At 69.8% G+C, this 54,344-nt stretch carries 54 protein-coding genes, 2 tRNA genes and 1 pseudogene; 20 read left to right on the forward strand and 37 right to left on the reverse strand.

The genetic code is table 11. The features are described from left to right. The first annotated feature begins 23 nt into the window (after nucleotides 1-23). Nucleotides 24-242: a hypothetical protein gene (locus tag HBH26_RS01120; RefSeq protein ID WP_168132710.1), complete on the forward strand. Its 219-nt coding sequence runs from the start codon at nucleotides 24-26 to the stop codon at nucleotides 240-242. Between the two features lie 45 nt (nucleotides 243-287). On the opposite strand, the gene HBH26_RS01125 is transcribed toward HBH26_RS01120, so the two are convergent. The 5 genes from HBH26_RS01125 to lon form a co-directional block, all read right to left on the reverse strand. Continuing rightward, nucleotides 288-2,999 (reverse strand): TonB-dependent receptor domain-containing protein, encoded by a 2,712-nt coding sequence (locus tag HBH26_RS01125; RefSeq protein ID WP_168132711.1) that lies wholly within the window; start codon nucleotides 2,997-2,999, stop codon nucleotides 288-290. Nucleotides 3,000-3,082: 83 nt separating this feature from the next. Continuing rightward, nucleotides 3,083-4,675: a hypothetical protein gene (locus HBH26_RS01130; protein ID WP_168132712.1), complete on the reverse strand. Its 1,593-nt coding sequence runs from the start codon at nucleotides 4,673-4,675 to the stop codon at nucleotides 3,083-3,085. Between the two features lie 348 nt (nucleotides 4,676-5,023). Further along, nucleotides 5,024-5,098 (reverse strand) — tRNA-Val (locus HBH26_RS01135). 63 nt (nucleotides 5,099-5,161) lie between these two features. Continuing rightward, nucleotides 5,162-5,434, reverse strand: coding sequence for an HU family DNA-binding protein (locus tag HBH26_RS01140; RefSeq protein ID WP_168132713.1), 273 nt, complete (start codon nucleotides 5,432-5,434; stop codon nucleotides 5,162-5,164). 155 nt (nucleotides 5,435-5,589) lie between these two features. Then, complete coding sequence (gene lon / locus HBH26_RS01145) at nucleotides 5,590-7,983, reverse strand: endopeptidase La (RefSeq protein WP_168132714.1); 2,394 nt, start codon at nucleotides 7,981-7,983, stop codon at nucleotides 5,590-5,592. Between the two features lie 21 nt (nucleotides 7,984-8,004). Here lon and HBH26_RS01150 point away from each other — a divergent pair, with 21 nt between their 5' ends. Genes HBH26_RS01150 through HBH26_RS01160 form a run of 3 tightly spaced genes read left to right on the forward strand, consistent with a single transcriptional unit; the run spans nucleotide 8,005 to nucleotide 10,636 of the window. Next, a complete protein-coding gene (locus HBH26_RS01150) occupies nucleotides 8,005-8,703 on the forward strand; it encodes a hypothetical protein (RefSeq protein ID WP_168132715.1) in 699 nt (232 codons plus the stop codon). Beyond that, entirely contained in the window at nucleotides 8,700-10,397 is a 1,698-nt protein-coding gene (locus HBH26_RS01155) for a M1 family metallopeptidase (RefSeq protein WP_168132716.1), read from the forward strand. The genes HBH26_RS01150 and HBH26_RS01155 overlap by 4 nt, the downstream gene beginning before the upstream one ends. After that, a complete protein-coding gene (locus tag HBH26_RS01160; protein WP_168132717.1) occupies nucleotides 10,376-10,636 on the forward strand; it encodes a hypothetical protein in 261 nt (86 codons plus the stop codon). The genes HBH26_RS01155 and HBH26_RS01160 overlap by 22 nt, the downstream gene beginning before the upstream one ends. Nucleotides 10,637-10,687: 51 nt before the next feature. On the opposite strand, the gene HBH26_RS01165 is transcribed toward HBH26_RS01160, so the two are convergent. The 7 genes from HBH26_RS01165 to HBH26_RS01195 all read right to left on the reverse strand — a co-directional run bounded on the left by HBH26_RS01165 (nucleotide 10,688) and on the right by HBH26_RS01195 (nucleotide 17,823). Beyond that, nucleotides 10,688-11,272 (reverse strand): N-acetyltransferase, encoded by a 585-nt coding sequence (locus HBH26_RS01165; protein WP_168132718.1) that lies wholly within the window; start codon nucleotides 11,270-11,272, stop codon nucleotides 10,688-10,690. Next, nucleotides 11,269-12,396 carry a calcium:cation antiporter gene (locus HBH26_RS01170; protein WP_168132719.1) on the reverse strand — a complete coding sequence of 376 codons (1,128 nt, stop codon included), beginning with the start codon at nucleotides 12,394-12,396 and terminating at the stop codon, nucleotides 11,269-11,271. Before HBH26_RS01170 ends, HBH26_RS01165 begins: the two co-directional genes overlap by 4 nt. Nucleotides 12,397-12,607: 211 nt before the next feature. Beyond that, nucleotides 12,608-13,876: an ATP-dependent Clp protease ATP-binding subunit ClpX gene (clpX, locus tag HBH26_RS01175; RefSeq protein ID WP_168132720.1), complete on the reverse strand. Its 1,269-nt coding sequence runs from the start codon at nucleotides 13,874-13,876 to the stop codon at nucleotides 12,608-12,610. 88 nt (nucleotides 13,877-13,964) lie between these two features. Beyond that, nucleotides 13,965-14,654 carry an ATP-dependent Clp protease proteolytic subunit gene (locus tag HBH26_RS01180; protein ID WP_168132721.1) on the reverse strand — a complete coding sequence of 230 codons (690 nt, stop codon included), beginning with the start codon at nucleotides 14,652-14,654 and terminating at the stop codon, nucleotides 13,965-13,967. Between the two features lie 98 nt (nucleotides 14,655-14,752). Further along, the gene (locus HBH26_RS01185; RefSeq protein ID WP_338057203.1) at nucleotides 14,753-15,763 is read right to left on the reverse strand and encodes a glycosyltransferase family 2 protein; all 1,011 of its coding nucleotides are present in this window, start codon (nucleotides 15,761-15,763) and stop codon (nucleotides 14,753-14,755) included. Between the two features lie 227 nt (nucleotides 15,764-15,990). Continuing rightward, nucleotides 15,991-17,679, reverse strand: coding sequence for a trigger factor (gene tig, locus HBH26_RS01190; protein WP_168132722.1), 1,689 nt, complete (start codon nucleotides 17,677-17,679; stop codon nucleotides 15,991-15,993). 59 nt (nucleotides 17,680-17,738) lie between these two features. Next, nucleotides 17,739-17,823: transfer RNA gene (locus HBH26_RS01195), tRNA-Leu, on the reverse strand. A 97-nt stretch (nucleotides 17,824-17,920) separates the two neighbouring features. Between HBH26_RS01195 and HBH26_RS01200 the strand changes: the two genes are divergently transcribed. Beyond that, nucleotides 17,921-18,076 (forward strand): hypothetical protein, encoded by a 156-nt coding sequence (locus HBH26_RS01200; protein ID WP_168132723.1) that lies wholly within the window; start codon nucleotides 17,921-17,923, stop codon nucleotides 18,074-18,076. Between the two features lies 1 nt (nucleotide 18,077). Beyond that, entirely contained in the window at nucleotides 18,078-18,272 is a 195-nt protein-coding gene (locus HBH26_RS01205) for a hypothetical protein (protein ID WP_168132724.1), read from the forward strand. A gap of 13 nt (nucleotides 18,273-18,285) precedes the next feature. Here HBH26_RS01205 and HBH26_RS01210 read toward each other — a convergent pair whose 3' ends face one another. Beyond that, nucleotides 18,286-18,723 carry a DMT family transporter gene (locus HBH26_RS01210; protein WP_168132725.1) on the reverse strand — a complete coding sequence of 146 codons (438 nt, stop codon included), beginning with the start codon at nucleotides 18,721-18,723 and terminating at the stop codon, nucleotides 18,286-18,288. Nucleotides 18,724-18,855: 132 nt separating this feature from the next. Then, nucleotides 18,856-20,910 carry an ATP-dependent DNA helicase RecG gene (recG, locus tag HBH26_RS01215; protein WP_168132726.1) on the reverse strand — a complete coding sequence of 685 codons (2,055 nt, stop codon included), beginning with the start codon at nucleotides 20,908-20,910 and terminating at the stop codon, nucleotides 18,856-18,858. Between the two features lie 71 nt (nucleotides 20,911-20,981). Here recG and HBH26_RS01220 point away from each other — a divergent pair, with 71 nt between their 5' ends. Both HBH26_RS01220 and mfd read left to right on the forward strand, forming a co-directional pair. After that, complete coding sequence (locus tag HBH26_RS01220) at nucleotides 20,982-21,245, forward strand: FAD assembly factor SdhE (RefSeq protein WP_168132727.1); 264 nt, start codon at nucleotides 20,982-20,984, stop codon at nucleotides 21,243-21,245. 116 nt (nucleotides 21,246-21,361) lie between these two features. Then, nucleotides 21,362-24,817, forward strand: coding sequence for a transcription-repair coupling factor (mfd, locus tag HBH26_RS01225; RefSeq protein ID WP_168132728.1), 3,456 nt, complete (start codon nucleotides 21,362-21,364; stop codon nucleotides 24,815-24,817). Nucleotides 24,818-24,920: 103 nt separating this feature from the next. Here the strand turns inward: mfd and HBH26_RS01230 are convergent, their stop codons facing one another. Further along, nucleotides 24,921-25,343 (reverse strand): YybH family protein, encoded by a 423-nt coding sequence (locus tag HBH26_RS01230; RefSeq protein ID WP_168132729.1) that lies wholly within the window; start codon nucleotides 25,341-25,343, stop codon nucleotides 24,921-24,923. Nucleotides 25,344-25,491: 148 nt separating this feature from the next. After that, nucleotides 25,492-26,577, reverse strand: coding sequence for an alanine dehydrogenase (ald, locus tag HBH26_RS01235; protein ID WP_168132730.1), 1,086 nt, complete (start codon nucleotides 26,575-26,577; stop codon nucleotides 25,492-25,494). 112 nt (nucleotides 26,578-26,689) lie between these two features. Here ald and HBH26_RS01240 point away from each other — a divergent pair, with 112 nt between their 5' ends. Continuing rightward, nucleotides 26,690-27,178 (forward strand): Lrp/AsnC family transcriptional regulator, encoded by a 489-nt coding sequence (locus HBH26_RS01240; protein WP_168132731.1) that lies wholly within the window; start codon nucleotides 26,690-26,692, stop codon nucleotides 27,176-27,178. On the opposite strand, the gene HBH26_RS01245 is transcribed toward HBH26_RS01240, so the two are convergent. From HBH26_RS01245 to HBH26_RS01260, 4 genes are all read right to left on the reverse strand, one after another. Then, complete coding sequence (locus HBH26_RS01245; RefSeq protein WP_168132732.1) at nucleotides 27,172-29,055, reverse strand: gamma-glutamyltransferase family protein; 1,884 nt, start codon at nucleotides 29,053-29,055, stop codon at nucleotides 27,172-27,174. The genes HBH26_RS01240 and HBH26_RS01245 overlap by 7 nt on opposite strands. Nucleotides 29,056-29,139: 84 nt before the next feature. Continuing rightward, nucleotides 29,140-31,185, reverse strand: coding sequence for a malate synthase G (locus tag HBH26_RS01250; protein WP_168132733.1), 2,046 nt, complete (start codon nucleotides 31,183-31,185; stop codon nucleotides 29,140-29,142). A 121-nt stretch (nucleotides 31,186-31,306) separates the two neighbouring features. Beyond that, nucleotides 31,307-31,735, reverse strand: coding sequence for a CoA-binding protein (locus HBH26_RS01255; protein ID WP_168132734.1), 429 nt, complete (start codon nucleotides 31,733-31,735; stop codon nucleotides 31,307-31,309). A gap of 67 nt (nucleotides 31,736-31,802) precedes the next feature. Continuing rightward, nucleotides 31,803-32,747 carry an Mrp/NBP35 family ATP-binding protein gene (locus HBH26_RS01260; protein WP_168132735.1) on the reverse strand — a complete coding sequence of 315 codons (945 nt, stop codon included), beginning with the start codon at nucleotides 32,745-32,747 and terminating at the stop codon, nucleotides 31,803-31,805. A gap of 71 nt (nucleotides 32,748-32,818) precedes the next feature. On the opposite strand from HBH26_RS01260, the gene hflK reads away from it, so the two are divergent. The 5 genes from hflK to HBH26_RS01285 all read left to right on the forward strand — a co-directional run bounded on the left by hflK (nucleotide 32,819) and on the right by HBH26_RS01285 (nucleotide 38,847). Further along, the gene (hflK, locus tag HBH26_RS01265; RefSeq protein ID WP_168132736.1) at nucleotides 32,819-33,991 is read left to right on the forward strand and encodes a protease modulator HflK; all 1,173 of its coding nucleotides are present in this window, start codon (nucleotides 32,819-32,821) and stop codon (nucleotides 33,989-33,991) included. Continuing rightward, on the forward strand, nucleotides 33,991-34,869 hold the full coding sequence (gene hflC / locus HBH26_RS01270) for a protease modulator HflC (protein WP_168132737.1): 879 nt from the start codon (nucleotides 33,991-33,993) through the stop codon (nucleotides 34,867-34,869). The genes hflK and hflC overlap by 1 nt, the downstream gene beginning before the upstream one ends. A gap of 130 nt (nucleotides 34,870-34,999) precedes the next feature. Next, the gene (locus tag HBH26_RS01275; protein WP_168133045.1) at nucleotides 35,000-36,538 is read left to right on the forward strand and encodes a Do family serine endopeptidase; all 1,539 of its coding nucleotides are present in this window, start codon (nucleotides 35,000-35,002) and stop codon (nucleotides 36,536-36,538) included. A 94-nt stretch (nucleotides 36,539-36,632) separates the two neighbouring features. Beyond that, on the forward strand, nucleotides 36,633-38,294 hold the full coding sequence (locus HBH26_RS01280) for a helicase HerA-like domain-containing protein (RefSeq protein ID WP_168132738.1): 1,662 nt from the start codon (nucleotides 36,633-36,635) through the stop codon (nucleotides 38,292-38,294). Between the two features lie 52 nt (nucleotides 38,295-38,346). Then, on the forward strand, nucleotides 38,347-38,847 hold the full coding sequence (locus tag HBH26_RS01285) for a phosphoribosyltransferase (RefSeq protein ID WP_168132739.1): 501 nt from the start codon (nucleotides 38,347-38,349) through the stop codon (nucleotides 38,845-38,847). Between the two features lie 4 nt (nucleotides 38,848-38,851). On the opposite strand, the gene HBH26_RS01290 is transcribed toward HBH26_RS01285, so the two are convergent. Together HBH26_RS01290 and HBH26_RS01295 are read right to left on the reverse strand one after the other, a co-directional pair. Beyond that, a complete protein-coding gene (locus HBH26_RS01290; protein ID WP_338057204.1) occupies nucleotides 38,852-39,094 on the reverse strand; it encodes a hypothetical protein in 243 nt (80 codons plus the stop codon). Continuing rightward, nucleotides 39,091-40,059 carry an isopenicillin N synthase family dioxygenase gene (locus HBH26_RS01295; RefSeq protein WP_168132740.1) on the reverse strand — a complete coding sequence of 323 codons (969 nt, stop codon included), beginning with the start codon at nucleotides 40,057-40,059 and terminating at the stop codon, nucleotides 39,091-39,093. The genes HBH26_RS01290 and HBH26_RS01295 overlap by 4 nt, the downstream gene beginning before the upstream one ends. A gap of 121 nt (nucleotides 40,060-40,180) precedes the next feature. Here HBH26_RS01295 and HBH26_RS01300 point away from each other — a divergent pair, with 121 nt between their 5' ends. Together HBH26_RS01300 and HBH26_RS01305 are read left to right on the forward strand one after the other, a co-directional pair. Next, the gene (locus HBH26_RS01300; protein WP_168132741.1) at nucleotides 40,181-40,516 is read left to right on the forward strand and encodes a DNA primase; all 336 of its coding nucleotides are present in this window, start codon (nucleotides 40,181-40,183) and stop codon (nucleotides 40,514-40,516) included. Next, nucleotides 40,513-41,082, forward strand: a complete 570-nt coding sequence (locus tag HBH26_RS01305; protein WP_168132742.1) for an MliC family protein — start codon at nucleotides 40,513-40,515, stop codon at nucleotides 41,080-41,082. The genes HBH26_RS01300 and HBH26_RS01305 overlap by 4 nt, the downstream gene beginning before the upstream one ends. 304 nt (nucleotides 41,083-41,386) lie before the next feature. Here HBH26_RS01305 and grxD read toward each other — a convergent pair whose 3' ends face one another. The 14 genes and pseudogenes from grxD to HBH26_RS01375 all read right to left on the reverse strand — a co-directional run bounded on the left by grxD (nucleotide 41,387) and on the right by HBH26_RS01375 (nucleotide 50,954). Next, nucleotides 41,387-41,719, reverse strand: coding sequence for a Grx4 family monothiol glutaredoxin (gene grxD / locus HBH26_RS01310; RefSeq protein WP_168132743.1), 333 nt, complete (start codon nucleotides 41,717-41,719; stop codon nucleotides 41,387-41,389). A gap of 28 nt (nucleotides 41,720-41,747) precedes the next feature. After that, nucleotides 41,748-41,981, reverse strand: a complete 234-nt coding sequence (locus tag HBH26_RS01315; RefSeq protein ID WP_168132744.1) for a BolA/IbaG family iron-sulfur metabolism protein — start codon at nucleotides 41,979-41,981, stop codon at nucleotides 41,748-41,750. A gap of 5 nt (nucleotides 41,982-41,986) precedes the next feature. Continuing rightward, entirely contained in the window at nucleotides 41,987-42,310 is a 324-nt protein-coding gene (locus HBH26_RS01320; protein ID WP_168132745.1) for a DUF1476 domain-containing protein, read from the reverse strand. Nucleotides 42,311-42,383: 73 nt separating this feature from the next. Beyond that, the gene (locus HBH26_RS01325; protein ID WP_168132746.1) at nucleotides 42,384-43,385 is read right to left on the reverse strand and encodes an NADPH:quinone oxidoreductase family protein; all 1,002 of its coding nucleotides are present in this window, start codon (nucleotides 43,383-43,385) and stop codon (nucleotides 42,384-42,386) included. Then, a complete protein-coding gene (leuD, locus tag HBH26_RS01330) occupies nucleotides 43,348-43,977 on the reverse strand; it encodes a 3-isopropylmalate dehydratase small subunit (RefSeq protein WP_168132747.1) in 630 nt (209 codons plus the stop codon). The genes HBH26_RS01325 and leuD overlap by 38 nt, the downstream gene beginning before the upstream one ends. Then, nucleotides 43,974-44,384, reverse strand: coding sequence for a PIN domain-containing protein (locus HBH26_RS01335; protein ID WP_168132748.1), 411 nt, complete (start codon nucleotides 44,382-44,384; stop codon nucleotides 43,974-43,976). The genes leuD and HBH26_RS01335 overlap by 4 nt, the downstream gene beginning before the upstream one ends. A gap of 11 nt (nucleotides 44,385-44,395) precedes the next feature. After that, nucleotides 44,396-44,659 carry a type II toxin-antitoxin system Phd/YefM family antitoxin gene (locus tag HBH26_RS01340; RefSeq protein ID WP_239024495.1) on the reverse strand — a complete coding sequence of 88 codons (264 nt, stop codon included), beginning with the start codon at nucleotides 44,657-44,659 and terminating at the stop codon, nucleotides 44,396-44,398. A gap of 172 nt (nucleotides 44,660-44,831) precedes the next feature. Next, nucleotides 44,832-46,262, reverse strand: a complete 1,431-nt coding sequence (leuC, locus tag HBH26_RS01345; RefSeq protein WP_168132749.1) for a 3-isopropylmalate dehydratase large subunit — start codon at nucleotides 46,260-46,262, stop codon at nucleotides 44,832-44,834. Between the two features lie 178 nt (nucleotides 46,263-46,440). Continuing rightward, nucleotides 46,441-46,849: pseudogene (locus HBH26_RS01350) on the reverse strand (glutathione S-transferase N-terminal domain-containing protein). Nucleotides 46,850-46,857: 8 nt separating this feature from the next. Further along, on the reverse strand, nucleotides 46,858-47,508 hold the full coding sequence (locus tag HBH26_RS01355) for a 3-oxoacid CoA-transferase subunit B (protein ID WP_168132750.1): 651 nt from the start codon (nucleotides 47,506-47,508) through the stop codon (nucleotides 46,858-46,860). Further along, entirely contained in the window at nucleotides 47,508-48,236 is a 729-nt protein-coding gene (locus tag HBH26_RS01360) for a CoA transferase subunit A (RefSeq protein WP_168132751.1), read from the reverse strand. The genes HBH26_RS01355 and HBH26_RS01360 overlap by 1 nt, the downstream gene beginning before the upstream one ends. Nucleotides 48,237-48,321: 85 nt before the next feature. Further along, nucleotides 48,322-48,972 carry an HAD-IA family hydrolase gene (locus HBH26_RS01365; RefSeq protein ID WP_168132752.1) on the reverse strand — a complete coding sequence of 217 codons (651 nt, stop codon included), beginning with the start codon at nucleotides 48,970-48,972 and terminating at the stop codon, nucleotides 48,322-48,324. A gap of 42 nt (nucleotides 48,973-49,014) precedes the next feature. Further along, nucleotides 49,015-50,151: an alpha/beta hydrolase gene (locus HBH26_RS20955; RefSeq protein WP_168132753.1), complete on the reverse strand. Its 1,137-nt coding sequence runs from the start codon at nucleotides 50,149-50,151 to the stop codon at nucleotides 49,015-49,017. Nucleotides 50,152-50,201: 50 nt separating this feature from the next. Continuing rightward, complete coding sequence (locus tag HBH26_RS01375) at nucleotides 50,202-50,954, reverse strand: SDR family NAD(P)-dependent oxidoreductase (RefSeq protein WP_168132754.1); 753 nt, start codon at nucleotides 50,952-50,954, stop codon at nucleotides 50,202-50,204. A 68-nt stretch (nucleotides 50,955-51,022) separates the two neighbouring features. Between HBH26_RS01375 and HBH26_RS01380 the strand changes: the two genes are divergently transcribed. The 4 genes from HBH26_RS01380 to HBH26_RS01395 all read left to right on the forward strand — a co-directional run bounded on the left by HBH26_RS01380 (nucleotide 51,023) and on the right by HBH26_RS01395 (nucleotide 53,737). After that, entirely contained in the window at nucleotides 51,023-51,193 is a 171-nt protein-coding gene (locus tag HBH26_RS01380) for a hypothetical protein (protein ID WP_168132523.1), read from the forward strand. A 101-nt stretch (nucleotides 51,194-51,294) separates the two neighbouring features. After that, nucleotides 51,295-51,669, forward strand: a complete 375-nt coding sequence (locus tag HBH26_RS01385; RefSeq protein WP_168132755.1) for a phosphoribosyl-ATP diphosphatase — start codon at nucleotides 51,295-51,297, stop codon at nucleotides 51,667-51,669. Further along, nucleotides 51,666-52,058, forward strand: a complete 393-nt coding sequence (locus HBH26_RS01390) for an HIT domain-containing protein (RefSeq protein ID WP_168132756.1) — start codon at nucleotides 51,666-51,668, stop codon at nucleotides 52,056-52,058. The genes HBH26_RS01385 and HBH26_RS01390 overlap by 4 nt, the downstream gene beginning before the upstream one ends. A 113-nt stretch (nucleotides 52,059-52,171) precedes the next feature. Beyond that, complete coding sequence (locus HBH26_RS01395) at nucleotides 52,172-53,737, forward strand: amino acid permease (protein ID WP_168132757.1); 1,566 nt, start codon at nucleotides 52,172-52,174, stop codon at nucleotides 53,735-53,737. 124 nt (nucleotides 53,738-53,861) lie between these two features. Here HBH26_RS01395 and mscL read toward each other — a convergent pair whose 3' ends face one another. Continuing rightward, the gene (mscL, locus tag HBH26_RS01400; protein WP_168132758.1) at nucleotides 53,862-54,338 is read right to left on the reverse strand and encodes a large conductance mechanosensitive channel protein MscL; all 477 of its coding nucleotides are present in this window, start codon (nucleotides 54,336-54,338) and stop codon (nucleotides 53,862-53,864) included. Nucleotides 54,339-54,344: the final 6 nt, after the last annotated feature.

A 54,344-nucleotide genomic window follows, 5' to 3' on the forward strand; every position in this document is an offset into this window, starting at 1 on the left:
CGGCTCTTGCGTTAACGTCGGTCATGTGGAGCCGTGTCACTCGCCTGTTCGTCATCAAGACGAAGTTCGAGGCCTTCCTCGTCATCTACGGCCTGGGCACCGGCGCGGTGGAGCGCGGCTTCCATTATGTGGAGCAATATCCCGGCACGCAGGGCATCATCCTGGCACTGGCGTGCCCGGTCGCGGTGTTCATGGCAGGCGGGCGCATTCTCGACGCGATCGACCACGAAACGGCGGCATGACCCGAGCCGGCCCGGCCGGGGCCGGGTCCCGGCTCGTGCCGTCTGTCAGAACTTCACGCCCAGCCCCAGCGACACCGACGTGCCGACGTCGTAGCGGTTGTAGTAGATCTTCCGGTCGCCCGCTTCCTGATACTCGCGATACTTCTGCTGCGTCAGGTTGCGCACCTCGAACTTCACCTCGCTGTCCACGCCCGCGATGCGGATCCCCTCGCGCGCGACGAAATCGAGCCGGAAGCCCGGATGCTCGTAGATGTCGGGCTGGCCGGGCACGCCCGCACGCGTGGTCACGCGCTTGCTGGCGTAGCTCAGCAGCAGTGTCTGCTGCGACAGCGTCTCCTTGTCCTCCAGCCCGAGCTGGACGTTCACCAGATGGTCCGACTGCCCCGTCAGTGGCGCGCCGTTGCGGAAGAAGTCGGTGGCGGCCTGCGCGACGCCGTTGACCAGCGTCTGGTCGCTCGCATCCACGCGCAGCTTCGACTGCGTGAAGGTGTAATTGCCGAGCAGCAGCAGCCGGCGGGAGGCGAGCGCGTCGGACACGAAGTCGAGCGAGACGTATTTCTGCGCCTCCGCCTCGACGCCCCACAGCCGCGCTTCCGGCGCGGTCGCGAAGCTGGTGGTCAGCTCCGAGGACTGAATCGAGGAGAAGGTCTCGATCGGCTTGTCGATCTTCTTGAAGAAGGCCGAGGCGGAGAAGCGGTCGTCGCGCGAGGGATAGTATTCGAACCGCGCCTCCGCGTTCCACAGCTGGCTGTCGACCAGCGAGGGGTTGCCCTGGAACAGGCGGTTCGTGTCGGTATCGATGTAGACCTGACGGATCAACTCGCGGAACTGCGGGCGCGCGATCGTCTTCGATCCGCTGACGCGCAGCTGCATCTGCGGCTGGATCTCGTACGTCGCCGTCACCGAGGGGAGCCAGTAGTCGTTGTTCAATCGCGTGTTGAACTGCCCCACGTTGCCGGTGCCGAACAGGTCGACCGCAGCGACGCTCTGCTTCGCCGTCTCGTAACGGACGCCGATGGTGACGTTCAGCGGATCGATCGGCTGCCACACCGCCTGGCCGTAGCCGGCGTGGACCGTCAGCCCCGCGTCGAACGCGGCCGTGCCATCCTGCGCGGAGGTTTCCAGCAGCACGATCGAATAGGCTTGGAGCGTCTGGTCGGCGAGCAGGAAGTCGGGACGCAGCTGCTGCACGGCGAGCGGCAGGTTGTTGGCGCGGAACAGGAGCTCGCGGCGAACCGAGGTGCGCTGATTGTCCTGATAGGCATAGCCGACGCCGAGGCGCAGCTTGGGATCCAGCTTGTAGGTGATGTCCGCGCCGCCAGACCACAGGTCCTCGTTCAGGTCGCTGAACGCGATCGACGCCTCGCCCTGCTTCGATCCGCCCAGGTCGTTGACGAAGCGGTCGCCGGTGGGATCGCCCGCCACGTTGGTGCGCACGTAGCGGAAGGTGCGCTCGTACGGCGCCTCACGCTGCGAATTGGCGTAGCTGCCGCGCGCGTCGACATCGAGGTCGCCGAAGTCGAACTCGCCCACCAGCTGCGTGTTGATGAGCTGCCGCTCGTACCAGCCGGTGTCCTGCTGCAGGATGTCGGCGCCGACGCGGTTCTCGTCGGTGCCCAGGCCCAGCCGCGCCTGCTTCACCGTGTCGCGGATGTAGAGGTTGGTCCAGCGGACCACGTGCTCGCCGAACTCCGCGTTCAGGCCGAGCAGGCCGTTCACGACCACGCGATTGTCGGTGATGACGCGCGTGGTGTCGGTCTGCGGAATGCCCGACAGGTCCGCGTTCAGCGACAGCTGCTGCAGTGTCGAACGCGTGCGCCACGTGTTGCCGATGCCGGCGGTCGCGATCACGCCCAGCCGCACGTCGCCCACGTCGACGCTGGTGCCGCCGGTGATGTTGCCGGAGAAGTTCATCGGCATCTGGTTGACCCGCTGGAGCACCGAGGTGCGCGCGTTGACCAAGCTGCCGCCGATCGCGACCAGATCCGCGCGGGAGAAGTCCGCGCCTTCGAGGATGGGATTGCCGCTGTTGAAGGCGTCGTTCAGCGGACCCGGCGTGCGGCGCGTGCCGTCGTCGAAGCCGGTCCAGTCGCTGCGGCCACCGTAGTAGACGTAGCCGAGATTGCCGGTGGTGTAGCTGTCGCCGCTGATGCCGCCCGACACGGAGAGGAAGCTCTCGCTCGGCGCGGTCTTCGTCGTCAGGTTGATGACGCCGCCGCCGAACTCGCCGGGGAAGTTGGCCGAGTAGCTCTTCTGCACCAGGCTGGACGCGATGACGTCGGTGGGGAACAGGTCGAGCGGGACGACGCGCTTCAGCGGCTCCGGACTGGGGAGCGGCGATCCGTTCAGCAGCGCCAGGCTGTAGCGGTCGCCGAGGCCGCGGACATAGACGAAGCCGCTGCCGACCACCGACAGGCCGGTGACGCGCTGGAGCGCGCCGGCGATGTCGCCCTCGCCGGTGCGCGCGATGTCCTCGCTCGAAAGGACGGAGACGACCTGCGGCGCGGTCTGCGTCACGTTCGCGCGGGCGCGACCGACGACGACGATGTCGTCACCCCCGCCGGGAACGGAGACCTGAGGGGACTGGTCGGTCTCCGCCTCGTCCTGCGTCGGATTGCCGCTGGCGGTCGACGGCACGGCGCCGGGTGCCGCGGTAGTCGGCGTATTCGACGTGCCGCCCACCTGCGCCCACGCGTGCGGCGCGGCGAGGCTGGTGGACAGGAGCAGGACGGTTGCGAGCGGGAGCCGCTTCGACATGGTAATTCCCCCGGAAAGTCACTTGATGCGCGTGGGGGGACGGCGCGGCGCGCGCCGTCCCCCGCTTGGGTCGTCGTTCGGGCTCAGGTGGTCGGCAGCGAGGTGCAGTTGCCGCCCGCGCTGCCCAGCGGCGCGTAGGAGGAATTGCAGGTCCAGTCGCGATACCAGGTGTCCGAGGCGTCGCGTACCGCGCCGATGTACGTCGTGGTCTGCATGCGGTTCGGCGCGGTCGTGGGCTGTTCCGCGGTGTTGTTCAGCGTCGCCGCGTCGAAGGCCGGCACCGCCGCCTCGCTCGCGCCGTTGATGAACGTGTTCGTCAGCGTGCTGGTAAAGTTGCTGTTGTTGCCGTTGCTGCCCGACCCGAAGATCGCCGCGACCTGATCGTTGGTCACGCCGTCGCTGCCCAGGAACGGCGTGGTGCACCCGGAGAACACGACCGAGCGGAACACCGGCACGCCGGCCTCGTCCGCACCCGACGTCTGTACCGTGGAGGGGCTGCGGACCTGGAGGCAGGGCACGGTGGACGGCGCGACGACGATGCCGTTCACCAGCGTGAAGTCCGTGCCGCCGCGCAGCAGGATCGCCGCGCCCGTATCCGGCGTGGTGCCGCGCATGATGAAGGTGAAGTTCGAGATGCGCGTGTTCTGGCGCGGCGTCGTCTGGTCGTTGCCGTTCGAATCCGCCTCGATCATGCCGTTGCCGATGCCGGGGCGGTGGATCGTCAGCACGAACTGGATGAAGCCCTTGTAGCCGACGTCGGTGTCGAGGCTGTCGTCCTCCGCCCCGGTCAGCACCAGATACTTCATGTTCGGACGGCCGCCGAACACCTCGATGCCGTCGTCCGAGCTGTTGTGGATCTGCACGTGATCGATCGTCGTGTTGTAGCCGACGCCCGAGGGGGTGAGGCCCTGGAGCTCGCGATCCGACGACAGCACGAAACCGGAATAGCGGATCTGCACGTAGCGCAGCGAACCCGAGCTGTCGCCCGGCGTGGCGCCGCCGTAGAGCGCGTTGGACGTACCCTCGGTATCGCGCTCGCAGGCTACGGTGCCGGGCGCCGCGCCCGACGCGGCGCAATCCGTGATCGGCGCGCGGCCGAGCAGCACGATGCCGCCCCACAACTGCGAGCTGTTGTCGTCCACCGTGCCCACGACGTTGCCGCGGCCGGTGAAGATGATCGGCTGCGTCGGCGTGCCGACGGCGTTGATCTGGTTGCCGCGGTTGACGGCGAGGTAGGACACGCCCGTGGAGCCGAAGACGACCACGCCCGGATCGATCCCCAGCGTGACCGTGTTGCCCGTGCTCGCGGCGCCGGCATCGGTGCCCACGTCGACGCGGCCGTCGAGCGAGTAGATGACGCCCGCCGTCCGCGGGATCGTGGTGGAGGCGGTGAAGCGCGCCGGGAACGCGCAGTTGCGGTAGGTACCGGTCGGCCCCTGGATGGTGCCGCGATCGACCAGCGGGTTCGGACCGGTGATGGTCGGGCACGCCGCCGCGGGGGTGACGCCGCCCGCACCCGGCGTCGGCGTCGGCGAGGGAGCGGGCGCGGGGGTCGGCGACGGCAGCACGATCGTGCCCTCGCCTGGCGAGGCGATGTCGTCCGCGCCGCAGGCGGAAAGCGCCGCGGTGGCGCAGCCGATCATGAGCGTGAGCGAAGCGCGCTTGAAACTGGTCATGCTTGATTCCCCGAACCTTGGCCTGGGCGAGAAGATGCCCGGCCGACTCAGTCCCCCGTGTCGGCCTCGGCACGCGAGCTAGGCGCGGTTCGTGACAGCGGCGTTGGGGTTCGGCGACGATCGCATGACGGTTCGGTTGCGGAACGATGACAGGCGCGACCTGCCCGCTTGTCCTGAGGAGCCGTTGAGCGAAGCCGAAACGGTGTCTCGATGGCCTGTCCTAGTGGCCTCATCCTTCGAGACGGCGCTTCGACAAGCTCAGCCCCGCCCCAGGACGAACGGAGAGTGCGTGAGACGGCAAAAGGCCCGCGAGCATCGCTGCCGCGGGCCTGTGATCCGGTCCGGATATGGTGGGCGCGACAGGGATTGAACCTGTGACCCCACCCGTGTGAAGGGTGTGCTCTACCGCTGAGCTACGCGCCCGAACCGTGTCGGAGCGGGGCCACTAGCCGGGCGCCGCCCGCCTGTCCAGCCCCACCGCACCGCTTAGTTGAGCGAATCCTTCAGCACCTTGCCCGCCTTGAACTTGGGCTGGGTGGACGCCTTGATGCTCATCGGCTCGCCGGTGCGCGGGTTGCGGCCGGTGGACGCCTTGCGCTTGCTGACCGCGAACGTGCCGAACCCCACCAGGCGAACCTCGTCGCCCTTCTTCAGGCTGGTGGAAATCGTATCGAACACCGCCTCGACCGCGCGGCTGGCCTCGCTCTTGCCCAGCCCCGCCACCGTCGCGACCTGCGCGATAAGCTCCTGCTTGTTCATCCCCAAACCCCGTTGATTGCGTGACGATCGGAAAAAACCGTGGATTCGCGGGCGAGCGCCCGGAAGTACCCAATAAGGCTCGGCGGATGCGGGGAGTCAAACGAAACCCGGCGGCGTAACGATCCGCCGCCGGGTTCGGGCAGCCACCGGTCGCGTCAGTGGTGCAGTTCGCCGCCTGCGGGCGCGATCGCCGCGGGGGGCAGCGCGGCCAGTTCGTCCGCGTCGCTCCAGTCGATCGCCTCCAGCTTGTCCGCCAGCGCCAGCCGCAGCACCTCGTCGACATGCGCGACGGGCACGATCTTCAGCCCGTCCTTAATCGACGCGGGCACGTCGGCCAGGTCCTTCTCGTTTTCCTGCGGGATCAGCACCGTCTCGATCCCGCCGCGCAGCGCGGCGAGCAATTTCTCCTTCAGTCCGCCGATCGGCAGCACGCGGCCGCGCAGCGTCACCTCGCCCGTCATCGCCACCTCGCGCCGCACCGGCACGCCGGTCAGCGTGGAGACGATCGACGTGACGAGGCCGATGCCCGCCGACGGCCCGTCCTTGGGCACCGCGCCCTCGGGCAGGTGGACGTGGACGTCCTTGCGGTGGAACAGCGACGGCTTGATGCCGTAGCTGGGCGCGCGCGCCTTGATGAAGCTCATCGCCGTTTCCGCCGACTCCTTCATCACGTCGCCCAGCTTGCCCGTCAGCTTGATCGCGCCCTTGCCCGGCACGGTCACGCTCTCGATCGTCAGCAACTCGCCGCCGACCTCGGTCCAGGCAAGACCGGTCACCGCGCCGATCTGGTTCTCCGTCTCGGACAGGCCGTGCCGGTACTTCTGCACGCCCGCATAGTCGGAAAGGTTGTCGGGCGTGATCGTCACGCTCTCGGCCTTGCCCTCGAGGATGCGGCGCAGCGCCTTGCGGCACAGCTTCGCGATCTCGCGCTCCAGCGTGCGCACGCCAGCCTCACGCGTGTACCGCTGGATCAGCGCGCGCAGCCCGTCGTTGGTCAGCGCGAACTCGCCGGGCTTCAGCCCATGCGCCTCGATCTGCTTGGCGATCAGGTGCCGCTCGGCGATCTCCACCTTCTCCTGCTCGGTATAGCCCTCCAGCCGGATGATCTCCATCCGGTCGAGCAGCGGCTGCGGCAGGTTCAGCGTGTTGGCGGTGCACACGAACATCACGTCCGACAGGTCGATGTCGATCTCGAGGTAATGGTCGTTGAAGCGCGCGTTCTGCTCGGGATCCAGCACCTCCAGCAGCGCGCTTGCCGGGTCGCCGCGGAAATCCTGGCCCAGCTTGTCGATCTCGTCCAGCAGGAACAGCGGGTTGGACGCACCCGCCTTCTTCAGGTTGGTGACGATCTTGCCCGGCAGCGAGCCGATATAGGTGCGGCGATGCCCGCGGATCTCCGCCTCGTCGCGCACGCCGCCCAGCGACTGGCGGATGAACTCGCGCCCCGTCGCCTTCGCGATCGACTTGCCAAGGCTGGTCTTGCCCACGCCCGGCGGGCCGACGAGGCACAGGATCGGCCCCTTCAGCTTGTTCGTCCGCGCCTGCACGGCGAGATATTCGACGATGCGATCCTTCACCTTCTCCAGCGCGTAGTGATCCTCGTCCAGGATCGCCTCCGCCGCCGGAATGTCCTTCTTGATCTTCGACTTCTTGCCCCACGGCAGGCCGAGCAGCACGTCGAGATAGTTGCGCACCACGGTCGCCTCGGCGCTCATCGGCGCCATGGTCTTCAGCTTCTTGAGCTCCGCGGTCGCCTTCGTCCGCGCCTCCTTGGACAGCTTCAGCGTGGCGATCTTCTGCGTCAGCTCGGCGACCTCGTCACCCTCGCCTTCCTCGCCCTCGTTGCCCAGCTCGCGCTGGATCGCCTTCAGCTGCTCGTTGAGGTAATATTCGCGCTGCGTCTTCTCCATCTGGCGCTTGACGCGGCTCTTGATCTTCTTCTCGACCTGAAGGACGCCGAGCTCGCCCTCCATCAGCGCGAAGGCCATCTCCAACCGCTTCGCCGGATCGGCCTCGGTCAGCAGCGTCTGCTTGTCCGCCACCTTGATCTGCAGGTTGCCCGCCACCGCGTCGGACAGCCGCCCCGCGTCGTCGATCTCGCCCAGCTGCGTCGCCGTTTCCGCGGGCAGCTTGCGGTTCAACTTCGCGTAATTCTCGAACTGGTTCACGACGGAGCGCATCAGCGCACCCGTCTCCTCGCCGACGGCGACGAGATCCGGCACCAGCTCCACATCGGCGGCGAGATAGGCGTCGCGCGGCGTCAGGCCGGTCAGGCGGGCGCGCTGCTTGCCCTCCACCAGCACGCGCACCGTGCCGTCGGGCAGCTTCAGCAATTGCAGCACGCTGGCGGTGACGCCGATGTCGTACAAGTCGTCACGCTCGGGATCGTCCTCGGCGGGGTCGAGCTGGGCGACGAGGAAGATCTCCTTGTCGCTGCCCATCGCCGCCTCCAGCGCCGCCACCGACTTGTCGCGCCCCACGAACAGCGGCACGATCATGCTGGGGAAGACGACGATGTCGCGCAGGGGAAGAACGGGAAGATTGGTCATGGATACTCCGGCGGGCCTCCGGTGAGCGCCCTTCCTACCGTATATGGTGCGCGCGGCCCCGCCATCAATCGCCGAACCGCGATCGCCGGGCTGGCGGCCGTCCCGATCCGGCCGCGCGGCGGCGAGGGCACGGTCGCGCGTGCGGAGCGGGCGATCGGCGGGCGGGCGCTGATCGACCGCGTCCGCGCGATCCGCTGGACCGGAGAAGCGGAGCTCGCGATGCCGGGGCGCACGCTGGTGCTGCGTGTGGAGACGCGGGTGGAGCCCTTCTCGCGCGCACGGTCCGTCAGCTGGGTCAAGGCGCAGGGCCGCGCGAGCGCGCGGACGATGGAGATCGAGCCCGACGCCGCCTTCGTGCTGAGGGAGGGAGCGCGCCAGCCGATGCCGCCGGCGCAGGCGGCGCACGAGCGGCAGCAGTTCGGCCTCTACGGCCACCTGCTGCTGAAGGGGGCGCTGCAACCCGCCGCCGCGATGCTCCTCTCCACCCGCCCCGGCTTCCCGCCCGCGCGGCTGCGGCTGAGCGCGGACGGGCGGGTGGTCGCTGCGGAGATGACGGTGAGCGATCCCGGCGAGGCGGCACGCACGATCCGCGAGCAGGTGGGGCTGGACGCCTGGTCGGTGACGCGTGGCCTCGTCTGGCCGCGGCGGCTGGCAATGCGGCAGGACGGGCGCCGCTACTTCACCCTCGTCATCGACACCTTCGACGTGGAGCTCGCATGATCCCCCTCCTTCTCGCCCTCGCATCGGCGCAGACGGTGACGCTGCCGGTCAAGCTGCCGGAGAAGGGTCAGCCTCCGATCAGCGCGCAGACGCAGATCTCCGGCGGCGAGCGGCCTGCGGAACAGGCGGCGCTCGGCTTCCGCCGGGCGGAGCTGTCGTTCGAGCCCGATCCGGCGCGGCGACGGCTCGCCGGCAAGGCGGTGCTCACCTTCGAGGCGAGAGCGGCGGTGCCGCGGATCATGCTCGATCTCGACGCGAACTTCATCGTGCGCGCGGTGACGGTGGACGGACGCCCGGCGCGATTCGAGCGGCCGGACGGGCGGCTCGTCGTCGCGCACCCGCTGGCGAAGGGCGCGCGCGCGGCGGTGGCGATCACCTACGACGGCACGCCGCACGTCGCGCTGAACGCGCCGTGGGACGACGGCATGGTCTGGTCGCGGACCGCGGACGGTCGCTCGTGGTACGCCAGCACCACCGAGGGCTATGGCTGCGACATCCTGTGGCCCTGCCTCGACTTCCCCTCCGGCGAGCCGGACGAGGCGCTGCTGCACATTACAGTCGCCAAGGGGCTGAAAGCGCCGTCGAACGGCAAGCTGCTGGGTGTCGACACGCTGCCCGACGGGCGCACGGTCTGGCACTGGCGCGCGCGCCAGCCCAACACCTACGCCATCGCGATCAACGTCGGGCCGTACGAGGAGGTCAGCGGCACCTATCGCAGCCGCTACGGCAACACGATCCCGCTGCACTATTGGTACGTCCCCGGAACCGGCGCGAAGGCGAAGGCCGAGGGACTGTTCGCCGAGTTCGCGCCGACGCTCGACTTCTTCGAGCGCACCATCGGCCCCTATCCCTTCGGCGACGAGAAGGTGGGCGTGGTCGAGACCCCGCACAAGGGCATGGAGCACCAGACGATCAACGCCTACGGCAACGGCTACGAGAAGAAGGCCGAGGGCTTCGACTGGCTGTTCCACCACGAGTTCGCGCACGAATGGTTCGCCAATCAGCTGACCGCCGCGAACTGGGACGATTACTGGCTGCACGAAGGCTTCGCGAGCTACATGCAGCCGCTCTACGGCCGCTGGCGCGAGGGCGAGGCCCGCTACGCGGTGATGCTGGAGGCGCAACGCAACGCCATCGCCAACCTCGCGCCGATCGTGCGCGACCGCGTGCTGACCGAGGAGGAGGTGTACGAGCCGGCCAGGGGCGGCGCGGGCACCGACATCTACTACAAGGGATCGTGGACGCTCCACACGCTGCGCTGGCTGATCGGCGACGACGCGTTCTTCCGCGCGGTGCGGCGGCTGGTGTACGGCCGCCCCGATCCGAAGCCGGGCAACGTCACCCCGCGCTACGGCAGCACGCGCGAGTTCGAGCGGATCGTGGCGGAGGAGAGCGGCCGCGACCTCGCGTGGTTCTTCGACGCCTACCTCCGCCGCGCCGCCCTGCCCGAACTGGCGACCGAGCTGACCGCCGACCGGCTGACGCTGATGTGGCAGACCGGCAAGGGCGAGGCGTTCGCCATGCCGATCGAGGTGGAGGTGAACGGCGCGGTGCAGCGCGTCGCGATGGACGACGGCCGTGGCACCCTTTCGCTGCCACGCGACGCGCACGTCGTGATCGATCCCGCCGCCCGGGTGTTGAAGCGCTCGATCGCGGTGGAGGAAATGCAGGCATGGCGCAGGCAGGCGAAGTAGACGGTGGCGTGGCGCTCGGCTGGAAACGCGCGGGCGAGATGGCGGCGGTGTTCATGATCGGCGACGGCGTGCTGGGGCTGCTCCAGCCGGTGCGGCACGTCGCCCTGTGGCGCACGCCCGTCGCGGCGGTGGACGCGCTGGTGCGGCCGTTCGCGGACCGGCCGGGCTGGCGGCGCGGCTATGGCGCCGCGCAGCTCGCCGCCGGCCTGGCGCTGGCGGCGGCGCTGCGGCGGCGATAGCCGATCACTCTTCCCTGCCCGTTCGTCCTGAGTGAAGTCGAACGGTCCCCCTCACGCCGCCGCGCGCACCATGGACCAGAAGTGCGGGCCGCCGCCGGGCACGTCCCACTCGCTCGCCACTGCGAACCCCAGCGCGCGATAGAGGCCCAGGTTCGCCTCCGTCGCGGTCTCGAGATAGACGGGCGAGCCGCTGGTCGCGGCGAGCCCCGCGCGGATCGCGCGACCGCCATGGCCGTGCCCCTGCGCCGCCGGATCGCATCCGGCGACGTGGAGGTACCAGTGATCGCCGGCCGGCATGTGGGAGGCGATCGCCTCCGCGACGGCGAGCGCACGCGGAGCCGCGGTACCCAGCGCGCGCCACATCGGCCATGCCTTCATCAGCATCCGCCCGATACCCGGCCGGTGCGATGCGCCGGGCGCCTGCCACAGCGTGGCGGCTTCTCCGCCCGCCGTCACCCACCGCATCCCGTCCGCATCCTCGTCGAACAGCAGCGCGAACAGCGGCGGCAGGCGCGCGGCGCGGACGCGCGGGTCGGGATAGATGAAGGACATCGCCGGATCGTCGCGGAACGCGCGGGCCAGCATCGCCGCCACCGCCGCACGGTCGCGCAGGCCCGCCGCACGTACCGGCGTCACGGCACGACGGTGATGAACAGATAGGCGGCGAAGATCACCAGGTGCACCGCCCCGCCCAGGATCGTCGTTCGCCCGGTGCCCAGCGACAGCGTGATCGTGAACAGCGACAGGATCAGCAGCGTGATCGATTTCGGCCCGATGCCCAATGCCAGCGGCAGGTCCAGCAGCAGGCTGACGATCGCGACGGAGGGGATGGTGAGGCCGATCGTCGCCAGAGCGGAGCCGAGCGCCAGGTTGAGGCTGGTCTGCAACCGGTTGCGCTTCGCCGCGCGATAGGCCGCCAGGCTCTCCGGCGCGAGCACCAGCGCGGCGATGACCACGCCCACGATCGCGAGCGGCAGGCCGGCGTTCAGGATCGCCGTCTCCACCGTCGCCGACAGCCCCTTGGCCAGCATCACGACGCCGACGAGCGCGATCAGCAGCAGTGCCAGCGAGGCGTAGGTGGTGGGATTACTGGGCCGCTCCGCATGGGCGTCCTCGGGCAGGTCCTCGTCGGGCAGGAAATATTCGCGATGGCGCACCGTCTGCACCAGCACGAACATCAGGTAGAGGAACAGCGACACGACGGCGACGAAGACCAGTTGCGTCGGCGCGTAGGTGGGTCCGGGGGCGCTGGAGACGTAATTGGGCAACACCAGGCTCAGCACCGCCATTGCGGTCAGCACCGCCAGCGCCGCGCTGACGCCGCGCAGCGTGAAGCGCTGCTCTCCATGGCGCAGCCCGCCCGCCATCAGGCACAGGCCGACGATGCCGTTGAGGATAATCATGATCGCGGCGAACACGGTATCGCGCGCCAGGGCGGAGGCGTCGCCCGCGTCCGACAGCATCAGGCTGACGATCAGCGACACCTCGATCACCGTCACCGCGACGGCGAGCACCAGGGTGCCGAACGGCTCGCCGACGCGATGCGCCACCACCTCCGCGTGGTGCACCGCCGCCAGCACCGCGCCGATCAGCACCGCCGTCGCCAGCACCGTCCCCGCCGTACCGAAGCTGTAGAGCGAGATCGCGATCGCGACGAGGCCGAGGGCGGGAAACAGGATCGTCCACCACGGCAGCGCCAGCTTGTGCAGCAGCGCGCGCTTGGCGGCGGGGGTCGGCAGCTTGTCGGTCACATCGGCCATCACCCGACCAATGCGTGAGACGCCGCATGGGTCCGTGACGCTCGCGTTACGAAATGTGTGATCGCTGCAGGTGACAGTGGGTCGGTCAGGATACGGACCATGGGTGCTCCCGCGAAGGCGGGAGCCCAGGGCCACGGGCGCTATCCTCCGTTACCCTGGACTCCCGCCTTCCCGGGAGAACAGCACCTTCGAGCGATCGCACGCCTGCGTTTCAGGCGGCGTCCTCGGTCGCCTTCTTCTTGTCGGCATAGACGCGGATCGGCTCCTTGCGGCCGTCCACCACGTCCTTGTCGATCATCACCTCGTCGACCGAATCCATGCCGGGCAGGTCGAACATGGTGTCGAGCAGAATGCCCTCCAGGATGGAGCGCAGACCGCGCGCGCCCGTCTTTCGCTCGATCGCCTTCTTCGCCACCGTCGTCAGCGCGTCGTCGGTGAAGCCCAGCTTCACCTCCTCCATCTCGAACAGCTTCTGGTACTGCTTCACCAAGGCGTTCTTCGGCTCGCTGAGGATCTTCACCAGCGCCGGGATGTCGAGGTCCTCCAGCGTGGCGATGACCGGCAGGCGGCCGACGAACTCCGGAATCAGGCCGAATTTCAGCAGATCCTCCGGCTCGGTCTGGCGCAGCATCTCGCCCGTCCGACGCTCCTCCGGCGAGGCGACATAGGCGCCGAAACCGATCGACTTGCCCTGCAACCGGTCGCCGATGATCTTCTCCAGCCCGCTGAAAGCGCCGCCGCAAATGAACAGGATGTTGGTCGTGTCGACCTGCAGGAACTCCTGCTGCGGATGCTTGCGCCCGCCCTGCGGCGGGACGGAGGCGGTGGTGCCCTCCATCAGCTTCAGCAGCGCCTGCTGCACGCCCTCGCCCGACACGTCGCGGGTGATCGACGGATTCTCCGCCTTGCGGCTGATCTTGTCGATCTCGTCGATGTAGACGATGCCGCGCTGCGCCCGCTCGACATTGTAGTCGGAGGCCTGGAGCAGCTTGAGGATGATGTTTTCCACGTCCTCGCCGACGTAACCCGCCTCGGTCAGCGTCGTCGCGTCGGCCATGGTGAAGGGCACGTCGAGGATGCGCGCCAGCGTCTGCGCCAGCAGCGTCTTGCCGCAGCCGGTGGGGCCGACCAGCAGGATGTTCGACTTGGCCAGTTCCACGTCCGCGCCCTTGGCGCCGTGGTTCAGCCGCTTGTAGTGGTTGTGCACCGCGACGGACAGCACGCGCTTGGCCTGCTTCTGCCCGATGACGTAATCGTCGAGGACGTCGCAGATCTCCTGCGGGGTGGGCACGCCACCGTCCTTCTTCGACACCAGCGCGGACTTCGTCTCCTCGCGGATGATGTCGTTGCACAGCTCCACGCACTCGTCGCAGATGAAGACGGTGGGGCCCGCGATCAGCTTGCGCACCTCGTGCTGCGACTTGCCGCAGAACGAGCAATAGAGGGTGCTCTTCGAGTCGCCACCGCTCAGCTTCGTCATTCAATCAGTCCTTCCACGCGGATCATCCGCGCCTGGTTGGCCGGGCATGGTAGCCCGGCCCGCCACATAACGGCAATCCTGTTAACGTTCAGGCCGCCGCGGCCACCTCGTCGGCGGGCGCCGGCCGCTTGTCGAAGACCTCGTCGATCAGGCCGAAGGCGCGCGCCTCTTCGGAGGAGAGGAACGTGTCGCGGTCCATGCGCCGCTCGATCTCCTCGATCGGCTGGCCGGTGTACTTGGCATAGAGCTCGTTCATCCGCTGCCGGATGCGCAGGATCTCCTTCGCCTGGATCTCGATGTCGCTGGCCATGCCCTGCGCGCCACCCGACGGCTGGTGGATCATGATCCGCGCGTTGGTCAGCGCCACGCGCATCCCCGGCTCTCCGCTGGCGAGGAGGAAGCTGCCCATCGACGCCGCCTGGCCGATGCACACCGTACCGACGCGCGGACGGATATATTGCATCGTGTCGTGGATCGCCATGCCCGCCGTCACAACGCCGCCCGGCGAGTTGATATACATGAAGATGTCCTTCTTCGGGTTCTCCGATTCAAGGAACAGCAGCTGCGCGGTGATGAGGCTGGCCATGCCGTCCTCCACCCCACCGGTCACGAAGACGATGCGCTCGCGCAGCAGGCGGGAGAAGATGTCGAAGCTGCGCTCGCCGCGGTTCGACTGCTCGATCACGATCGGCACGAGGCCCGCCTGCGTCTGCTGAAGGCCGAGCCCGGCGCTCGCCAGCTTGCCCGCGAAATCGCCGGTGTCGAACGGATTGTGCATGGGAAACTCTCTTATACCCTGATGAGGCGACCTATGTCGCGCGGGAACGCGGCGACTTCAAGGGCGGCCGAAGTTGACGAACATGACCGCATCGCGCGTCATTCGTCCACTTCCATCCGCACCCTGCCCGCCATCGGCACCTCTACGCCTCCCGCGCCGTGTAGGACAGCGGCGCCGGGCGCCCGATGCGCCAGATAGGCCAACCGCCGCACTTCGCGTCGGCCGCGCACGACCGTGTCGAGGATGAGGCCGGCGAAGGCGCACAGCGCGGCGAGGATCATGAGCCCGGTGACGAGGATGGCGGTGGGGAAGCGCGGAACCAGCCCGGTCTGCGCGTAGGTGAGCGCCAGCGGGATGGCGAGCACCAGCGCCAGCAGCGCCAGCGCGGCGCCGACGGCGCCGAAGAACCACAAGGGACGCTCGATCCGGTAGAGCATCGCGATCGTGCGCAGGATGCGCCAGCCGTCGCGCCAGGTGCTGAGCTTCGACGCGGAGCCGTCGGGCCGCTCGAAATAGGGTGTCTCCACCTCGGCCACCGGCATCTTCAGTTCGAGCGCGTGGACGCTGATCTCCGTTTCGATCTCGAACCCGACGGACAGGACGGGAAAGCTTTTCACGAAGCGGCGCGAGAACACGCGATAGCCGGACAGGATGTCGGTGAAGGTGCGGCCGAACAGCCGGGCGAGCATGCCCGTCAGCAACGCGTTGCCCAGCCGATGGCCGCGGCGATAGGCGGCGGCCGCCTCGCCGATACGGCTGCCGACGACCATGTCGAGTTGCTCGTCCAGCAGCGCGGCCACGAGGCGCGGGGCGGAGGCGGCATCGTAGGTCGCGTCGCCATCGGCCATCACGTAGACGTCGGCGTCCACGTCGGCGAACATCCGCCGCACCACCGCGCCCTTGCCCTGGATCCGCTCGGTCCGGACGACCGCGCCCGCGGCGCGCGCCACTTCCACGGTTCGGTCGCGGCTGTTGTTGTCGTAGACGTAGACCGTCGCACCCGGCAGCGCAGCGCGGAAATCCGCCACAGTCCGCGCGATCGCCGCTTCCTCGTTATAGCAGGGGAGCAGGACCGCGATGGTGGGCTGGGTGGAGGCGATCGGCGTCACGTGATCCCGTTCGGGCTGGGCCTGTCCAAGCCCGGCCCTTCCCTTACGAAGAAGAACGACGCTTAGACAAGCTCAGCGCGAACGGCGATGGTAAGGCGGGCGGGTTAAATTTCTCCCGTCATGCCGGGTCTGTCCCGGCATCAGGGGCGCCGCGCACCAACTGCCTGCCGGTTCGCGCAACCCTGCACCCCGGCACGAGGCCGGGGTGACGGACTGCCGGGATCGTCTTAGGCCTCGGCGGCCTTCTTCTTCGCGCGCGGCTTCTTCGCGGGGGCGTCTGCGGCTCCCGCGCCCTCGGCGGCTTCCGCCGCGGCAGGGTCGCTGGTCACGTTGGTCGTCTCCGCCTCGACCGGGGCGGCCTTCTTCGCCCGTGGCTTCTTGGCCGGGGCGACCTGGTCGGCCGGAGCATCGGCGGCAGGCGCGTCGGCCGCCGGCTCGTCGGCCGCCGCCTTCTTCTTCGCGGCAGGCTTCTTCGCCGGCTTGGCCTCCGCATCACCCTCGCCCGCGTCGGCCTTCTTCGCGGCCGCCTTCTTCTGCTTGGGCTTGTGGTTGTCGTGGTCGTGGTGGTGCGTGCCGGTGGCGAAACCGTCCTCGCTCTCGATCGCGGCCTCCAGCTCCTCGCGCGTGGTCTCGCGGTCGGTGATCTCGGCCTTCTCGAACAGGAAGTCGACGACCTTGTCCTCATACAGCGGCGCGCGCAGTTGCGCGGCAGCCATCGGCTCGGACTGGACGTACTGCATGAACTGCTGGCGCTGCTCCTGCGGATATTGCTGCGCGGCCTGCATGATGAGGCGGCTCATCTCCTGCTGGCTCACCTCCACGCCGTTGGCCTGGCCGATCTCGCTGAGCAGCAGGCCGAGCCGCACGCGGCGCTCGGCGATCTTGCGGTAATCGTCGCGCTCGCTCTCCATCTCGGCGATCGCCGCCTCCGGATCGGGCTCGTGCGTCGCCTCGTGCTGGAGCTGGTGCCAGATCTGGTCGAACTCCGCCTCGACCATCGACGGTGGCACCTCGAAATCGTGCCCGGCGGCCAGCTGGTCGAGCAGCTTGCGCTTCATGTAGGTGCGCGTCAGGCCGTTGTTCTGCTGCTCCAGCTGGCCCTTCAGCAGCTCCTTCAGCTGATCGAGGGACTCGAGGCCCAGGTTCTTCGCCAGCTCGTCGTCGATCACGCTCTCGCCGGCGACCTTCACCGACTTGATGGTCAGGTCGAAGGTGGCGTCCTGACCGGCGAGCTCCTTGGCCGGGTAATCGGCCGGGAACGTCACCTTGATCTGGCGCTCCTCGCCCGCCTTCGCGCCGACCACCTGGTCCTCGAAGCCGGGGATCAGGCGACCCGCGCCGATCTCGATCGCCATGTCCTCGCCGGTGCCGCCCTCGAAGGCGACGCCGTCCATCGTCTTGCCGACGAAGTCGACGGTCACCTGGTCGCCCTGCTCGGCGGCCTTGTCGCCCGCGTCCTCAAAGCGCTTCTGCGCATCGGCGAACTTCTGGAGCTGCTCGGCAACCGCCTCGTCGGCGACGGGCACCGTCAGGCGCTCCAGCTTCAGCCCCTCGATTGCGGGGGTCGGCACCTGGGGCAGCACCTCCAGCGAGACCGTCAGCTCGGCGTCCTTGCCGGGCTCGTAGCCCTCGGCCAGCTCGACCGACGGCTGGATCGCCGGGCGCAGCTGCTGCTCGGCCAAGAGCGACTGCACGCCCTGCTGGATCGAGTTGTTGAGCGCGTCCTGGTGCAGCGCCGGGCCATGCATCTTGCGGACGAGGTTCGCCGGGACCTTGCCGGGGCGGAAGCCGGGCATCTTCATCTGCGGCGCCACGCGCTTCAGCTCGGCATCGACCCGCGCCTCGATCTCCCCCGCGGGGATGGTCAGCGTGTAGGCGCGCTTCAGGCCCTCGTTCAACGTCTCGACAGTCTGCATCTGGCCGCTTTCGTCTGAAGAATCTGTGTGTTGGTGGCCCCCGCTCGAAGCACGGGGACTGGTGCGGGCGAAGGGACTCGAACCCCCACATCTTGCGATGGCAGGACCTAAACCTGCTGCGTCTACCAGTTCCGCCACGCCCGCATGGGACACCGCCGGTCGCGGCGCTCTATACGTCCGTCGCGCATCCGGCAACCCGGTGCGAAGGCGGGCGTTGACGCGGGTGAAGGAGATGCCGACCATGGCCAGCGTACCCCCCCCGGAGAACCCCCAGCCGACCCAGCCGGGGCAGCCCGACACCCCTCCGCCGGAGATTACGCCGCCCGGTCCGGACATCGACGTGCCCGCCCCCGGCAGCCCGGCGGGCGACCCCGCGCCCGCGAACCCGAGCATCTGAGATGGCACAGGACCGGCAAGTCCCCGGAAAGGACGACGACCGCAGCGACATCGAGCAGGCGGTGGAGGCGCGCAGCGATGCGCTGAAGCGCGGCGAAGGCGGCGAGGAACCGGCGCGCTTCACCGATCCCGGCGAGTTCGACGGGAACAGCGGCACCGGCGGCGAGGTGAAGAACCAGGACCTGACGCAGCAATAGCGCGCGGTCCGGATCACCCCCGCCGCACCAGCAGCACGCCGATCAGCACCAGCGCCACGCCGCCGAGGCGCCCCCAGCTGATCGGCTGCTGCTGCAACCCGAGCCAGCCGAAGCGATCGAGCAAAAGCGCGGTCACGACCTGGGCGCCGATCGCCATCGTCAGCGTCGCAGCCAGCCCCAGCCGCGGCGTCGCGAACGCCAGTGCCGCGACGAAGGCGGCACCATAGAGGCCGCCGAACCACGCCCACCACGGCGCGCCCTTCAGCTCGGACAAAGGGGTGCGGTCCACCGCCCAGACGACCAGCAGCACCAGCGTGCCGACCGCGAACGACACCAGCGCGGCCAGCCACACCGACCCGGAGGCTTTCGCCAGCGCGGCGTTGGTCGGCGGCTGGACCGCGACGCCGAGGCCGGCGATCAAAACGGCGAGGATGGGGAGGAGCTGGGGCATGGGAGCGCCTTGTCGTTGCGAAAAGCGGCGTTCGGACGATCGTCATCCCGGGCTCGTCCCGGGATCCAGAGCCGCTGGCGGGGACCTGCATGACCCTGGATGCCGGGACAAGCCCGGCATGACGATGATGCCTCAGCCGGACCGCAGCAGCGCCACCCCGGCGTCGCGCTCGAACAGGTAGAGCGCGTTCCTCGCCGCCTGTCCCCTCGCGCCTTCCAGCCCGCCGTCGCGGTCGATCAGCAGGCGGGTGTCGTCGCTGGCGACCGGCAGCAGCGTCGCCAGCTGCTCCGCGGAGGCGAGACGGAACGCCGCCTCGCCCGACTGGCGCGTGCCGAGCAATTCGCCCGCGCCGCGCAACCGCAGGTCCTCTTCCGCGATGCGAAAGCCGTCGTTGGTCTCGCGCATCAGCGCGAGGCGCGCGCGGCTGGTCTCGCTGAGCGCCCGCCCACGCAGCAGCAGGCAGACCGAATGCCCCCCGCCCCGCCCCACCCGGCCGCGCAGCTGGTGGAGCTGCGCCAGGCCGAAGCGATCGGCATGCTCGATCACGATCAGCGTGGCGTTGGGCACATCGACGCCGACCTCGATCACCGTGGTCGCCACCAGTACGCCCAGTTCGCCGGCGGAGAAGCGCGCCATCACCGCGTCCTTCTCCTGCGGGCGCATCCGGCCGTGGACCACGCCGACGCGGCCGGCGAAGCGCGCCTCCAGCGCCGCGGCGCGCGCCTCCGCGGCTTGCAGGTCGCTCGTCTCGCTCTCCTCGACCAGCGGGCAGACCCAATAGGCCTGCTTGCCTTCGGACAGGTGGCGCCCGAGCGCGTCGACCACCTCGTCCACCCGCTCCTCGCTGACCACGCGGGTCTCGATCGGCTCGCGCCCGGGCGGCATCTCGTCCAGCCGGCTCTGGTCCATCTCGCCGTGGATCGCCAGCGTCAGCGTACGCGGGATCGGCGTCGCCGTCATCGCCAGCACGTGGGGCGGGGTGCGCCCCTTGGCCTGAAGCAGCATCCGCTCGGCGACGCCGAACCGGTGCTGTTCGTCGACGACGACGAGACCGAGGTCCCGGTAGCCGACCGCCTCCTGGAAGATCGCGTGCGTGCCGACCAGCAGGTGGATGCTGCCGTCGGCGAGGCCCATCAGCGTGGCCTCGCGCGCGCGGCCCTTGTCGCGCCCGGTCAGCACCGCGATCTCGACCGGCAGGCGGGCGAGCGTCCGGCGCAGCGTCTCGTAGTGCTGGCGTGCCAGGATCTCGGTCGGCGCCAGCAACGCCGCCTGCGCGCCCGCCTCGATCGCGATCAGCAAGGCCATCGCCGCGACCAGCGTCTTGCCCGATCCGACGTCGCCCTGCAGCAGGCGCAGCATCGGCGCCTCCTGCGCCAGATCGCCTTCGATCTCCGCCACGCTACGCGCCTGCGCGCCGGTGAGCGTGTAGGGCAGCGTCAGCAGGTCGCGAAGCCGCCCGTCGCCCTTCAGCGCACGCCCGCGCCGCTTGCGCGTGTCGGCGCGAACCAGGCTGAGCGCGAGCTGGTTGGCGAACACCTCGTCATAGGCGAGCCGGTCGCGCGCCACGGAGTCGGCGGGATCGGCGTGGAGGCGGTGGAGCGCCTCGCGCCACGCTGGCCATTGGTGCCGCTCCTTCAGCGACGGCTCGATCCACTCCGGCAGCTCGGGCGCGCGGGCGAGCGCCTGGGCGACCAGCGCGGCGAGGCGGCGCGACGTAATGCCCTCGGACAGCGGGTAGATCGCCTCGCGTTCCTGGAAGTCACCCTCCTCCCCGCCGATCTCCGGATGCACGATCTGCAGGTCCTGGCCGTATTGGTCGAGCTTGCCCGACACCCGGCGCGGCTCTCCCAGCGGCAGCTGCTTGCGCGCGAAGCCGGACGAGCGGCCGAAGAAGACCAGCGTCACCGCATTGCCGTGCGCGTCGGCGGCGATGACGCGGGTCGGTGCGCGTGGGGAACTTCCGCCGCGATGGTCGGTCGGCGTCAGCGTGATCGCGATGGTACGACCGACGTCCGCCTGCATCAGCTCCTCGCGCGGCCAGCGGTCGACCCAGCCCGACGGCAGGTGGAACAGCAGATCGACGACGCGCGCGATGCCCAGCCGCTCCAGCGGCTTGGCCAGCGTCGGCCCGACGCCCTTCAGTGCCGTCACCTCGGCGAACAGCGGATTGAGGATATCGGGTCTCATGACTATCTTGCCCCCACTAACCGTTTCAGCCGACCGCCGAAAGGCGGCCGGCCGCTTGCCATTGGAGCCCCATGGACCACGACATCCGCCTGAAGCGCCTGCGTTTCCGCGCCTGGCACCGCGGCACGCGCGAGGCCGACCTGATGATCGGCGGCTTCTTCGACGCCCATGGCGCGCGGTGGAACGCGGATCAGCTCGACTGGTTCGAGGCGCTGCTCGAGGAGCAGGACGTCGACATCATGGGCTGGGCGATCGGCTCCATCCCCTGCCCGGCGGAATGGGACGGGCCGATGATGCGGCAGATGCGCGCGCTCGATTTCGTGAAGGTGCCCTGACCGTCATGCCGGGCCCGTCCCGGCATCCAGCCTGCCGCTCGATCCATCCTGTCCGCTCCCGCGGCACCCTTGACCCCCGGAACAAGTCCGGGGCGACGGTTCTTCCCTAGGCCCCCATGCCCGACCTCAAGACCATCCTCACCGCCACCGTTCCGCTGACGCTCGCCGGTGTGCCCGCAGGATTCCTGCCGTCGCTGCTCGCCGATCTCGCGCGCGCGGCACCGCTGCGCGCGGTGTTCGTCGCGTCGGACGAGGCGCAGATGCGCAGCATCGCCGCCACCGCCCCGTATTTCGCGCCCGAGCTGGAGGTGGTGCAGCTGCCCGCGTGGGACTGCCTGCCCTACGACCGCGCCAGTCCCACCTTGCGAGTCATGGCGGAGCGGATCGGCGCGCTGCACCGGCTCCAGCAGAAGCCCGGCAGCGCCCAATTGGTGCTCACCACCGTCAACGCCGCCACGCAGCGCACGCTGACGCCGTTCCGCATCCGCCAGCTGGTCGCCACGCTGAAGCCCGGCGAGCGCATCGGGCGCGACCGGCTCGCCGCTTTGCTCCAGGCGAACGGCTACGTCCGCACCGATACCGTCCACGATCAGGGCGAATATGCGGTGCGCGGCGGCATCGTCGACCTGTTCCCCAGCGGCGAGGATCAGGCGCTGCGACTCGACTTCTTCGGCGACGAGATCGAGAGCGTCCGCACCTTCGATCCCGCCGACCAGCGCACCACGGGACGAGTCGAGCGGTTCGTGCTGCTGCCCGCATCGGAGGCGCTGCTGGACGAGGACAGCGTGAAGCGGTTCCGCACCCGCTATCGCGAGAAGTTCGGCGCGACGGCCACCGGGGACCCCCTGTACCAGGCGGTCAGCGACGGGCGGCGGCTGGCCGGCATGGAGCATTGGCTGCCGCTGTTCGAGGAAAAGCTGGCGACGCTGTTCGACCATCTGGGCGACGACGCCGTGATCGTGCGCGACTCGGGCTCGCCGCAGGCCGCGGAGGCCAGGCTGGAGGCGGTCGCCGACTATTACGAGAACAGGAAGCGCGCCGAGGCCGCGGAGCCGGGCAGCTATCGCGCGCTGCCGGCGAAGACGCTGTACCTCGACGAGGAGGAGTGGAAGCGCGCGATCGCGGATCAGCCCGCGCACCTTATCACCCCCTTCCACGAGCCCGAAACGACGACGGTGCTCGACTTCCAGGTCGACGGCCCGCGCGACTTCGCGCCGGAGCGGGCGAACCAGGCCAACGTCTACGAGGCGGTGGTCGCACACGTCGCGAAGCTGAAGAAGGAGGGCCGTAAGCCCGTCCTCGCCAGCTATTCGATCGGCGCGCGCGAGCGACTGAAGAATCTGCTGGAGGATCACGGACTCACCGGCGCGCGGCCGGCGGAGACATGGCAGGAGGCGCTGGGCGCCGCCGAGCGGGGCGTGGCGCTGACCGTCGTGGGGCTCGACCACGGCTTCACCGCGCCGGGCGTCGCCGTCCTTACCGAGCAGGACATGCTGGGCGACCGGCTGATCCGGCGGGCGAAGCGGCGCAAGTCCGCCGACGCCTTTCTCGCCGAACTGGCGACGCTCTCGCCCGGCGACCTCGTCGTCCACACCGACCATGGCATCGGCCGCTACGTCGGGCTGACGCAGGTGCCGGTCGCCAAGGCGCCCCACGATTGCGTCCAGCTGGAATATGCCGGCGGCGACAAATTGTACGTGCCGGTCGAGAACCTGGAGGTCCTCTCCCGCTACGGATCGGGCGAGGAAGGCGCGAGCCTCGATCGACTCGGCGGTGAGGCCTGGCAGCGGCGCAAGTCGAACATGAAGGAGCGCATCCGCGAGATCGCGGGTGAGCTGATCGCGACCGCGGCGGAGCGCGCGCTTCGCCCCGGCGAAGTGGCGGAGCCCGACAGCGCGGGCTATCCCGCCTTCGTCGACCGCTTCCCCTACGAGGAGACCGACGACCAGGACCGCGCGATCGAGGACGTGCTGGCGGACCTTTCCGCCGGCAAGCCGATGGACCGGCTGATCGTCGGCGACGTCGGCTTCGGCAAGACCGAGGTGGCGTTGCGCGCCGCGTTCGTCGCGGCGATGGCGGGGATGCAGGTGGCCGTCATCTGCCCGACGACGCTGCTCGCGCGGCAGCACCACATGAATTTCTCCGCGCGGTTCGAAGGGTTTCCGATCGAAATCGGTCGCCTGTCGCGTCTGGTGACCGCGGCCGAATCGCGGAAGGTGAAGGAAGGCCTGGCGGACGGGTCGATCGACGTCGTCGTCGGCACCCACGCACTGCTGGCCAAGGGCATCGAGTTCAAGCGGCTCGGCCTCGTCATCGTCGACGAGGAGCAGCGCTTCGGCGTGACGCACAAGGAGCGGCTGAAGGCGCTGCGCAGCGACGTCCACATGCTGACGCTGACCGCCACGCCGATCCCGCGCACCTTGCAGATGGCGATGAGCGGCCTGCGCGAGCTGTCCGTCATCCAGACCCCGCCGGTCGATCGCCTGGCGGTGCGCACCTACGTGATGCCGTGGGATCCGGTGGTGCTGCGCGAGGCGTTGCTGCGCGAACATTACCGCGGCGGGCAGTCCTTCCTCGTCACCCCGCGCATCGCCGACCTGCCCGATATCGAGGACTATCTGCGCCGCGAGGTGCCGGAGATCCGCTACGTCGTCGCGCACGGGCAGATGACGCCGACCGAGGTGGAGGAGCGGATGAGCGCCTTCTACGACAAGAAGTTCGAGGTGCTGGTCTCCACGTCGATCATCGAGAGCGGGATCGACATCGCGTCGGCGAACACGATGATCGTCAACCGCGCCGACCGCTTCGGCCTGGCACAGCTCTACCAGCTGCGCGGGCGCGTCGGCCGGTCGAAGACGCGCGCCTACGCCTACCTCGTCGCGCCGCCCGAGCGGCAGATGACCGATGCGGCGGAGAAGCGGCTGAAGGTGCTGTCCGACCTCGATTCGCTCGGCGCCGGATTCCAGCTCGCCAGCCACGACCTCGACATCCGCGGCGCGGGCAATCTGCTGGGCGACGAGCAGTCGGGACACATCAAGGAGGTCGGCTACGAACTCTACCAGTCGATGCTGGAGGAGGCGATTTTGGAGGCGAAGGCGGGCGGCCTGCGCGAGCGCCAGCGCGATTTCAGCCCTCAGATCAGCGTCGACGCGCCGATCCTGATCCCCGACGACTATGTGCCCGACCTCGACCTGCGCATGGGCCTCTACCGCCGCCTGAACGAGGTGGACGAGGTGCGCGGGCTGGAGGCGTTCGCGGCGGAGATGATCGACCGCTTCGGCCCGCTGCCGGTGGCGACCGACAATCTCGTGAAGGTCATGGAGATCAAGCTGAACGCGAAGAAGGCGTGCGTGGCGAAATTGGACGTGGGACCCAAGGGCGCGCTGGTCGCCTTCCACGACGACCGGCCGCCGAACGTCGAGGCGCTGATGGCCTATGTCGCGAAGCTGGGCGACATCGCGAAGCTGCGGCCGGATTCGAAGCTGGCACTGACGCGCAATTGGGCCGACCCGCAGGCACGGCTCCACGGCGCGCTGCAATTGTCGAAGGGACTGGCCAAGGCGGCCGGGTGAGTCTCGCCCTCACCCTTCCCGCCCGGCTTCACCGCGCGAGCCCTTCCCTCTCCTGTCGGAAGAGGGAGGCAGGCGCGAAGTGCCGGAAGGGCGAGGGTGACAGTCAGCTGCTATGGTCGGAAATGATCCGCCAGCCGGCCTTGCGCCGCTCGAACAGCAGCGTCGTCAGCCCGCTCTGCGGCGCCGTGCCGTCGGCGGGCGTCAGCACGTAGCGCGCGACCAGCAGCTGGTGGACGGGGCTGAGCGTGCGCCACGCCAGCATCTCGAACCCCAGCCTCCCGCGCTTGTTGCCGCCGGAGACGAAGGAGGGTGCGTAGCCCGCGGCGATCTCCCTGGAGTCGCGCTTCAGCTTGTCGCCCGCGGCGAACAAGGCATCCTCGGCGTAGAGCGCCATGAAGCCCTTCAGGTCGCCGCGGTTCCACGCCGCCGCGCTGTCGTTCATGGCCGCCGTGATCTGCGCTTGCGGCGTGGTCTGCGCGGCGGCGGGCGCGGCGATCACCAGCACCGGCAAGAGCATCGACTTCATCACATCCCCTCGTCACACCGGGCTTGTCCCGGGGTCCACCGTGCCGCGTCAGCGGAGGCCGGCGACTGTGCGCCTCGGTGGATGCCGGGACAAGCCTGTCCTGAGCGACGCCGCCGGCGGCGTCGAAGGGCCCGGCATGATGGGACGCTCAGCTGAAGCCCAAAGCGTCCGCCACCACCTGGCTGACGATGCGGCCGCCCTTCACGTTCAAGCCTTCCTTCAGGCCCGGATCGGCGTCGATCGCGGCCACGCCCCTGTCGGCGAGCGCCAGACCGTAGGGCAGGGTCGCATTGTTCAGCGCGTGGCTGGACGTCAGCGGCACCGCGCCGGGCATGTTCGCCACGCAATAATGGATCACGCCGTCGACCTCGTAGGTCGGCTCGGCGTGCGTGGTCGCGTGGCTGGTCTCGAAGCACCCGCCCTGGTCGATGGCGACGTCGACCAGCACGCTGCGCGGCTTCATGTGGCTCAGCATCGCTCGCGTCACCAGCTTGGGCGCCGACGCGCCGGGGATCAGCACCGCGCCGATCACCGCATCGGCTTCGGCGATCTCCTGCTCGATCGATTCGAGCGTGGAGACGCGGGTTCGCACTCGCCCCTGGAACAGCTCGTCCAGCTCGCGCAGCCGCGGGATCGACCGGTCGATGATCGTCACCTCCGAACCCAGGCCGACCGCCATGCGCGCCGCGTGCGTGCCGACGACGCCGCCGCCCAGCACCACGATTCGCGCCGGCTGCACGCCCGGCACGCCGCCCAGCAGCACGCCGCGCCCGCCGTTATATGCCTTGAGCGCCGTCCCCGCCGCCTCGATCGACAGCCGCCCCGCGACCTCGCTCATCGGCGCCAGCAGCGGCAGGTGGCCGTTGCGGTCGACCACCGTCTCATAGGCGACGGCGGTGACGCCCGACGCCATCAGCCCCTTCGCCTGCTCGGGATCGGGCGCCAGGTGAAGGTAGGTGAACAGGATCTGGTCGGCGCGCAGCTGCGCCCACTCGCCCGGCTGCGGCTCCTTCACCTTCACCACCATGTCGGCGGTGGCGAACACCTCCGCCGCGGTGTCGACGATCCGCGCGCCCGCGGCGGTGTAGGCGGCGTCATCGGCGGCGATGCCCGCACCGGCGCTCGTCTCGACGATGACCTCGTGACCGCGTGCGACATATTCGCGCACCGCGCCCGGCGTCAGGCCGACGCGATATTCGTGGTTCTTGATTTCCTTCGGCACGCCGACGCGCATGATCGTCTCTCCTGATCCTTTGCCTCCTTATACCCCGTCGTCCACGCCGTTTCCCGGCGAAGAGGCGCGCGTCCTTGCCGCGTCACGATCGCTTCCGCTAATTTCCCCGGCGATGACGCAGGAAACGACAACGATCGATCGGATTGACCGCCGGCTTCTCGCGCTGCTGGTCGCCAATGCGCGCGCCACCAGCTTCGCGCTGGCGGACGCGATCGGGCGATCCGCCACGGCGATCGCGCGACGGCAGAAGCTGCTGGAGGAGCGCGGCGTGATCGCGGGCTACGAGGCTCGGCTGGACCTGCCGACGCTCGGCTACGCGACGACGGTCCATATCAAGATGGCGCTCGAAAGCCAGCGCAAGGAGGTGCTGGAGGCGTTCGAGGCGGCGGTGATCGCCAGCCCCTCGGTCGTGCGCTGCGACCTGATGAGCGGGACCGACGACTATCTCGTCACGGTGCGCACTCGCGACCTGTCGCATTTCGCCGAGGTCCACCGGGAGGAACTGTCGCTGTTGCCCGGCGTGACGCGGATGGAATCCGGCTTCGTCCTGCGCGAGGTGGTGGCGCCGCGGCTGCCCGGCGGCGTGCTGACACCTCAATAGGCGAGCGCCAGCCCGTCGGCGCGCATCTCGCTTGCCGCCGCATACACGCGGGTGGCGCCGTCCATGCGGTGCTCGACGCACTGGTAGCGGCCGAAGCCGCCGTCGGGCTCGCCGATGCGCCAGCCCATGTCGGCGAGCGCCGCCTTCGTCGCCGCCGGAACGCCGGTCTCCAGCCGGAGCAGCCCGGTGGGGCCGAGGCCCGCGCTGTCCTCGCCCATCGACTGCGACGATCCTTCGTGGTGCCAGCGCGGCGAATCGCCGGCGGACTGGATCTCCAGCCCGTAGTCGACGCGGTTGACGATGATCTGCGTCTGCCCCTGCGGCTGCATGTCGCCGCCCATCACGCCGAAGCTCATCCACGGATCGCGCCCCCTGGTGGCGAAGCCGGGGATGATCGTCTGAAACGGACGCTTGCCCGGCGCGTAGACGTTGGGATGGCCGTCCTTCAGGCTGAACAGCTGCCCGCGATCCTGGAACATGAAGCCCAGCGTGCGCCCATCCGGCCCGTCGGCGACCAGGCCCGAGCCCATGCCGCGGAAGTTCGACTGGATGAAGCTGACCATCAGCCCGTCCTTGTCCGCGACGGTGTAATAGGTGGTGTCGCCTCGGCTCGGCGCTTGGCCGGGGCGCACGTCCGTGTTGATCCGGTCGGTGCGGATCAGCTTCGCACGCTGGCGGGCGTAATCCTTGGAGATCAGCCACTCCACCGGCACGCGCGCGAACTTGGGATCGGCGTAGTAGCGCGCGCGATCCTCGTAGGCGAGGCGCTTGGCCTCGGCCTGGAGGTGGATCGACAGCGGCGACTGGAAGCCCGCGTCCTGCAGGTCGAACCGCTCCAGCATGTTGAGCATCTGCAGCGTGGCGAGGCCCTGCGTGTTCTCGCCCAGCGCGTGGACGGTGACGCCGCGATAGTCGGTCGCGCTCGGCTCCACCCAGTCGCTGCGATGCCGGGCGAGATCCTCGTAGCGCAGCCAGCCGCCGATGCGCTTGAAGTAGCGGTCGATGGCTCGCGCGATATCGCCCTGGTAGAAGGCGTCGCGCCCGCCCGCGGCGATGGCGCGATAGGTGCGGGCGAGGTCCGCGTTGCGGAACACCTGCCCCGCCAGCGGCCCCTTGCCATCGGCCATGCCCCACACCTTCAGCGCGTTCGCCGTCTCCTCGATCCCGTTGCCCGGGCGGCGGAAGGCGGCGAGGCTGCGGCGGATGTAATAGGCGACCATGTCGGGCACCGGCGCGCCGTTCTCCGCGTAGGCGATGGCGGGCTGGAACAGCTCCGCCCAGGGAAGCCGGCCGTAGCGGCGATGCATCGTCCACCACGCGTCCACCGCGCCGGGCACGGAGACCGGCAGCGCGCCGAGCGCCGGCAGCGCGCCGTTCTTCGCCCGCGCACGCACCATGGCGAGGTCGAGCGCCATCGGCGAGCGGCCCGATCCGGCGAGGCCGACGACCTTGCGCGCCTTGGGATCCCAGATCATCGCGTAGCCGTCGCCGCCGATGCCGCAGGACGTGGGCTCGAGCAGGCCGAGGCAGGCGTTGATCGCGATGGCGGCGTCCGCGGCGGAGCCGCCCTTGCGCAGGATGTCGATCCCCGCCTGCGTCGCCAGCGGGTGCGCGCTGCCCGCCGCGCCCGACAGGCCGTAGACCGCGGTGCGGCTGGCGAAGCTGGCACCGACCGGGCGGTCGCCGGGGCCGACGTCGGGCCGGACGAAGCGGTCCTCGCCGACCTTCCACCGCGTCGGCAGCGGCTCCCTGGGCTGCGGCGCCCCGCCCTGCCCAGCCGCCGGCGCGCCCTGCGAACCGGGAGTGCCCTCCTGCGCGAGCGCGGTGTCGGCGAGCACGGCGGCGGGAATCGAGGCGAGGAAGGTGCGGCGGCGCATTCGGTGGCTCCTGATCGGAAGCCATCACCTTGGAGTGGGGCCACTCACGGCACAATAGCCCTCTCCCCCGCGGGGGAGAGGGCGCTAGGATCGCGCCTTCGCCTCCGCGCGATAGCGGTGCAGCAGCGGCTCGGTATAGCCGCTCGGCTGAGCCGCCCCCTCGAACACCAGAGCGCGCGCCGCCCGGTACGCCAGCCCGTCCGGCGTCAGCCCTCGATAGGCCGGGTCGCCCGCGTTCTGCGCGTCCACTTTCGCCGCCATCCGTGAGAGAGCGGCGTCTACCTCCGCCTCGGTGGCGACGCCGTGGAGCAGCCAGTTGGCCATGTGCTGCGAGGAGATGCGCAGCGTCGCGCGATCCTCCATCAGCCCGACGTCGTGGATGTCCGGCACCTTGGAACAGCCGACGCCCTGGTCGATCCAGCGCACGACATAGCCGAGGATGCCCTGAGCGTTGTTGTCCAGTTCCTCGCGCACCTCGTCCCCGGTCCAGTTTCGCCCGGTGGCGACCGGCACCGTCAGCAGCGCGGACAGCGGCGCGACCGGCTCCGCGGCGCGCGCGAGCTGGCGCTCGGCGACGGAGACGCGGTGGTAGTGCGTCGCGTGCAGCGTCGCGGCGGTGGGCGACGGGACCCAGGCGGTGGTGGCGCCGCTCCGCGGATGCGCCACCTTCTGCTCCAGCATGTCGGCCATCATGTCGGGCGCCGCCCACATGCCCTTGCCGATCTGCGCGCGACGGGCGAAGCCGCAGGCGAGTCCGATCTGCACATTGCGGTCCTCGTACGCCCTGATCCACTCCGACGCCTTCATCTCCGCCTTGCGGATCACCGGGCCGGCGCGCATCGCCGTGTGCATCTCGTCGCCGGTGCGGTCGAGGAAACCGGTGTTGATGAAGACGACGCGGTCTCGCACCGCGTGGATGCATGCGGCCAGGTTCGCGCTGGTGCGCCGCTCCTCGTCCATCACGCCCACCTTGATCGTGTGGCGGGCGAGGCCCAGCACGTCCTCCACCGCGTCGAACAGGCGGTTCGTGAACGCGGCCTCCTCCGGCCCGTGCATCTTCGGCTTCACGATGTAGATCGATCCGGCGCGGCTGTTGCCACCCCTGTCGTGCGTGGCGATCAGCGACGTGACGACGGCGTCGAGGATCCCTTCGGGCGCCTCGCTCCCGTCCGGCAGGCGGACGGCGGGCGTGGTCATCAGGTGGCCGACGTTGCGCACGAACAGCAGGCTTCGACCCGGCAGCGTGAACGGCCGGCCGTCCGGCGCGGTGTACGCGCGGTCGGCATTCAGCGTGCGCGTCATGCGGCGCCCGCTCTTCTCGAACGTGTCGGCAAGGTCGCCCTTCATCAGGCCGAGCCAGTTGGCATAAGCCGCCACCTTGTCCTCCGCATCGACGGCGGCGACCGAATCCTCCAGATCGCAGATCGTCGTGATCGCGCTTTCCAGCACGACGTCGGCGATCCCGGCGGGATCGTCGCGGCCGATCGGATGGTCCCGGTCGATCACCACCTCGATGTGAAGGCCGTGGTGGCGGTAGAGTAGCCCCTTCTCGCTGCGCCCGACGAACAGCGACGGATCGGCCAGCACCGGCGCGCCGGCAAGCTCCGACCAGGATCCGTCGGCAAGCGGCAGCGCCTCGTCGAGGAACGCCTTGGCCCAGGCGATCACCTGCGCGCCGCGCGCCGGATCGTACCCCGGCACCCGCTCCCCCGGGATGGCGTCGGTGCCGTAGAGCGCATCGTACAGGCTGCCCCAGCGCGCGTTGGCCGCGTTCAGCAGGAAGCGCGCGTTGAGGATCGGCACCACCAGCTGCGGCCCGGCGATTTGCGCGACCTCGTCGTCGACGTTGGCGGGCGCGATCTCAAAGGACGCGGGCTCGTCGGCAAGGTAGCCGATCGCGCGAAGGAACGCCTCGTCCACCGGCTCGCCCGCGGCGTAGCGGGCGTCGATCCGCGCCTGGAGATCGTCGCGCCGCGCCAGAAGCGCGCGGTTCTCCGGCGCGAACCGGGCGTAGATGTCGGCGACGCCCGACCAGAAAGCGGCGGGATCGATCCCGGTGCCCGGCAGCGCGCGTTCCTCGATGAAGGACGCCAGTTGCGAGGCGACGTGCAGGCCGGCGCGGTCGATCAATGTCTCTCTCCCATGGACGCGAGCGGTGTAGCAGCCTCGACTGCGCGCGGTAGAGGAGAAGATGGAACGAGAGTTGATCGTTGAAGGATCGAATATCCTGTCCGGCGGGGCGAGGATTGGATCAGTCGACCCGCGCCACGCCCAGCCGGGGGATGTCGATCGCGGGGCAGCGATCCATCACCACCTTCAGCCCGGCGGTCTCGGCGCGGGCGGCGGCTTTCTGGTCGACGACGCCCAGTTGCATCCACACCGCCTTGGCCCTCGCCGCGATCGCCTGATCCACCGCCTCGCCCGCCGCGTCGGAGCGGCGGAAGATGTCGACGAGGTCGATCGGCTCGCCGATCTGCGACAGGTCGCGGAACACGAACTCGCCGTGGACGTGCTCGCCGGTGATCTGCGGATTGACCGGGATCACGCGATAGCCGTGGTCCTGCAACCGCTTCATGACGCCGTAGGAGGGGCGGTCGGGCCGGTCGGAGATGCCGACCAGGGCGATGGTGCGGGTCTCCTCCAGCAGCGCCTTGATGTCGGCGTCGGCGGTCAGCGGCATGGGTGCGTCTCCTTCTGAAACAGGAAACGCCCCGCGCGACGTTCCTATCCTCCCCGGCACGGGGAGGTTAGTTGGCGGCCAGCCACCCCGCGACCTGCGACGCGATCGGCGCGAATACCCGGTCGTCCTCCATCGCCGCCGGCGGCTCGCCCGCATCCGACGCGGTGCGGATCGCGATGTCGAGGGGGACGCGACCGAGGAAGGGAATGCCCGCCTCGGCCGCCGCGGTCTCCGCGCCGCCGCGGCCGAACGGGTCGGACACCTCGCCGCAGTGCGGGCAGGCATAGCCGGCCATGTTCTCGACCAGGCCGATGATCGGCACGCCCGCCTTGTCGAACAGATCGATCGCGCGGCGCGCGTCGATCAGCGCCAGGTCCTGCGGCGTCGACACGATCACCGCGCCGGCGGGACGATGCTTCTGCACCATGGTCAGCTGCACGTCGCCGGTGCCCGGCGGCAGGTCGACCACCAGCGTGTCCGTGGCCCCCCAGTCGGCATCGACCAGCTGGCCGAGCGCCCCCGCCGTCATCGGCCCGCGCCACGCGATCGCCTTGCCCGGCTCGATCAGCTGCCCCATCGACAGGAGCGGCACGCCGTAGCGGGTCGCGACCGGCAGCAGCACCTTGTCGCGCGCCTCCGGCCGGGTACCCTCCGCCGCCAGCAGCCGCGGCTGCGACGGGCCGTAGATGTCGGCGTCGACCACGCCGGTGCGCCGTCCGCCGCGCGCCAGCGCGATGGCCAGGTTGGCGGCGAGCGTCGACTTGCCCACGCCCCCCTTCCCGCTCGCGACGGCGACCAGCCGGCGCGCGGGCCGCTCCGCCGTCAGCACCACACGCACCTCGTATCCCGGCACCGCGGCGGCCATCCGCACGCTCGCCTCCAGCGCGTCGCGCGCAGTGGCGTCCAGCCCGGCGGCGTCGACCACCACGCCGATCCTGTTGCCCTCGACCCGCACGATGGCCCGGCCCTGCGCCACCGCGGCGACCGCGGCGCTGACTTCCTGTTCCAGCATGTTGCGCGCGATACGCCCGCAATCGCCGCTTGCCACTGTTTTTCGTCCGCGCCGTACCTATAAGGGCGGACATGAGCATCCTGCCGCGTTGGGCCCGTCTTCCGATCCTTCGTCAATCGACCGGTCGCCCGATCATCCTCGCCGCCGACAACAGCAACGGTCCCTGGGGAGGCGGCGACGGCGATGGAGCGGGCGGGGACGGCACCGGCGGGGGCGCGGGCCCGCGCAACCCCTGGGCGCAGCCACCCGGCGGGCGCAAGCCGGGCGCGAAGCCGACCGCGCTGGACGAGTTCCTGAAGAAGGCGCGCATTCCCAACGGCGGCGGCGCAGGAGGCCCGGGCGGCGGACGGCCGCAGTTGCCGATCGGGGCGAACCCGCGCGCGCTGTGGCTGATCGGCGTCGGCGTGCTGGTCGCGATCTGGGTGGTCTTCACCTCGTTCCACCAGATCGGGCCGCAGCAGCGCGGGGTCGTCACCTTCTTCGGGCGCTATTCCGGCCAGCTGGAACCCGGCATCCGCCTGACGCTGCCCGCCCCGTTCGTCAGCGTGACCAAGGTGGACGTGGAGCAGGTGCGCACCGACGAATTCCCGCGCGAGGGCGGGGAGAACGTGCTGACCGGCGACCAGAACATCATCGACCTGGCCTACACCGTGCGCTGGCGCATCTCGAACCCGCGCGACTACGTCTTCGAGATCAAGGACCCGCAGGAAACCGTCCGCGCCACCGCGGAGAGCGCGATGCGCGCGGTGCTGGCGACGACGACGCTGAACGAGGCGATCGGCGCGGGCCGCACCACGATCGAGGCGCGCGTGGCGCAGGGGATGCAGGAGATCCTCGACAGCTACCAGTCGGGCGTGCGCGTGCAGGGCGTGTCGATCAAGCAGGCCGCCGCCCCCGCCAGCCTCATCGACGATTTCAACGCCGTGACCGCGGCGCAGCAGCAGGCGGTGGGCGACCTCAACAATGCGCGCTCCTACGCGCAGCAGGTGATCGCCCGCGCGCAGGGCGAGGCCGCGGCGTTCGACAAGGTGTACGAGCAGTACCGCCTGGCGCCCGAGGTGACCCGCCGACGCATGTATTACGAGACGATGGAGGCCGTGCTGGCCAAGACCGACAAGACGATCGTGGAGACGCCCGGCGTCGCCCCGCTGCTGCCGCTGGACCGCGCGCGGCGCCTGACCGAGCCGACCGCGGAGGCGCCGGCGCAGCCCGCCCAGCCTGCGACGCAGGGGGGAGCGCGCTGATGGCCGCCTGGACAAGGAGCCCGATCGCGGCCGGCTTCGCCGCGCTGGCAGGCGTGATCGTCGCCGCCGCCACCTTCGCCATCGTGCCGGAAACGATGCAGGCGGTCGTGCTGCGGCTCAACGAGCCGATCCGCATCGTCAACCGCTGGCAGCCGGGCCAGGTGATCGGCAACACCGGCGCGGGCGTGATCGCGCGCGTCCCCTTCGTCGACAAGATCGTCTGGGTGGACAAGCGCGTGCTGGACGCGGACCTCGACAACACGCTGGTCCTTTCGACCGACCAGCTGCGGCTGAACGTGGACGCGTTCGCGCGTTTCCGCATCGTCGATCCGCTGCGCGCGATCACCTCGACCGGCAGCACCTCCAGCACGGAGGAGCGGGTCGCCGACCAGCTGCGCCCGCTGCTGGGCACCGCATTGCGCAACGAATTGGGCAAGGTGCAGTTCGCCAGCCTGCTCTCGCCAGAGCGCGGGCAGGTGATGGACCGCATCCAGGCGTCGTTGCAGCGCGATGCCCGGCAATATGGCGCGGAGATCGTCGACGTGCGGATCAAGCACGCCGACCTGCCCGAAGGCAGCCCGCTGGAAAGCGCGCTCCAGCGGATGCGCACCGCGCGCCAGCAGGAAGCGAACACGATCCGCGCGCAGGGGCAGAAGGCGGCGCAGATCGTCCGCGCCGAGGCCGACGCCAGCGCGGCGCAGGTCTATGCCGCAGCCTTCAGCAAGGACGCGGACTTCTACGATTTCTACCGCGCGATGCAGTCCTACCGCCACACGTTCGGCGCGGACGGCAACGGGCCCGCACAGGGATCGACGAACATCATCATGAGCCGCGACAATGCGTACCTGCGCGAGTTCGAAGGGCGCAGTCGGCCGTGAACGGGCGCGGCGAGTCGTTTTGCCGCGCTGACGGATCGTTCACATTCAATCGCCGTTCATCGCGAAACGGCCACTAAGGCCCCATCTTCCCTATAGACGACGATTGGGTGATCGAGAGGACATGAAGACCGTGCGCTACGCCTATGCCCTGACCGGTGCGCTTCTCCTCGGCGGAACCGCCGCGTCGCTGACGATGCAGAATCCGGCGACCGCGCAGGTCGCGCAGAACGAACCGGGGGCGATCTCCGCCCAGGCGCCCCGCGCCGGTGCGCCGATGAGCTTCGCCGACATGGTGGCGAAGCTGCAACCCGCGGTGGTCAACATCTCGACCACCCAGCGCGTGACGCTCCAGCAATCGCCCAATCCCTTCGCCGGCACGCCGTTCGGCGAGCTGTTCGGCCAGTTCGGCGGCGGACAGGGCGGACAGGGCGGCGCGCCGGTGACGCGCGAGGGATCGTCGCTCGGCTCGGGCTTCCTGATCTCCTCCGACGGCTACGTCGTGACGAACAACCACGTCATCGCTCCCGCCGCGCGCGGGGCGACCGTCGAATCGATCACCGTCACGCTGCAGGACCGCAAGGAATACAAGGCGAAGCTGATCGGGCGCGATCCGACCAGCGACCTCGCCGTGCTGAAGATCACGTCCTCCACCCCGCTGCCCTTCGTGAAGCTGGGCGACAGCAGCCGCGCGCGCGTCGGCGACTGGGTGGTGGCGATCGGCCAGCCGTTCGGCCTGGGCGGCACGGTGACGGCGGGCATCGTCTCCGCGGTGCACCGCTCCACCGGCGGCGGCGCGTTCGACACGTTCATCCAGACGGATGCCGCGATCAACCAGGGCAATTCCGGCGGCCCGATGTTCAACCTGAACGGCGACGTGATCGGCATCAACTCGCAGATCTACTCGCAGTCGGGCGGCAACATCGGCATCGGCTTCGCCATTCCGGCGACCGAGGCCAAGCCGATCATCGACACGCTGATGAAGGGCCAGTCGGTCCGTCGCGGCTACCTGGGCGTCGGCATCCAGCCGGTCAGCGAGGATATCGGCGCCGCGCTGGGCCTGCCGAAGAACTCGGGCGAGATCATCGGCCGGGTGGAGCCGAACGGGCCGGGCGCGAAGGCCGGGCTGCGCGCGGGCGACGTCGTTACCGCGATCAACGGCAAGAAGGTGTCGCCCGACCAGACGTTGTCCTACCTCGTCGCCAACACGGCGCCGGGATCGACGATCAGGCTGGACGTGATCCGCGACGGCCGACCGCAGACGCTGAACGCCACGGTCACGACCCGCCCGGCGGAGGACCAGATCGCGTCGCTGACCGGCGGCGAGGACGACGACGACGGCCTGCCCGAGGGCGGCGACCAGGGCCAGACCGCGCCGACGGCGTCGCTGGGCGTCACCGTCCAGCCGCTGACGCCGCAGATCGCCCGCCAGATCGGCGTCGACTCGACCGTGTCCGGCGTGGTCGTCGTCGGCACGGACCAGTCGAGCGACGCCGGGCAGAAGCTGCGTCGCGGCGACGTGATCTCCGCGGTCAATTCCCAGCCGGTGCGCACCGCCGCCGACGTGGCGCGCTTCGTGGCGGCGGCGAAGTCGGCCGGGCGCCCGGCCGTGCTGCTGACGGTGACGCGCCAGCGCACCGTGGGCGCACTGATCCCGGTGAAGATCAAGTAGGCCGCGCTCCGCCGCGCGAGAACGGGCCCGCCCGCCATCTGGCGCGGCGGGCCTTTTTCGTTAGGCTGGATCGGGATCGCGGAGGGGGTTCGACATGACCGAGGGCAGCATCTTCATCGGCGCCGGCGCGGGCGGCACGCATCCGCAGCGGCTGGACCTGCGCCGCGCCAACCGCCACGGCCTGATCGCCGGAGCGACGGGCACGGGCAAGACGGTGACGTTGCAGGGCATCGTCGAGGGGTTTTCCGCCGCGGGCACGCCCTGCTTCGTCGCCGACGTGAAGGGGGACCTTTCCGGCCTTGCCATGCCCGGCTCGCCCACGGCGAAGACCCACGCCATCTTCGCCGCCCGCGCGGCGGAGATCGGCATGGCCGACTGGACCTATGCCGATACGCCGGTGCAGTTCTGGGACCTGTACGGCGAGCAGGGCCATCCGATCCGCACCACCGTCAGCGAGATGGGACCGCTGCTGATCGCGCGGCTGCTCGGCCTCAACGAGGTGCAGGAGGGCGTGCTGACGATCGCCTTCCACGTCGCCGATCGGGAGGGGCTGCTGCTGATCGACCTGGACGACCTTCAGGCCATGCTGGCGCATTGCGGCGAGCGGGCGGAGGAACTGACCACCACCTACGGCAACGTCAGCAAGCAGTCGGTCGGCGCGATTCAGCGCGCGCTGCTGCAATTGCGTGGCCAGGGCGGTGAGCATTTCTTCGGCGAGCCCGCGCTCGACCTGCACGACTTCCTCGGCACCGACGATCGCGGGCGGGGCATCGTCAATGTGCTGGCCGCGGACAAGCTGATGGCCGCACCCAAGCTGTACGCCACCTTCCTCCTGTGGCTGTTGTCCGAGCTGTTCGAGGCGCTGCCCGAGGTCGGCGATCCGGACAGGCCGGTCCTGTGCTTCTTCTTCGACGAGGCGCACCTGCTGTTCGACGATGCGCCCGCGGCGCTGGCGGAGAAGATCGAGCAGGTGGTACGGCTGATCCGGTCGAAGGGCGTCGGCGTCTACTTCATCACGCAGAACCCGATCGACATCCCCGACAAGGTGGCCGGGCAGCTCGGCAACCGCGTGCAGCACAAGCTGAACGCCTTCACCCCGCGCGACCAGAAGGCGGTGGCAGCCGCGGCCGACACGTTCCGCGCCAACCCCGGCATCGACGTGGGCAGCGCCATCACCGAGCTGAAGACCGGCGAGGCGCTGGTCAGCCTGCTCCAGCCCGACGGCGCGCCCTCGCCCGTCGAGCGCACGCTGATCCGCCCGCCCGCCAGCCGCGTCGGCCCGCTGACCGCGGCGGAGCGCAAGGTGATGATCGAGAGCGACGTGATCGGCGCGAAGTACGACACCGTCGTCGATCGCGAATCCGCTGAGGAGCTGCTGGCGGCCAAGACCGCCGAGGCCGCCGCCGCGGTCGCGGCGGAGCGCGCGAGAGACGATGCGGAGAAGGCGGCCGCGCTGAAGGCGAAGGACGATGCCCGGCTGGCCAGGGAGGCGGAGCGCGCGCGCATCGCCGCGCAGAAGGACGCCGACCGCGCCGCGCGGGAGGACGACCGCGCCCGCCGCGCCGCGGAGCGCGAGGCGGCGAACTCGCCCTGGAACCGCGCCGTCACCTCCGCCTCGCGCTCCGCCTCCTCGGCGATCGGGCGGACCGTGGCGAACGAGGTGACGAAGGCGGTGCTGGGGGGCGGTCGCGGGAAGTCGGGCGGCCTGCTCGGCCAGGTGATGCGCGGCGTGCTGGGCGGGCTGCTGCGGCGATAGCGCGTCCCGGTCCCGCCTTCGCGGGGACACATTCGGTGCGGAAGAGGGCATCATGCCTATCCTCACCGCCCTCCCCTACCGCGACGTGCTCGCGATGATCCGCGCGCTGGCCGACGCGATCGCCGCCGACGACTGGACGCCCACCCACCTGGTCGGCATCGGCCGCGGCGGGCTGGTCCCCGCGGTCTACCTCAGCCATGCGCTGTCGGTGCCGATGCTGTCGATCGACTTCTCCGCCCAGGCCGATCCGCTGGTGGCCGAATCCCTGCTGCGGCTGGCCGGTCGGGCGGGCGCGGGGGAGCGGCTGCTGTTCGTCGACGACATCAACGATTCGGGGCGCACCACCGCCCGCCTGCGTGCCATGCCGGGCGTCGGCGACGCGCGGTTCGCCACGCTGATCGACAACAGCCGATCGAGCGAGCGGGTCGATTATGCCGCGCGCACGATCGACCGGGCGACCTGCAAGGATTGGTTCGTGTTCCCGTGGGAGGCGATGGCCACCGGCAGCGCGATCCTGGCGGACGCGGAGGAGGTGCCCGAGCGGACCGGCTGAGCGATCAGCCGCCGACCATCCCCGTCACCCGCACCGTTGCGCCGCGATTTTCGATCCCGCCGGACACCATCCCGCTGACGGTCACCTGCGCACCCGGCTCGACGAGGACCCTGCCCTCCACGATGCCGCTGACCGTCGCGCGCACGCCCGCGGCCACGACGATATCGCCCCGGACGATGCCCGACACGTCGTCGCCGTCCGCCGTGGCGCGGACGACGCCGGAGACGATCCCGCCCAGCCGCGTCACATCTTGACCAGCCCGATCTCCACCAGCCGCTCGTGCAGATAGTCATGCGCGGTGATCGGCGTCGGATAGCGGTCCGGGTGCTCCGCATCGACGCAGCCGGGCAGCGTCTCGATCAGGAAATCGGGCGCGGGGTGCAGGAAGAAGGGCATGGAGTAGCGCGAGTGGCCGCGCCGCTCGGGCGGCGGGTTCACGACGCGGTGCGTGGTCGACGGCAGGACATGGTTGGTCAGCCGCTGCAGCATGTCGCCCACGTTGACGACCATCGCGCCCTCCGGCGGCTTGATCGCCAGCCAGCCGCCCGTCTCGCGGTCGAGCAGTTCCAGCCCGGCCTCCTCTGCGCCCAGCAGCAGCGTGATGAGGTTGATGTCCTCGTGCGCGCCCGCCCGTACGCCCTGCGCATCGGCGGGGATCGGCGGATAGTGGAGCAGGCGAAGGACCGAATTGCCGTCCTTCACCGCGGGGTCGAACCAGTCGGACGACAGGCCCAGGTGCCGCGCGATGGCGGAGAGCAGGCGGTCGCCGGCACGGTCGAACGCGGCGAACAGCTCGACGAAGGTCTGCCTGAATCCTTCCGGCCGGGTCGGCCAGATGTTGGGCGACATGACGTCGGCGAAGCGGTGCCCGGCCGGCAGCTCGCGCCCGACGTGCCAGAATTCCTTCAGGTCGACGTGCGCCGCATCCTTCGCGATCTCCGTCTTGAACGGCGTGTAGCCGCGCGCGCCGCCGCCACCGGGAACGTGGTAGCCGCGCTTCTCCTCCTCGGGCAGCGCGAACAGCGCCTCCGTCTCGCGCCAGGCACGGTCGATCAGCGCCTGCGGCACGCCGTGGTCGGCGACGATGGCGAAGCCGAACCGCTCGAACGATCCGCCCAGCGCCGCGGCGAAGCCGTCGGGATCGCGCTCCTGGTCGGCGAGGCTGAGCGTGGGGACGTCGGCGAGCCGCGCCGTTGCGGGGGTGTCGAGCATGATAAGCGTCCGTTTTTCTTGGTGCCCTCCACATAGGCGCTCGTTTCCGCGGCGACCAGCCTGACGGAACCGCCGTCGTCCGCCGCCGTTCGCCCCAACGAGCAACGAAGGAGGCACGTTCATGGGCGGCCATCAGGTGACCAGCCACGGTTCGGGTGACGACGGCTACGACGAGGACGGCTATGACGAGAGCCAGCGCGCCGAGATCTTGGAGGCGACGCGCGACGGCCCGAGCGACGGGACGATCATCACCGACCTGGAACCCGATCTCGACGAGGACGACGAGGCGGACGAGGACGAGCTGAATCTGACCGAGGGCGAGGTGGGCGAGGAGGACGGCACCGTCCAGCCCGACGAGGAAGATCTGGACGAGGACGATCTGCAGGAGGACTTCGACGACGACACCGTCGCGGAAGACGATCTGGACGATCGCGACGATACCGCGCTGCGTCCGTGACCGACGGGCCGGCACGGCGCATGCGACCGGCCGGCCTGTGCCTGGTCGCCGGCGCCGTACTGGCGGGCTGCGGGCCGGGCCGCTCGGGCGAGACATTGGGCGCCAACGCCTCCGCGGTCGACATCGCGAGGGCGGCGCACGATGCCGAGGCCCGGATCGAGGCCTATCGACGCGTGCGGCGGGCGGCCCCCTCTGCGCCGCGCACACCGCCGCCCGACCCCGCCCCCGCCCCCGCCCACGTCGCGACGCAGGCGCCTCGCCTGCCCGACGTCGCCACCGCCACCTACGCCTGCGCGGACGACAGCCGGATCTCGGCCCGCTTCGACAATCGTGCCGGAACGGTGACGCTGCACCGGGGCGAGGAGCACGTCACGCTCTCGCAGCAGCCTGCCGCATCGGGCATCCACTATGCCGGACAGGGATGGGACCTGCGCGGCAAGGGCGGTGACGCGACGCTGAGCCGGCCCGATGCCGAACCGGTCGCCTGCGTCGCGGAGGACGAAACGTCGGCGATCCTTACACTCGGCGCTGACGGCAGGACGGCATTAACCGTCGCAGGCGGCTGAAACGCTCGTCTCTTCCGCGCTGGCACGCGGGATGCACAATAGACCAGGCACCGAGCGTGAATACGCTTTCAGCCGGGCGGGGACGCTGCTTCGATCTCGCGATCCCCGCCCGCACCCGGTGCCGACACCTTCGGTCGCCGGAACGCCATCGAGATGATGCGCGAGACGTCCCGCGACCACTCCGACGCGAGCCTGACCGCCAAAGCCGGCGCGCTTCGTCCGCGATCGGATCGGACAACGCTGGTCGCGCTCGATGCGCCAGCGCCGCAGTGCGCCGGGACGAACCTGCCGTCGCCGGATCGCTTCAGGCCGCCTCGACCTTCAGCAGGTCGGCCAGCTCGCCCGATTCGTACATCTCCATCATGATGTCCGAACCGCCGACAAACTCGCCGTGGATGTAGAGCTGCGGAATGGTCGGCCAGTCGGAATAGGCCTTGATGCCCTGCCGCACCGCCTGGTCCTGCAACACGTCGACGCCCTCGAACTCGGCGCCGAGCCGCTCCAGGATCGCGACCGCGCGGCTGGAGAAGCCGCACTGCGGGAACAGCGGCGTGCCCTTCATGAACAGCACCACCGGATTGTTCTTCACCACCGCGTCGATGCGGGCGTGGGCCCCGTCCAGGCTATCGTCGGTCATCGTCTGGTCCTCTTCGATCCGTTCACGCCTATTTCGGAACGGACGTGGTCAGCTGCAAGGCGTGGAGCACGCCGCCCATCCGCCCGCCCAGCGCCGCGTATACCGCCTGGTGCTGCTTCACGCGCGGCACGCCGGCGAAGCTGGCGCTGGTGACGCGCGCGGCCCAATGGTCGTTGTCGCCGGCCAGGTCGGTCATCTCGACCTCCGCGTCGGGGATGCCGGCCTTGATGAGCGCCACGATCTCCGCGGCTTCCATCGGCATCGCGCCTACTCCGGCTGGATCAGCTGGCGGCGCGCCTCGACGGTCTGCTCCTCCAGCGCGCGGCGCACCGCCGCGTCGTCGACGTCGACGCCAGCCGCGGTCAGATCGCCCAGCAGCTTGCGCACCACGTCCTCGTCGCCCGCTTCCTCGAAATCGGCCTGCACCACCGCCTTGGCATAGGCGTCGGTCTCCGCGGGCGTCAGCTTCATCAGCGTCGCCGCCCACTGGCCCAGCAGGCGGTTGCGCCGCGCGGTGATGCGGAAGGCGACCTCCTCGTCGCGCGCGAACTTGGTCTCGAAGGCGCGCTCGCGATCGTCGAAGGTGGTCATGGCGGCTCCTGTCTGTCTTGCCAGCGGGATAGTGGAGCCGGGCGGCGCGCGCAACGCCGCCCGTCCGCGCGCGTCAGTCGGCGACCCGCACCACCAGTTTGCCGATGGCGCCGCGATTGGCCATCTTCGCGATCGCCTCCCCACCCTTCTCCAGCGGGAACACCTCGGTCACGCGCGGCGCGATCCTGCCCTGCCGCCACAGGTCGAACAGCCGGCGGATGTTGGCGCGGTTCCGCTCCGGCTCGCGCGCGGCGAACGCCCCCCAGAACACGCCGCATACGTCGCAGCTCTTCAGCAGCGTCAGGTTCAGCGGCAGCTTCGGGATGCCCGCGGGGAAGCCGATGACGAGGTAGCGCCCTTCCCAGCCGATCGACCGCAGCGCCGGCTCGGCATAGTCACCACCGACCGCGTCGTAGACCAGCTGGTAGCCGTTCTTCCCGCCCTTTTCCTTGAACTGGTCGGCCAGCGCCTTCGACTCGTCCTTGCTGAACGGCGCGCGGCCGTAGACGATGACGTCGTCGGCGCCTGCGTCGCGCACCGCCTGCGCCTTCTCCTCGCTCGACACCGCGCCGACGACGCGCGCGCCGAACGCCTTGCCCAGTTCCACCGCGGCGAGGCCCACGCCCCCCGCCGCGCCGAGCACCAGGAGCGTGTCGCCTTCCTTGATATGACCGCGATCGATCAGCGCGTGGATCGTCGTGCCGTAGGTCAGCAGCATCGACGCGCCTTCCTCGAACGATCGCTCGTCGGGAATGGGGTAGATGTTGTCGGCCTTCATCACGAGCTTCTCGACGAGCCCGCCCATGCCGGTGTTGCCCATCACGCGGTCGCCGGGCTTGAAGGCGGTCACGCCCTCGCCCACGCTCTCGACCACGCCGGACACCTCGCCACCCGGGGCGAACGGACGGGGCGGCTTGAACTGGTACCTGTCCTCGATCACCAGCACGTCGGGATAGTTGATCGCGCAGGCCTTCACGGCGACCACCACCTCCCCCGCCGCAGCGGTCGGATCGGGCAGTTCGCCGATCTCCAGAGTTTCAGGTCCGCCCGGCGCCCTCGACAGCAAGCCCTTCATCCGCGCTCTCTCCCTTGATCCAGGGCCGCTCGACGTCGAGCCGCTCCTCGAATTTCGAAATCGCGGTATCCTTTGCCAGCGTCAGGCCGACCTCGTCCAGCCCTTCCATCAGGCAGCGGCGGCGGAACGGGTCGAGATGAAAGGCGAAGCGGTCCTGGTAGGGGGTGGTGACGGTCATCGTCTCCAGGTCGATGGTGACGGGCTGGTCGCGCGCGACCTCCAGCAGGCGGTCGACCTGCTCCTGCGGCAGGACGACGGGGACGATGCCGTTCTTGAACGCGTTGCCGGAGAAGATGTCGGAGAAGCTGGGCGCGATCACCGCCTGGATGCCCATGTCCGCCAGCGCCCAGGCGGCATGCTCGCGACTGGATCCGCAACCGAAATTGTCGCCCGCGATCAGGATCGGCGCGCCGGCATAGGCGGGATCGTCGAAGATGTTGCCCGGCACGCTCCGCACCGTCTCGAACGCGCCCTTGCCCAGCCCCGAGCGCCGGATCGTCTTCAGCCAGTGCGCCGGGATGATGACGTCGGTATCGACGTTCTTCTGTCCCCAGGGATAGGCCGTACCGGACACGCGAGTGACGGGATTCATGCGGCCTCCTCGACCAGTGCGATGCCGACGCGGCGCGCGGCGGTGTTCAGTTCCTCGTCGAGACTGGCGAGGGGGAGCCCGCGCCGCTCGGCGAGTTCGAGATAGAGCGTGTCGTAGACGGTGAGGCCGTGGGCGCGGGCGAGCGGGAGGATGTGCGTCCAGTGCCGCTCCGGCGCGATCTCGTCGACGACGATCACCAGCTTGCCGAGCCGCTCGATGAACGCTGCGGTGTCCGCCAGCGTCGCACGCTTCCGCCGCTCTCCCATGACCAACGTGTTCGTCACCTCCGCGAACCAATGCGACGGCACCAGGACCGCAGCGGTGTCGGTCAGAAGCTCGATCGCGAGAGTGCGCGACGATTCTTCGTCGGCAAAATGCCAGGCGAGCGCCATCGAAGCGTCAAGCACGAAGCTTTCCGTCACCGGCGCCCTTCCTCGATCAGTTGCTTGATGGTCAGATCGAGGCCGAGCCTGGGACCCGTGAGCCGGCGCCGCTCTTGAAAATCCAGCCGGGCCTTTCGCCGCTCCTCCACCGTGATCTTCGGCGCCACCGCCACCAGCTTCGCCACGGGCGCGCCGTGGCGCTTGATGACGATCTCCTCGCCCGCCTCGGCGCGGGCGATCAGCTCGGAGAAGCGCGCCTTGGCATCGGCGACGGCGAATTCGCGGACGGGCATATCCATGACCATTTCCCCTGCATTTCTGGTCAGGATATGCGCCCGGTGCCAGCGATCGTCAACGCGTGCGGGTCTTCTCCGCCGCGGGACGGGCCAGCGCGGCATAGGCAGCGACACCGCTCAGCAGCGAGCCGGCGATCAGGAAGGCGAGCATCTTCTTCATGCGATTTCCCTCTTCTCAAGCCATCAGGTCGCGCACGTCGGCGAGCCGCCCGGTGACCGCCGCCGCCGCTGCCATGGCCGGCGACAACAGATGGGTGCGGGCGCCAGGTCCTTGACGTCCCACGAAATTCCGGTTGCTGGTGGAGGCGCAGCGCTCGCCCGGCGGCACCTTGTCCGGGTTCATCGCCAGGCACATCGAGCAGCCCGGCTCCCGCCACTCGAATCCGGCCGACACGAAGATGCGGTCCAGCCCCTCCGCCTCCGCCTGGCGCTTCACCAGGCCCGATCCCGGCACCACCATCGCGCGCACGCCGTCGGCGACCCTCCGCCCGTCCGCCACCGCCGCGGCGGCGCGCAGATCCTCGATGCGGCTGTTCGTGCAGCTGCCGATGAAGACGTGCTGCACCGGCACGTCCTGCATCCGCGTACCCGGCGCGAGCCCCATATACTCGAGCGACTTCCTCGCCGCGTCGCGCTTCGAGGGGTCGGCGAAGCTCTCCGGCTCGGGCACCGCGCCGGTGATCGGCACCACGTCCTCGGGCGAGGTGCCCCAGGTGAGCGCGGGGGCGATATCGGTCGCGTGCAGCACGACGCGGCGGTCGTAGGCTGCGCCCGCGTCGGTCGGCAGCGTGCGCCACCATGCCACCGCCTTGTCCCAGTCCGCGCCCCTCGGCGCCATCGGCCGCCCCTTCAGATAGGCGAAGGTCGTATCGTCCGGCGCGATCATGCCGGCGCGCGCCCCGCCCTCGATCGACATGTTGGCGATCGTCAGCCGCCCCTCCACCGACAGCGCACGGATCACCTCGCCGGTATATTCGATGACGTAGCCCGTGCCCCCGGCGGCGCCGATGCGACCGATGATGGCGAGCACCACGTCCTTCGCCGACACGCCGAAGCCCAGCGTGCCGTCCACCCGCACCTCCATCGTCCTCGACGGCGACAGGATCAGCGTCTGCGTGGCGAGCACGTGCTCCACCTCGCTGGTGCCGATGCCGAACGCAAGCGCGCCCAGCGCCCCGTGCGCCGACGTGTGGCTGTCGCCGCACACCATCGTCGTGCCCGGCAAGGTGAAGCCCTGTTCGGGACCCACGACGTGGACGATCCCCTGCCGCGCCGACAGCGCGTCGATGTAGGGCACGCCGAACTCGGCGACGTTCTGTCGCAGCGCGCCGAGCTGCTCCGCGCTCTCGCGATCGGCGATCGGCAGCTCGCGCCCCGCCGCATCGACGCGCGGGGTGGTGGGCAGGTTGTGGTCCGGCACCGCCAGCGTCAGGTCGGGTCGGCGCACGCGGCGCCCGGCGACGCGCAGCCCTTCGAACGCCTGCGGGCTGGTGACTTCGTGGACGAGGTGGCGGTCGATGTAGATCAGGCACGACCCGTCGTCGCGGCGCTCGACGACGTGCGGGTCCCAAACCTTTTCGTACAAGGTGCGAGGGCGGGTGGACATGATCCGCGGCTGTTAACCGAAAAGCATCGTCGCTCCAAGTTCGGGCGACACGAAGTGCCCCGACACGGATGACGATGGCCGATGCCTCATCATCCCCCCCGGAAATTGTCGAGCGGCCATCGCCCCTTGTCCGCCGCGATCACCCAGACCGATCGCGGCGTCGTGGGAAGAGCAATCGTCAGGCAAGATGATCGCTGGTCACCATACCCACCGCTTCGACCTCCGCTTCCTCCGCCTCCTCGCGAAAGGCTTCGGCGAGCGCGGCCGCCTCCCAGGCGCGCATCGCCGTCCGATCGAGCATCCGCGCCACCCAGCGCGCGCCGGCGCCGCCCGCGCCGCCGGGTCGGTCGGCCAGACGCCATCATGCCGCTCGCCGAGGTACAGCGCGATGCCGAGCGAATCCCACACGGTTCGCCCACCATCGAGCAGTACCGGAACTGACCGGTCGGCGAGAAGCTGCGAAAGGCCGCGGAATTGTCCATCGATGCGAACGGGTCGATCCTGTCCTCGAACGGGATGTCGAGCGTGGTCATCAACAGCCAGGGGCGCAGCGACCAGCCGCTGTGGTCGCGGTTCGCGGTGACCAGCGTGTAGCTTACACCTGATAGGCCGCCGTCGTCTTCGCGCGCACTTCCTCCGCGGTGATGCCGGGCGCCAGCTCGACCAGGCGGAACGGGCTGTCGTGGTCGGCGCGCTGGAATACGGCGAGATCGGTGACGATCATGTCTACCACGTTCTTTCCGGTCAGCGGCAGCGTGCAGGCGGGAATGAACTTGGGGCTGCCGTCCTTCGACGTGTGCTCCATCACCACGATGATCTTCTTCACGCCGGCGACGAGGTCCATGGCGCCGCCCATGCCCTTGATCATCTTGCCCGGGATCATCCAGTTGGCGATGTCGCCGTTCTCCGCCACCTCCATCGCGCCCAGCACGGTCAGGTCGATGTGCCCGCCGCGGATCATCGCGAAGCTCTGCTCGCTGCCGAAATAGGCCGATTGCGGCAGCTCGCTGATCGTCTGCTTGCCCGCGTTGATGAGATCGGCGTCGACCTCGTCCTCGTACGGGAACGGGCCGATGCCCAGCATCCCGTTCTCCGACTGGAGCGTCACCGTCATGCCGGCGGGGATGTTGTTCGCCACAAGCGTGGGAATGCCGATGCCCAGGTTCACGTAATAGCCGTCGCGCAGCTCCTTGGCCGCACGTGCCGCCATGCCGTTGCGGTCCCAACCCTTCGCCTGCCCGGCCATCAGATCTCACTCCCCGCGGCGGCCGCCCCGCCACGCGGGCGCGTCAGGCGGAACTCGATCTTCTTGTCGTAGGGCGCGCCGACGATCATGCGCTTCACGTAGATGCCGGGCAGGTGGATGTGGTCGGGATCGAGCGTGCCGACGGGCACCACTTCCTCCACCTCGGCGACGCAGATGCGGCCCGCGGTCGCCATCGGCTGGTTGAAGTTGCGGGCCGTCTTGCGGAAGATCAGGTTCCCGCTCTCGTCCGCCTTCCACCCCTTGATGATCGACAGGTCGGCGCGGATGCCCCGCTCGAGGATGAACTCCTCGCCATCGAACACCTTCACCTCCTTGCCCTCGGCCACCTGCGTGCCGACGCCGGTCTTCGTGTAGAAACCGGGGATGCCCGCGCCGCCCGCGCGGCAGCGCTCCGCCAGCGTCCCCTGGGGGCAGAATTCCACTTCCAGCTCGCCGGACAGGTACTGGCGCTCGAACTCCTTGTTCTCGCCTACGTAACTGGAGATCATCTTCTTCACCTGACGCGTGCGGAGCAGCTTGCCCAACCCCTCGCCGTCGATGCCCGCATTGTTGCTGGCGATCGTCAGGTCCTTCGTGCCCGCGGCCTGGATCGCGTCGATCAGCCGCTCCGGAATGCCGCACAGGCCGAACCCGCCGGCGCAGATCGTCATACCGTCGAACAGCAGCCCGTCCAGCGCGGCGGCGGCGTCGGTGTAGAGCTTCTTCATCGGCGGCGACTCTCCTCTTGCTGCGGCGATTAGCGGCGCGGGCGGCGCACGGTCAAGAAACCTGAACCGCCTTTCAACTCGAGCCTCAGAACAGCCCGGGCGCCACGTCGATCGCGTGCGCCAGATCGCCCAGCGCCTGCGCCTCGCCCGTCACCTTGATGGCGAGCATGCCGAGCGCCGCCGCCGGCTTGCAGTTGATGCCGAGGTCGTCGAGGTAGACGCATTGTTCCGGCGCCTTGCCCAGATGATCGCACATCATGCGGTAGATCGCCGGGTCGGGCTTGCGGATGCCGACCTTGCTCGATTCAATCACGTGGTCGAACCGTTGCATGATCGCCGCCACCGCGGTCGCCTTCTCCGCGGTGCGCGCCATGCCCGCGCCCTCGCCGCTCGGCACGTTGTTGGTGATGCAGCCGATACGGTAGCCGTGCGCCTTCAGCCAGTCGAGCGCGTGGACCATGCGCGGGCGGATGTCGCCCGCCAGCAGCGCCAGCACGTCCTCTCCGCGCAATTCGTGGCCGAGCACCCGCGCCTCCGACGCGAAGGCCGCGTCGAAACCGGCGGCGTCGATCTCCGCCCGTTCGAACCGCGCCCAGGCGTTGGCGTCCGGATCGGTCGCGTTGACGCGACGGATGAAATCGGCCGGCAGCCCGCGCTCGCGCTCCAGCCGGGCAAACGCCTCGAAGGGCGACGAGGTGATGACGCCGCCGAAGTCGAAGATGACCGTGTCCCGCATGGCCGCGGGGTGTAGCGCGGCGCGCGGCAAAGGCAAATCGCGCTACCCGTTCACGTGCCGGTCGAGGAAGGCGCGCACCGCGCGCACGTGGCCCCAGGTGGCCGCGCTGGCGGCGATGTCATAGGCGTGCTCGATCCCCGGCAGCGCGACACAGGTGGCATCGGGCAGCGCCGCGGCGAAGGCCGCGCTTTCCTCGTGCGGCAGCAGGATGTCGCCGGTGCCGTGGATCAGCAGCATCGGTGGCGCGTCGGCGCGGACCCGCTCCATCGGGCTCATCGCGTGCCACGTCGCGTCCGGCGATCCCGGCATGAACCGCGCCGCGGCGAAGCGCAGCAGCGCCGCGTGGTTGCGCCCGGCGCGGCGCGCGCGATCGAGCATGTCGTACCGACCGTAGAGCGGCACGGCGGCGACCACCGAGCAGTCCGCCTGCTCGAATCCGGGCTTTAGCGCCGGATCGTCGTGCGCCAGCGCCACCATGGCCGCCAGGTGCCCGCCCGCCGACTCGCCCGTCACCGCCACGCGCGCCGGATCGCCGCCGTGCTCGGCCGCGTGCTCCCGCACCCAGGCGACGGCGCGCAGCACGTCGGTGACCATCGCCGGCATCCGGTCGCGCGGGCCGAGACGGTAGTTCACGTCCGCCACCATCCAGCCGTGGGCGGCGAGGTGATGGATCAGCGGCCGCGCCTGCTGGCGCTTGTGCCCGGTGATCCACGCGCCGCCGTGGATGTGCACCAGCACCGGCATCGGCCCGGCCGGCGGCACGACCGGCAGGATCAGGTCGAGCCGGTTGCGGACGCCGTGGTCGCCATAGGACAGGTCGGCGATCCGCCGCACCCGCGGATCGTCGCGCACGATCGGCCACATCCCGGCCGACCAGGGCACGCGATCGGCAAGGCCCATGGCGCGCAGCAGCAGGCGCGCGGCGCGGCGGTTGCGAAGGTGGACGAAGGCGAACAGCACCGCCGCCGGCGCCGCCATCAGCACCCCCGCCACGTCGCCGTCGTGCCATGCGAACGCCGCGACGGCGAGCGCGGCGAGCAGCAGCGGCGCGGCGAAGCTCTGCGCCACCCAGCTCGCCACCCACCACACGCCCAGCAGCGCCGCGGGGATCGAGCGCGGCTGCGCCGGGATCGCCCCGGCCGCGGCGTGCCACAGCAGCAGCGCGGCGACATAGTCCATCAGCGCGCCTGCCCGATCACAGGGAATGCCCGGTCACAGGGACTGCCCGATCACAGGGACTGGCCGTCGTCGACGTCGATCACGCTGCCGGTGACGTGGAGCGAGGCGTCGGAGGCGAAGTAGAGCAGCATCGCGTCCAGCGCGTCCGCCGGCATCATGCGGCGGCGGTGCCACCCGGCGATCTGCCGCTGCCCGCCTGCCGTATCCCACCACTCGCCGCCGATCTCCGTGCGGATGTAGCCCGGCTGGATCACGTTCACGTTGATCCCCTGCCGCACCCACTCGCGCGCCAGGTTGCGGCCCAGGTGCGCCACCGCTGCCTTGGAGGCGGCATAGGGGCTGTCCCCCTGCCCGGTCAGGTGCGCGGTGATCGACCCGATCAGCACGACGCGTCCCCGCCCGCCGTCGCGCGCGCCCGCGTGCATCAGCCGCCGCGCGCCCTCCCGCGCGGTGAGGAACAGCCCGGTGAAGTTCGTGTCGATCGTCGCGCGGAGCGCCTCCATCGGCAGGTCGGTCGATCGTCCCGCGTTGCTCTGCCCCGCGTTGGCGACGATCGTGTCCACGGTGCCGAACCGCGCCTCCGCCGCGTCGTAGGCGGCGATCGTCGACGCCTCGTCGGTGACGTCCAGCGACACCGCCAGCGCGCGGTCGCCCAGCTCCGTCGCCAGCGCCGCCACCCGATCCGCGCGCCGCGCGCCCATCACCACGCGCGCCCCCTCCGCCACCATCAGCCGCGCGAAATGGGCGCCTAGGCCCGACGAGGCCCCCGTCACCAGCGCCACGCGCCCGTCCAGCTGCCCCATGCGCACCCCTCTCCGTTCCGCCATCCGCATTAGGCAGAGCGGTAACCTTTGCAAGCTAGGCAGGGGCCATGCCGATCCTCTTCGCGCTGATCCTTGCGCTAGCGCCCGCCGCGGCCGAGGCACCCGGCCAGCGCCGGACCGCGCCGGAGGCGTCGGACGTGGCGCTATTCGGCGTGGCGGCCGGGGCGGTGTGGCTCACCCGCCGCGCGCTCCGCCGCCGGATCGTGCGCCGGGACTGACCGCGCCAGCCTGACCAAGCCAGCCCGACCGGGCCAGCCCGACCGGGCCAGCTTGACCGAGCCAGCTTGACCGCGCCGCTGCCAGCGGGCACCCGCGCGCCATGGCCGACGACATCCTCGACCGCCTGCAGGCGACCATCGCGAGCCGCAAGGACACGGGCGGCGAGAGCGACTCGTCGTACACCGCCCAGCTCTTCCGCCGCGGTCGCGGCCGGATCGCGCAGAAGCTGGGCGAGGAGGCGGTGGAGACGGTGATCGCCGCCATGGGCGACGATGCCGCGGCGATCGTGCCGGAGGCGGCGGACCTCCTCTACCACCTCCTCGTCCTCCTCGCCGACGCCGGCCTCTCGCTCGACGACGTGCGCGCGGAGCTGCGCCGGCGCGAGGGCAAGTCAGGCGTCGTGGAGAAAGCGGCGCGCACCGGCGCGGCCGGCCGGCCGCTGTCGTTCTCTCCCAGCCAAGGATTGAAGCCGTGAGCGTCGACGCCACCGCCCCCTACGACGATGCCAACATCTTCGCGCGGCTGCTGCGCGGCGAGATCCCGTCGCGCCGCGTCTTCGAGGACGATCACACCATCGTCTTCCACGACATCGCCCCCTGGGCACCGCACCACCTGCTGGCGATTCCGCGCGGATCGTACGTGTCGTGGGACGATTTCTCCGCCCGGGCGAGCGAGGCGGAGATCGTCAGCCTCACCCGCGCGATCGGCGTCGCCGCGCGCGAGGCGGGGCTGGTCGAAACCGGCTATCGCCTGATCGCCAACACCGGTCTCGACAGCCATCAGGAAGTGCCGCACCTGCACGTCCACATCATGGGCGGTCGCGCGCTGGGGCCGATGCTGGTGCGGAACGACGGCAAGGCGTAGCGGACACGCGCCGGGGCGCTTCACGCAAGTCTATTGCGCGGCGGCGATCAGACGTTAGGCTCTCCCGCTTCACGCATTGTTCGGGCCGCCGGGGGGTGGCTCAAGGGAGAGATATGGCGACCAGACCCGCAGGCGGGATCCTTGCGCGCATGATGGCGCGCAAGTCGATCGCGCAGGTACAGCGCGAGACGGAGACGAGCGAGCTGAAGCGCACGCTCGGCAAGTGGAATCTCCTGCTCCTCGGCGTGGGCTGCATCATCGGTGCGGGCATCTTCGTGCGCACCGGCAGCGCCGCGGCGCTCCACGCCGGACCGGCGGTGCTGCTCTCCTTCGTCGTCGCCGGCATCGTCTGCGCCTTCGCCGGGCTGTGCTACGCCGAGCTGTCGTCGACGCTGCCGGTGTCCGGCTCGGCGTACACCTACGGCTACACCACGCTGGGCGAGTTCGTCGCCTGGATCATGGGCGCGCTGCTGCTGCTGGAATACGGCCTCGCCGCCTCGGTGGTGGCGGTGGGTTGGGGCGGATACGTCGTCAGCCTGCTCGCCGATTTCGGCCTGCACATCCCGGCGCAGCTGACCGGCCCGGCCGGCTACACGCTGATGCGCGATGGCGTGCCGGTGCTGGTCGACGGGCAGCAGGTGACGACGATCTTCAACCTGCCCGCCTTCCTCATCTGCCTCGCGCTCGCCGCGCTGCTGGTGGTGGGCGTGTCCGAATCGGCGAAGGTGAACAACATCATCGTCGCCGTGAAGGTCAGCGTGCTGGTCGCCTTCATCGCCGTGGGCGGGCTGATCGTCCTGTCGCATTTCGGCGAACTGGTGGCGAAGAACTGGACGCCGTTCATCCCGGCGAACGAGGGCGACGGCAAGTTCGGCGTCGACGGCATCATGCGCGCCGCCTCCATCGTCTTCTTCGCCTATATCGGGTTCGAGGCGGTCTCCACCGCCGGGCAGGAGGCCAAGGATCCGAAGCGCGACATGCCCTTCGGCATCATCGGCAGCCTGGTCGTCTGCACCGGCATCTACATGCTGGTCGCGGCGATCATGACGCTGCTGGTGCCCTACGCCTCGCTCAACGTGCCCGATCCGGTGGCGGTGGTCGTCGACGCGTTCGGCCCGCAGTGGAGCTGGCTGGCGAAGATCATCAAGATCGGCGCGATCATCGGCCTCACCTCGGTCGTGCTGGTGCTGATGTACGGGCAGACGCGCATCTTCTACACGATGGCGCGCGACGGGCTGCTGCCGCGCGTGTTCGCGACGGTGCATCCCAAGTTCAAGACGCCCTACATCAACACCGCGCTGGTCGGCGTCATCACCGCGGTGGCGGCGGGCTTCTTCGACATCAACGTGCTGGGCGACATGACGTCGGTGGGCACGCTGGCGGCGTTCGCGATCGTCTGCCTCTCAGTCATCTACCTGCGCCGCGCCGCGCCGGACTTGCCGCGCGGCTTCTCCGTCCCGCTCTACCCGGTACTGCCGGTGCTGGGCATCGCGTCCTGCGCGTACCTCATCACCACCGTGCCGTGGCCGGTGCTGAAGTTCTTCCTGTGGTACATGCTGGGCGGCGTGGTGCTGTACTTCCTCTACGGCATCCGCAATTCCAACCTGCAGCGGGGGCGCGGACAGGACGGCGGGCCGGACATGGGCGAGTATGTCGCGCCGGTGGGCGAGCAGCCTTAAGGCAAACCTCCGTTCGGCGTGAGCGAAGTCGAAGGCCAAGCGATAGCGGCTGTGCTTCGACTTCGCCCAGCACGAACGACTGTAAGACCTCGGGCCGGCGGGCGATCCGCCGGCCCTTTTCTCGTCAGATCGACGGCGGCGTGGTGCCGGCGACCGGGCGGTTCTTCAGCTCGTCGCGGATCTCGCGCAACAGCACCACCTCCGCCGGATCCGCCGCGGGCTCCGCCACGCCCGCCGCCTTCTCCCGCTCCGCCGCCGCGATCACGCGGTTGACCGCGCGCACCAGCAGAAAGACGATGAATGCGAGGATCAGGAAGTTGATGACGACGGTGACGAACTCGCCGTAGCCGAACAGCGGCACGCCCGCCGCCTTCAGCTGCGCGTAGCTGTCGGGATTGCCCGCATACGTCGCCGGCACCGGGCCGAGCTTCACGAAGTAGCTGGAGAAATCGAACCCGCCGAAGATGGCGCCCACTACCGGCATGATGATGTCGTCGGTCAGCGACTTCGTGATGGTCGCGAAGGCGCCGCCGATGATGACGCCGACGGCGAGGTCGAGCACGTTGCCGCGCGCGATGAACGTGCGGAAGTCCTTCAGCATGACAGA

Source organism: Sphingomonas corticis (assembly GCF_012035195.1).
Taxonomy (GTDB): domain Bacteria; phylum Pseudomonadota; class Alphaproteobacteria; order Sphingomonadales; family Sphingomonadaceae; genus Sphingomonas; species Sphingomonas corticis.

What these genes read in the sequence shown, in the direction of transcription:
- HBH26_RS01205 (WP_168132724.1), top strand. Translation starts at nt 18,078, where the DNA reads ATGGCACAGGACCGGCAAGTCCCCGGAAAGGACGACGACCGCAGCGAC.
- grxD (WP_168132743.1), bottom strand. Translation starts at nt 41,719, where the DNA reads ATGACCGACGATAGCCTGGACGGGGCCCACGCCCGCATCGACGCGGTG.
- HBH26_RS20955 (WP_168132753.1), bottom strand. Translation starts at nt 50,151, where the DNA reads ATGGACTATGTCGCCGCGCTGCTGCTGTGGCACGCCGCGGCCGGGGCG.
- hflC (WP_168132737.1), top strand. Translation starts at nt 33,991, where the DNA reads ATGGCCGCCTGGACAAGGAGCCCGATCGCGGCCGGCTTCGCCGCGCTG.
- HBH26_RS01260 (WP_168132735.1), bottom strand. Translation starts at nt 32,747, where the DNA reads ATGCTGGAACAGGAAGTCAGCGCCGCGGTCGCCGCGGTGGCGCAGGGC.
- HBH26_RS01130 (WP_168132712.1), bottom strand. Translation starts at nt 4,675, where the DNA reads ATGACCAGTTTCAAGCGCGCTTCGCTCACGCTCATGATCGGCTGCGCC.
- HBH26_RS01120 (WP_168132710.1), top strand. Translation starts at nt 24, where the DNA reads ATGTGGAGCCGTGTCACTCGCCTGTTCGTCATCAAGACGAAGTTCGAG.
- HBH26_RS01375 (WP_168132754.1), bottom strand. Translation starts at nt 50,954, where the DNA reads ATGGGGCAGCTGGACGGGCGCGTGGCGCTGGTGACGGGGGCCTCGTCG.
- hflK (WP_168132736.1), top strand. Translation starts at nt 32,819, where the DNA reads ATGAGCATCCTGCCGCGTTGGGCCCGTCTTCCGATCCTTCGTCAATCG.
- HBH26_RS01360 (WP_168132751.1), bottom strand. Translation starts at nt 48,236, where the DNA reads ATGAAGAAGCTCTACACCGACGCCGCCGCCGCGCTGGACGGGCTGCTG.
- tig (WP_168132722.1), bottom strand. Translation starts at nt 17,679, where the DNA reads ATGCAGACTGTCGAGACGTTGAACGAGGGCCTGAAGCGCGCCTACACG.
- HBH26_RS01300 (WP_168132741.1), top strand. Translation starts at nt 40,181, where the DNA reads ATGGGCGGCCATCAGGTGACCAGCCACGGTTCGGGTGACGACGGCTAC.
- HBH26_RS01395 (WP_168132757.1), top strand. Translation starts at nt 52,172, where the DNA reads ATGGCGACCAGACCCGCAGGCGGGATCCTTGCGCGCATGATGGCGCGC.
- leuD (WP_168132747.1), bottom strand. Translation starts at nt 43,977, where the DNA reads ATGAATCCCGTCACTCGCGTGTCCGGTACGGCCTATCCCTGGGGACAG.
- HBH26_RS01315 (WP_168132744.1), bottom strand. Translation starts at nt 41,981, where the DNA reads ATGCCGATGGAAGCCGCGGAGATCGTGGCGCTCATCAAGGCCGGCATC.
- HBH26_RS01280 (WP_168132738.1), top strand. Translation starts at nt 36,633, where the DNA reads ATGACCGAGGGCAGCATCTTCATCGGCGCCGGCGCGGGCGGCACGCAT.
- HBH26_RS01245 (WP_168132732.1), bottom strand. Translation starts at nt 29,055, where the DNA reads ATGCGCCGCCGCACCTTCCTCGCCTCGATTCCCGCCGCCGTGCTCGCC.
- HBH26_RS01160 (WP_168132717.1), top strand. Translation starts at nt 10,376, where the DNA reads ATGGCGCAGGCAGGCGAAGTAGACGGTGGCGTGGCGCTCGGCTGGAAA.
- HBH26_RS01210 (WP_168132725.1), bottom strand. Translation starts at nt 18,723, where the DNA reads ATGCCCCAGCTCCTCCCCATCCTCGCCGTTTTGATCGCCGGCCTCGGC.
- ald (WP_168132730.1), bottom strand. Translation starts at nt 26,577, where the DNA reads ATGCGCGTCGGCGTGCCGAAGGAAATCAAGAACCACGAATATCGCGTC.
- HBH26_RS01200 (WP_168132723.1), top strand. Translation starts at nt 17,921, where the DNA reads ATGGCCAGCGTACCCCCCCCGGAGAACCCCCAGCCGACCCAGCCGGGG.
- HBH26_RS01340 (WP_239024495.1), bottom strand. Translation starts at nt 44,659, where the DNA reads ATGGATATGCCCGTCCGCGAATTCGCCGTCGCCGATGCCAAGGCGCGC.
- HBH26_RS01180 (WP_168132721.1), bottom strand. Translation starts at nt 14,654, where the DNA reads ATGCACAATCCGTTCGACACCGGCGATTTCGCGGGCAAGCTGGCGAGC.
- HBH26_RS01230 (WP_168132729.1), bottom strand. Translation starts at nt 25,343, where the DNA reads ATGAAGTCGATGCTCTTGCCGGTGCTGGTGATCGCCGCGCCCGCCGCC.
- HBH26_RS01255 (WP_168132734.1), bottom strand. Translation starts at nt 31,735, where the DNA reads ATGCCGCTGACCGCCGACGCCGACATCAAGGCGCTGCTGGAGGAGACC.
- HBH26_RS01380 (WP_168132523.1), top strand. Translation starts at nt 51,023, where the DNA reads ATGCCGATCCTCTTCGCGCTGATCCTTGCGCTAGCGCCCGCCGCGGCC.
- clpX (WP_168132720.1), bottom strand. Translation starts at nt 13,876, where the DNA reads ATGACGAAGCTGAGCGGTGGCGACTCGAAGAGCACCCTCTATTGCTCG.
- HBH26_RS01220 (WP_168132727.1), top strand. Translation starts at nt 20,982, where the DNA reads ATGGACCACGACATCCGCCTGAAGCGCCTGCGTTTCCGCGCCTGGCAC.
- recG (WP_168132726.1), bottom strand. Translation starts at nt 20,910, where the DNA reads ATGAGACCCGATATCCTCAATCCGCTGTTCGCCGAGGTGACGGCACTG.
- lon (WP_168132714.1), bottom strand. Translation starts at nt 7,983, where the DNA reads ATGACCAATCTTCCCGTTCTTCCCCTGCGCGACATCGTCGTCTTCCCC.
- HBH26_RS01170 (WP_168132719.1), bottom strand. Translation starts at nt 12,396, where the DNA reads ATGGCCGATGTGACCGACAAGCTGCCGACCCCCGCCGCCAAGCGCGCG.
- HBH26_RS01140 (WP_168132713.1), bottom strand. Translation starts at nt 5,434, where the DNA reads ATGAACAAGCAGGAGCTTATCGCGCAGGTCGCGACGGTGGCGGGGCTG.
- mscL (WP_168132758.1), bottom strand. Translation starts at nt 54,338, where the DNA reads ATGCTGAAGGACTTCCGCACGTTCATCGCGCGCGGCAACGTGCTCGAC.
- HBH26_RS01320 (WP_168132745.1), bottom strand. Translation starts at nt 42,310, where the DNA reads ATGACCACCTTCGACGATCGCGAGCGCGCCTTCGAGACCAAGTTCGCG.
- HBH26_RS01125 (WP_168132711.1), bottom strand. Translation starts at nt 2,999, where the DNA reads ATGTCGAAGCGGCTCCCGCTCGCAACCGTCCTGCTCCTGTCCACCAGC.
- HBH26_RS01325 (WP_168132746.1), bottom strand. Translation starts at nt 43,385, where the DNA reads ATGAAGGGCTTGCTGTCGAGGGCGCCGGGCGGACCTGAAACTCTGGAG.
- mfd (WP_168132728.1), top strand. Translation starts at nt 21,362, where the DNA reads ATGCCCGACCTCAAGACCATCCTCACCGCCACCGTTCCGCTGACGCTC.
- HBH26_RS01285 (WP_168132739.1), top strand. Translation starts at nt 38,347, where the DNA reads ATGCCTATCCTCACCGCCCTCCCCTACCGCGACGTGCTCGCGATGATC.
- leuC (WP_168132749.1), bottom strand. Translation starts at nt 46,262, where the DNA reads ATGTCCACCCGCCCTCGCACCTTGTACGAAAAGGTTTGGGACCCGCAC.
- HBH26_RS01385 (WP_168132755.1), top strand. Translation starts at nt 51,295, where the DNA reads ATGGCCGACGACATCCTCGACCGCCTGCAGGCGACCATCGCGAGCCGC.
- HBH26_RS01365 (WP_168132752.1), bottom strand. Translation starts at nt 48,972, where the DNA reads ATGCGGGACACGGTCATCTTCGACTTCGGCGGCGTCATCACCTCGTCG.
- HBH26_RS01295 (WP_168132740.1), bottom strand. Translation starts at nt 40,059, where the DNA reads ATGCTCGACACCCCCGCAACGGCGCGGCTCGCCGACGTCCCCACGCTC.
- HBH26_RS01240 (WP_168132731.1), top strand. Translation starts at nt 26,690, where the DNA reads ATGACGCAGGAAACGACAACGATCGATCGGATTGACCGCCGGCTTCTC.
- HBH26_RS01355 (WP_168132750.1), bottom strand. Translation starts at nt 47,508, where the DNA reads ATGGCCGGGCAGGCGAAGGGTTGGGACCGCAACGGCATGGCGGCACGT.
- HBH26_RS01155 (WP_168132716.1), top strand. Translation starts at nt 8,700, where the DNA reads ATGATCCCCCTCCTTCTCGCCCTCGCATCGGCGCAGACGGTGACGCTG.